The organism is Bartonella sp. AP20NXHL (genome assembly GCF_042196165.1).
GTDB lineage: Bacteria > Pseudomonadota > Alphaproteobacteria > Rhizobiales > Rhizobiaceae > Bartonella.
In genome coordinates this window covers 57,672-107,834 of sequence record NZ_JBHIPV010000004.1, presented here as the reverse complement: position 1 = coordinate 107,834, position 50,163 = coordinate 57,672, and the positions used below count along the sequence as shown (strand labels likewise).

The window sequence follows — 50,163 nt, the reverse complement described above, 5'->3', positions numbered from 1 at the left end:
CCCCTTCGCACAAAGCAAGGGAGTACCTCTAAGAACGCCCAAAGGCTGTTTTGAGCAATTCGATTTGTTTTCCCACTGGATTATCATCTTCTAGAGCACAGGAGGCCGCAGTTTCCCACCCAGCACGCATATAGGTTATCCGCGCTTCTAAACGCAATGAATGAGAAACAAATTGGCGAAAAATTTCTGGCAATTCATGCCAATGCGGGGTTTCAAGTTCCAATGTCGGTGTATGAAGTGACACTTTTACAATTTCTTTTTTTATTTGTTCTGATGACATTTCCCCTTCACGCTCTGCGCGAAGAAGAAGGAGTTGAGAAGCAATTTGCATAAGTCGTGTACTTAAATACATAGCCTCTTTCGCATAAACTGCAGAAACCTCTGCCGAAAGAGAGCGTGCTACTAATTTCCCTTCTGAGTCAATATACGCTGCGGTTTCTTCAATCAGCGCCATTGTTTCTTCATAGAGACGATTAAAAGCATTTTCAAAAGCATTATGCTCAATCATGATAATAGGTTCATCATATGGACGTTTATGTACACTCACGCTTTTATACTCCAAGTATCAGCACAAAATTATACCACTCAACGAACAGAGTATTAAAAAGTTTCTTTTGTTGCTGTATAGAACGCTTTTTTTAAAACTGCTACCTCTTTTAATTTTTTTGCGCAACGCACTTTTTATACTAAGGTTAACGTGCCCAACAAACACTATAGGAATGTTTTTTATAAACGGATCATTTTCCTTGAAAATGACCACTGCCAAGATTGCCGTTTTTCACAATAATAAGCGACTCCAAATTGCAAAGCAATACCCGTTATTATTAAGAGGGTATCGGAAAAAAACGTTTCTGTCATCACTGTTTTTATAATTTGTCCAAACATCGCAAAAATGGTTCCCGTTACAAAGACCGGTAAACTATGTTTGCCTAAAATTGCTAAAGGATGTTTCTGAGAGACATAAAACCATTTATTGATGCGCGGCAAAGAAAGAATGAGAAAGGCTAATGCAAGAACATGGAGTAAACGTGGCAAGCTTAAAAAGGTTTTATTAAAGTTCAACAATGGGGAAGACCAGCCAAGCCACCCCAAAATGCCCCACCAGTTTAAGCGAACCCATAACAGCGCCAACAAGAGATACGCTGCCGCACAAACAATCCAAAAAGACTGAAAAGCGATTTTTTTTCCTTGTTTAAGCGCTAAAGTACTGGTCAATCCTATGACAAATAAGAATTGCCAAGACAAAGGATTTAAAAACCACTTTCCCTTTAAAGGATAAGAAGGAGGAGCAATTTTATAAAATCCGCAGATAAGATACAGTGTAAAGGAGCCCAAAAGCAGCCACTTTGTTTGTTTACAACTCAAATAAAGGATAAAAGGCGCAAAAAACATCAAAACGATATAAAGAGGAAGAATATTATTATATCCCAATTGATGCCCAAAGCTTAAGGTACTCAAAAATGCGATACCAGGCTCTTTAAAAAAGAGTCCCACATTGTTCATCGATAAAAGTTTTTCTGTTTTCCATAATAAAAAGGCAGCAAAAAAAAGACTTAACGTGACAAAAGTAGTAAAAAGATATGCACCATAGAGCTGCAGAGCTCTGTACCAAAGTTTTCGGATAATAAAAGCAAAGGATTTTTGCTGTAACCGTCCATGAAAGCTTAACCCAAGAGCAATCCCTGAAAGCAAAACAAACACTTCTGCACAATCAGAAAAACCGAAATTTCTATGAGTAAAAGACTCATAGATCGTTCTGGGAATATGGTTGATGAAAATCGTCAATAAGGCTAAAGAACGAAAAACATCAATACGTGTATCACGGCGAAAAGGTTGAGTATTATGCTCAAGAATACCTTGGTATTTCATCAGTGGACTCCCACACGTCACACCCCCCTTGAAGTCCCATAAAAATGGTGCTTACCCTTATTGCCAACAAGCATGAACAGGATGAAATTTTAATTTTTAAGTGTCAAGTTTCATTTTAAGCGTTTATTTTTTAAAAGGCAAAAGTTTTTTAAAGGCAAAAGAACGAAAAGCGTCCATACGTGTATCACAACAAAAAGGCAACATATTATGCTTTAAAACACTTTCATTTCTCATAAGCAGGCTCCCACACACCCACAAATCCTTTAAATTACGTGAAAATGGTGGTCACTTTTATCACAAATAAGCATAATAGAATGAAACTTTAATTTTTAAGCGTTATTTTTTCTAAGAAACAGGGATTTGACATGACAGAACAAAAAAATAAACCAATTGATCCACCTCTTTTCCCTCAGTTGATTTTAACACTTGATGTTCGGCGCAACACCCCACACACATTTTTGCAGCAAATTTTGCAAACAAAGTCTTTTGCATGCGTCATCCTCTATGATTCTGAAAAGTTGAAAGATGATGGCTCTTTTTTACAACAACAAGCGCAAACTTACGCAGAAGATATTCAACATCATGACGCAGCCCTTCTCATCGCTGATGACAGCCGCATTGCTGGGCGCATAAAGGCTGATGGATTGCACATAGAAGATGATCTTAACGCTCTTGAAAGCTTCAAAAATCAGCAAAAGGAACAAAAAATCATAGGCTTTGGCAATTTACGCAATCGCCATAGTGCTATGCTTGCAGCGGAAACAGGTGTTGATTACCTGTTCTTTGGAAAACTCGGGGCTGATAAAAAACCCCAAGCGCACCCCCGCAATCTCCAGTTAGCAACATGGTGGGCAGAAATTATGCAAACCCCCGCCATTATCCAAGCAGGAAGCGATTTTTCAACCTTTGATGAAGTCTTAAAGACTGGATGTGAATTCATTGCTGTAGAAGAAGTCATTTTGGGGAACGACAACCCCTTAATACTGCTTAAAACAATGCAAGAAAAATGTGAGAACACCCCCTTGTAATATAGGAGGAGAATTTATAAATAAAGCGTTAACTTTCGTGTTTCTTATATAGAGCACATAACGGCATATACAAATAGGAGAAAAATTCGTTTCGTTCATTCACAATTCAATCAGATCGCTTCATCACGCAGTAAAATTTCCCATCATTTAGTCAAGTTTTCCCACGTTTCAATCAATTGAATGGAAGGTGACCGTCTCTTTTTGTGCATTGTATAAGAAAATGAAATCATAAAGCTATTTAAATTCAAATAGTTATAAAAATAAATCAACATTTTATATTAATAACCAGCGATATTGAAAGAATATAAACAGTGAAATATAGCGGCACCTTCGAAGACCTTAAAGATATAGTTAAAACAGCTGGATATAAAATCATAGAAACTAAGTCTCTATCACTTAATTCTTCTAAAGGATATCAGATCAAAACCTCCGAAGGAGGTGTTATTAATTGGTATGAAAGTACAGGAACAATCAACGTTCAAGGCAAAGAATCCGCTGTGACAAATCTAGAAAAAGCTTTGGTTAAACACATACAAGAAACATCAACGAATCCTTCTCCAAAGACTGCTTCCAATACCTTAGAATCTTCTCCTAAAAAAATTTTTATCGTTCATGGTCATGACCGTACTGCCCTAAAGCAACTTACATCTATTCTTAATGATTTTAATCTTGAACCATACATTTTACAAAATACTGGCGGGAATGGCTTAACCATCATTGAAGCTTTAGAAAAAGGAATCTGTAGCGATTTCATAAAATTTGGTATTGTGCTGCTTACTCCCGATGATATAGGCTATGCCAAATCTGCCGGCAAAAAAACAGCACAACCCCGTGCACGACAAAACGTTATTTTCGAAATGGGCATGTTAATGTCTGCGCTTTCTCGCAAAAATGTCGCTATTCTAAAAAAACAAGACCTTGAACTCCCTTCAGATATTAATGGAATTATATACCTTCCTTTTAAAGAACACGTAAAAGAAACACTTAAAGATCTTTCTCATCGACTATGTGAAGCCGGCTTCAATTTAGATGCAAAGAAATTAGATGAAAAGAAAGTTACTCATGCATTAAATTCAATTTGAATAATGCTTATGTTTATTTTTTAAAGCGCACGCCCAAAACCACAAGGCACTCCACCACATTCCACAGACACACATCCTATAGCACAGAGAAACGATCACCCCCCACTCTTATTCAAACAGCAAGCGATTGTGCAAATTTTAATGAAGAGACCGCGCGTGAATTCACTACCGTAGAAGATCATTTTAGTCTCTTTGATAAACGCGGAGGCTGTTGTCATGATTTTGGTAATTGTTCCAGAAAGGTTTAAGAGGCAGCCTCTGATTAGATTAAAGAAAAATAGGAAATTCACGTCGGGCATGTACTACAGCTACAATTTCGATTTGATTTGCAGCTACTCGATACAATATAAGGTAATTTGGATGTGCTACAATTTCTCGTAATCCTAATACCTTCTCACTCTGTCTGTATAAATATGGATGTTCAGCCAATGGCAGTACGGATGCTTCCAAAAACCTTTTCATTCGGCGGCGCGCAGCAGATGGATTTTCGCGAGCAATATAGGTAACATCTGACGCAAATCGTCACGCGCCGAAGACAACCAAACAACCGGAAGCATCACTTGTCCTGTTCAGCTTCAAGCTGACTGATTATAACTTCCATTTCAGCCATAACCTCATCATGCGGAATAGGAGGATATGGATTTGCAAGACTGCTCGCTACCTTATCGCGCAGCCATGCAGTGTAGCTGCTTTCCTGTTCAACGGTTTCGAACTCTGAAATTAGCGGAGAAAGGGTGGGCTTCATAATATATGTCCTTTCTATTCCTGAATATTGGAGATAATTACTCTTGTCTATGTTGTCAATATTAGCGAATTGAAAATGTTTAACTTTTAAGCGTCCAAAGTTCTTTTGATCTTAAAACTTAAGGCTTTTTAACCCTCTCAAAAAACACGGGGGCTAATGTCATGATTTTGACAATCATTCCAGAGAGATTTAAGAAGCGGATAGCCTCTCATAAAAAAACAAATTTTGTAAGTAAAAAACTATTTTTATTGTAAATTTTCTAAAATTACTTTATGAATTAAAAGATGTTTTGGTCGCATACGCAACGACCAAGAGGGTCTTGAAAGCCCGAAAATCTAAACATGAATTTACCCCACTTTGTGGGTATCCCGGAATTCCGGGAGTTTTTGCTATGTCCAGGTGCTTTAAGCACTAAAAGCAAAAAAAGCTGATTAGATTTCAGTACTTTCAAGCTCCCGGAATACTCATGCGAGGGCGCTCGCAACCGGCGGGGAAAAATGCAATCTCAAAATCTTAATATTGATCTTTTTATTGGCAAAAAAATTCGTTTGAGACGAAAAATGCTAAAAATGTCTCAAACAACTTTAGGACACGCTTTAGGTGTCACTTTCCAACAAATTCAAAAATATGAAAAAGGCTTAAATCGTGTCAGCGCAGGGCGTTTAATGGAAATTTCTGATATTTTGAATGTTCCCATTGCCTTTTTTTATGCCGATATCATTACAAAACAACAGCCCCCATATCATCATGATGAAATCGCATCAAACACAGAGGAATACCTGCTGCTCAAAAGATTTAGAGTTCTAACAACGGTAAAAAAGAAAGCCTTTTTACAGCTGATCTCTGATGAGAATGCAAGCTAACATCACACGGATAGCGTGCGCTATTCATAAGCATTCATACGTATTTTAAAAAGCAACCTCCATTGTAAGCATTTTTTCATTTTAGGGGGATAAGCCATTGATATAATAGAAGATAAGCATCTTTACATACGATAACCCCTCATCATTATTATTTTTAACAGGACTGTATTATTTTTAACAGAACTGTTTTAAACAGTCTGTCTCTCGTCGACATTTATGCTACTTTTTTAACTTACCCAACCCTACCTTGAACCAAGACGAAAAACTGAGAGATAAAAAGTAATATAGAAATGAGATTCTTATACGGCTTGTAATGATGAAAAAAAAATGTGAAAATTCTGATCGGTAATGAGGAGAAAACACCATGATCAAGAGAAGCGTGAAGCTGCTTATCTTAGGCGTGATTGGGCTTGCAAGTTCTGCTGTAATTTCAGCGGGAAACACTGAAGAAATCTCAAATTCTGAAAGCTCTTTCAATACGATTCAAGAAGCTTCAAACACTCAAGAACCCTTTCAGCCCTTAAAAGCTGGAGACTATGACCAAGCCTATGACTATTACATCCAAGGTTATTATTTAAAAGCTTTTCGTGAAGCACTCCGACGTGCTGAAAAAAATGATCCTTTTGCACAAACTCTTCTTGCCCGAATTTATATGGAAGGATGTGCTGTTCCTATTGACGGTGCGCGTGCTGCTTTATGGTTTGAACGCGCTGCAAAACAGGGGGAACCCCAAGCACAACTACGCTATGGACTTATGTTGTTTGATGGTAACTTTATAAAACAAAATCAAGGACTTGGTGCGAAATTCATTCAAAAAGCTGTCAAAGCAGGCGTCAAGGAAGCCTATTTTTATTATGGACAACTGCTTCTTTATAAAGCCTCACAGGAAAAACAAGCTCTCCCTGGTGTTTCTTCCCAAAGTCGTGAAAATGAAGCAATAGAGCAAGCCTTAAAATGGTACTTAAAAGGTGCTGCTCTTGGGGATGCTGATGCTGCTTTTTCTGCTGCAAAAATTCTTTCCTTAGGCACGTTAAAGCGACCAAAAGATGATCGCAATGCCCGCAAGCTCATGGAGGTAGCGGCTCAAAACAACCACTTAAAAGCTCAACTTCATTTAGCACAATGGCTTGTACAGGGGCGTGGAGGAGAAACAGATTTTCAGCGTGCTTTTCATTTACTTCAAAGAAATGCGATCAACATGGTAGCACCAGCACAGATTTCCCTTGCAAGGCTTTATCGAGATGGCACAGGAACAAAAGGCGATATAATAATGGCAGCGGCATGGTATATGCTCGCAAAGGAGGCAAAAATGCAAGCTCCTGATCTTGAAATAATGCTCCAAGGCATGGATAAGGCACAACTAGAAAAAGCGCACAAAGAAGCAATAAAGCTCCTTCCTGTTTTTTAAATACTCCTCTCTGCATCAAAAAGATAAAATTTATAGAAATTCCGGGAGATTTTGCTCTGTCCAGGTGCTTTAAGCACTAAAAGCAAAAAGGCTGATTTGAGTTCAGTATTTTCAAGCTCCCGGAATACCAACGCGAGGACGCTCGCACTCGGAGGGGGCTTTAAAATGCGAGCCAAAAATCTTGATAACGACATTTTCATTGGTAAAGAAAACGCACTGGTATCATTTGCTTAAGCAAACAATATCCAATAAGCAAAAGAGCTAGGCTATCCCGAAAATTCCGAAAGCTCTATTTTTTCATTCTTTTTTCTTGGACGAAAAACATGCCGACTCTCAGTAAAAAACTATTTTTTATTGTAAATTTACTGAAATTACTTTATGAATTGAAAAGTGTTTTGGTCGCATACGCAACGACCAATAGGGCCTTGAAAACCCTATAATCCGAACGCGAAAATAAACCCGCTTTTTGGGTATCCCGGGATTCCGGGAGTTTTTGCTATGTCCAGGTGCTTTAAGCACTAAAAGCAAAAAGGCTGATTCGGATTCAGTATTTTCAAGCTCCCGGAATACCAACGCGAGGGCGCTCGCACTCGGAGGGGGCTTTAAAATGCGAGCCAAAAATCTTGATAATGACATTTTCATTGGCAAAAAAATTCGTTTGAGACGAAAAATGCTAAAAATGTCTCAAAAAACATTAGGTCAACATTTAGGTGTTACTTTCCAACAAATCCAGAAATATGAAAACGGCTTAAATCGTGTCAGCGCAGGGCGTTTAAAAGAAATTGCCGATATCTTAAATGTTCCACTTGTCTTTTTCTATGCGGACACCTCAGCAAAACAACAGCCCCCATACCCTCATGATGAAATCGCATCAAGTACAGAAGAATACCTGCTGCTCAAAAGATTTAGAGTTCTAACCTCGATAAAACAAAGAGCCATTTTACAATTACTCTCTGATCAAAATGAAAGCTTTTAACATCATGACATAGAGCACTACACTCTCTGTTCTTAACTTGCCTCCCACCCCTCAAAGGACAGAAGCCCCTTCCCTATCCGGTTGGGAAACAATCCGTCTTCTCAGAACAGAACTCTTTTAGCTTCCCATTTTATGTGGTTCATTTCACAAAATTATCCGGACAAGCTCCCCCTCAAATATTCACCACACACTCTCATAAAAACATCACATGTGCAAAATTTGATACCTTATAGCACCACACCTCAAACGATAGTATTTTACAGCAAACAGGATAAGCATTCATACGTATTTAAAAAAAGACATCCCTCAAAAAGCAATGCTTGAAAATTTTTTTGATCAATCTGGAATAACACTTAACACATCATTTTATAATAGAGATGGAGGACATGATCTTAACATGCAAACGCAAAAAATTGCTTTTTTATCATAATCACTAAAAGCAGCTGTTTATTAAAATATACGCCACCAGAAGCACTTCAAACAGCCTTTACAGCTGAAACCATTATTCATTGATTAATTAACTGATTGATTAGATACCGATATGTTGTTAATGTGCTATGCGTAAAGTTGCTCTTATTTCTGGAAGAGGAGCTTTGCAAATAAAGAGCAACAATAAGTAAGGGGAATTAAAGATGTTAAAATATTTATTGCTGTCACCGGTTGTGTTGGTGGCTGGTTGCGCATCTGTAGGCAATTATTCATCAAATTATGTTGATCAAAGTCTTACAAAGCGTCAGGCACAATTAGTTGCTAACAAATTTATTAGCGATATCAAGAGATCTCTACCACCAGCTACAACCACACTTCTTATAAAGAAAAATAATACAGCAGACAGCTTTACTCCTTTATTTATCAATCTGTTGCGACGGAATGGATATAATGTGATCTATACAGATCAACCTCAAAAGCAGCAAAACATGGGTGTGAATTTGAGTTATAGAATAAGATTAAATAGTAGCACTATAGTGTCTCTTCTTCAGTATAGTGTGAACGGAGAACCACGTGCTCATATAAGTACTCAGCCCAAATGAACCCGCTATTTAATGTAAACATTCTCTATATTTTACACGTAAAGACTTAAAAGCTCTTGCGAAAGGCAAAGAGATTTGCACCTCAATAAAAAACCTCATTTTTAGCCAGAGTGGATAAATTTTATTATAGATTGTGACAATACAAAATAGTGTAAATTATAGCTTTAAGATTTAAGAAAAGAAGAATACTAAAAATAATGAAAATGCCCCACACCCTAGTGAATTGTTACGCGAAGATGTAAATGCAAAACTTGGACTATCTGTGATTGAAGCAGCTGAAGAGTTTTCTATATCCCGTGTAGCATTTTCTAGGGTCTTGGTAAAATCCTTATAACGACATTTTCAGTGGCAAATTCATTGGCAAAAAATTCGTTTGAGACGAAAAATGCTAAAAATGTCTCAAACAACTTTAGGACACGCTTTAGGTGTCACTTTCCAACAAATCCAGAAATATGAAAACGGATTAAATCGTGTCAGCGCAGGGCGTTTAAAAGAAATGGCCGATATCTCAAATGTTCTACTTTCCTTTTTCTATGCTGATATCTTAACAAAACAACAGCCCCCGTACTCTCATGATGAAATCGCATCAAGTACAGAAAAATACCTGCTTTTAAAAAAATTTAGAGTCCTAACCTCGATAAAACAAAGAGCCATTTTACAATTACTCTCTGATCAAAATGAAAGCTAACATCATACGATAACACACACCACGCTCTATCCCATGAGACACTCATAATAAACTCCGTATTCACATATTCTTAATTAAAAACACCTCATGGGTTTAGGGAACTTATATCATTACCATCAATTATATCATTGCCATCAATGATGATATTTTACGACACAACGGGATAAATTTCCCCAAAAATTCTAAAAAATTTTTGTGCAAATTTTTAAAAAGCTTGCGTCTGAGCGCTTTTTATGGTCTTGCAAAGAACTGAAAAGCAAAAATACATAAAGGTCCTTTTTTACTTAAGCTTTTCTCTTTGCAAAAAGCAGGAGAAAGCCCATAAAGAGCACACAGGACCATGAGAGAGCCGCAAGGTTAATCAAAGGGATTTTAGCCCGAAAATAACAAAAGAGCTTGACTGTTAAAGGCAGCAAAGAAAAGCGCCATAAAGACAACAAGAGAGTTCTTTTTGCAAGAATAGAATTGGATAGAAACGATGAAAATTAATGGCAATGAAATTCGCCCTGGTAATGTGATCGAACATCAAGGAAGTTTATGGGTTGCTGTTAAATGCAACGCTGTAAAACCAGGAAAAGGTGGTGCATTTAACCAAGTTGAAATGAAAAATTTGATTGATGGTACAAAACTTAATGAACGATTTCGCGCTGCTGAGACCGTTGAACGCGTGCGCCTTGAACAAAAGGATTTCACATTTCTTTATCAACAAGGGGATGCTTTGGTCTTTATGGATTCAGAATCTTATGAACAACTTGAACTTCAAAAGGATTTTGTTGGCGAACGTGCTGCGTTTCTCCAAGATGGGATGACTGTCACAGTTGAACTTTATCAAGAAAAGCCTATTGGCATCTCACTTCCTGATCAAGTTGCTGTCACGATTGCGGAAGCCGATCCTGCCATCAAAGGACAAACGGTTACCTCCTCTTATAAACCCGCCATTCTTGAAAACGGGATTCGTATTCTTGTTCCCCCCTTTATGAATGCTGGTGAACGTATCATTGTAGACACCAATGAGTTGATTTATTTGCGTCGTGCAAATGAAAAAGATAAATAAAGGAATAAAAAATGGCCCATTCTGCAGTCATGAATGTCATGGTGCAAGCTGCAATGAAAGCAGGACGCTCGTTGGTACGTGATTACGGTGAAGTGCAAAATTTGCAAGTGTCTTTGAAAGGACCAGCAGATTATGTCAGCCAAGCAGATCGCAAAGCGGAAAAAATTATTTTCAATGAATTAAGCAAAGCGCGCCCCAAATTTGGTTTTCTGATGGAAGAGTCAGAAGAAATCATTGGAGAAGATTCACAACACCGTTTTATTGTTGACCCTTTAGATGGCACCACAAATTTTCTCCATGGCATTCCTTTTTTTGCTGTTTCCATTGCCTTAGAAAGCCAAGGGAAAATCGTTGGTGGTGTCATTTACAATCCCGTGAATGATGAACTCTTCACCGCAGAACGCGGGTGTGGTGCTTTTTTCAATGACCGACGCTGTCGCGTTTCTGCACGGCGCAGACTAGAAGATTGTGTCATTGCCACAGGCATGCCTCATTTTGGTCGCCCAAATCATGGAGCCTATCTTATTGAATTACGTAATGTGATGGCAGAGGTTGCCGGACTTCGCCGTTTTGGTGCTGCTGCGCTTGATTTAGCTTATGTTGCTGCTGGAAGAACCGATGGCTTTTGGGAAGATAACCTGCAAATTTGGGATATGGCTGCTGGAATACTGATGGTTCGTGAAGCAGGTGGTTTTGTCACCGATAAAGAAGGCGGTAGCGATATATTCCGCAAAAAAAATATCATTGCCGGCAATGAACACATTCGCCTAAAATTAGAAAAAACCCTCAAAAAAGGCATTTAAACCTAAAAAGATCTAGCAGATTACGTCAGCCAAGCAGATCGCAAAGCGGAAAAAATTATTTTTAATGAATTAAGCAAAGCGCGCCTCAAATTTGGTTTTCTGATGGAAGAGTCAGAAGAAATCATTGGCGAAGATTCACAACACCGTTTTATTGTTGACCCTTTGAGATGGCACCACAAATTTTCTCCATGGCATTCCCTTTTTTGCTGTTTCCATTGCCTTAGAAAGCCAAGGAAAAATCGTTGCTGGTGTCATTTACAATCCCGTGAATGATGAACTCTTCACCGCAGAACGCGGATGTGGTGCTTTTTTCAATGACCGACACTGTCGCGTTTCTGCACGGCGTAGACTAGAAGATTGTGTCATTGCCACGGGAAATGCCTCATTTTGGTCGTCCAAATCATGGAACCTATCTTATTGAATTACGCAATATAATGATGGAAGTTGCCAAACTTCGCCGTTTTGGTGCTGCTGCTCTCGAATTTAGCTTATGTCGCCGCAGAAAAAACCGATGGTTTTTGGGGAGATAACCTGCAAATTTTTGATAAAACTACCAGCATACTGATGCTTCGCAAAACCGGTGGTTTTGTCACTGATAAAGAAGGCGGCAGCGATATATTTCGCAAAAACACATCATTGCTTGCAATAAACACATTCGCCTAAAATTAGAAAAAACCCTCAAAAAAGGTATTTAACTCTTACAGTTTTTTACAAAACCCTTAGAACCTTAAACAAACCATGTGAAGAAAGAGTTTTTTATTTTCTTTACAGAAAACGATAGGAAATAACTGATTAGATAGTGACAAAAAACATCACCACGAACAAAAAATGTACTTGCTATACCCCCCACAAAAGCAATCCCCAATAGCTTACCTTATTGACGTTTCTGTTATTCAAATTCCCCTGCAAACAAGCTGCAAAAGGCAATAAAAACAAATCCCATCATAACAAAACGCCCCAAAAAGCAATTATCGAACCTGAGGCAAAAGCCTCTCCTACTTCTCTTGAGAGATCATTCTTACACTGCACGCAAAAATATTGACTCTAGAAGAGCCCACTCTCTCCTTTTTGGTAAGAGCTGCTCTACATTACTCTCACTGCTTATCAATATGTTTCACCACCGCGTGTGATAACAGAGGTTTCAGTAAATTCACCGATTCATACAATTGTTATCAGCTTCTCCTTCTTTTCAGCATTATTCTAAAGTATGTATCAAATAGGCATAAGATTTATTGCACTTCAAATAGTTATTTGCGAGAACCGCTGCCTGTATTTCATTCTCAAACTGTTCTTTATTTTTATCAATAGCCTCTTCCAGCACCTTTACCTTCTCATCCCCAAAGATAACTTGTAATTTTGTTTGTGTGGTAAGCTTCTCCCAAAAAATCAACCGGTTATCGCATTTCTCATTTGATGATTTCATCCACTCTTTAACGCCTAATTTGTAAGCTTCTTCAAATGTTGGTATCTTTTCATCAAGGACTAGGTCTTTTTTCTCTTCTTTATCTCTCTCTTTACAAACCTCCATTGCCCTTTCAACCGTAGAGTAACAACAACTTTTATCAAAGGCAATATATCCTTCTTTCACCGTATCAATAAGCATCTTATAGTAAATGAAAGTTTCTCTTGCCGCCTTATAATCACTGGAAACATCATACAATAAGGATAGAAGCTCTCTTTTACAAATGCATAGTACACTACTGTCACCAGGCATACTCCCAAATCCTCCCAGTTTTTTTAGCGTTTCATATTCAGTATATTTAGGTATGTCTTCAAAGTAAATTTCCAGAGATGCTAAGTCACGATAGAGCCCTGAAGCTTTATCTTTTTGTTGCTGTTCGTATTCAGCTGTAATCATATCATCAATCATATATAACCACCAATGAAACAACAGCATTGTAGGCTTATAGCGCTTTTTTTTCGTCAAAGGGTCCACAAACTTTCGTAATGTGACACCATTCTGTCTCATGAATCGCACAACTTTAGGATAAGTTTCTTTAAAAATTGGACGCATCATTAATTCATTTATTCTTTCGATGTGCTCAGCAGTAAATTCTACTTCCAGCGCCTTTTCATAGAGAAAAAATATATCTACATATCCTTGAGCACAAATATCTTGTACCATTGGATGCTGCTGTTTTTTAGATTCATAAGATTCAGAAATGTATCCAATTTTTTTTATCTCTAATATACTCCTTTCCCATTCCTTTACTTCTTCATCCCATTGTTTAATCCATTTTGGCGATATTTTTTGAGTTTTTTTAACAAGCCTTTGTTCCCATTGTGCAATAATATCTTGGTATATCGCGCACTCTCGATCTTTTAGCTGCCATAATTTCTCATATTTCTCAAGTTGTTCACTTAATTGCTTTTTCTGATAATTTGCTAACCAAAGACTATAGATTATGCTCCCTATTATAACTATTCCTACTATAACTATGAAAGTATCGTGATCACTCATTCTTGCTTTCTTTTATTCTCACCAGTATTTAACGCAGCTCTTTTATCGATCCCTCGATATTGTATCAATATGTATATAATTGATTCAGGATTTGCTATATATTCTATTTTTATGAAAAAAATAAACAAAATATAGATATTTTTATTGGTAAAATAAAACAATTTGTATTTAATTGTACTGCTCTAATGATTTATGCACTTTTAAGAAGAGCTTTATAATTCTTAAAATGCACTCCCACAATATTGGTTCAAAGTACTCAAAAGCCTAACACAGCAAAACATGGCTGCGTGCTCACCTTGTTTTATAAAATTGATAAAAAGCGTCTTTCTACTCATTTATCGGCTCTTTTTTAGTAAAGCGACATCATCATACACTTTCCTAATCCCCTCAATATTACTACAGCCCCTAAAACTTGAGACGCTTCATGAAGAAGACTTATTCTTTCTTTAAGTATTTTTACTTCACGCGAGCTCTCTCTGCTTGGTATATGCAAGAGACATGGTTTTGACTAATGCAACATAATCAAATTTGAAACGAGAAATTCCATGTAAGATCTCTCATGAAAAACAATGAGTTATCATTATAAATCAACGTGACAGTGCTGTTATAAAGAGAACTCCTCGCTCATCTTAATAGTCCATAGCGATTTAACTGGATATCGTTTTATATTCTGTACACAGAAGTGTCTTTATAAAAATACTTCATCTCAGGCAAAAAAAAAGAACAGCCTATTAAAAAAGAAAAACATCTCAATGCTTGCCTTTCTTTTTTCCATGAGAGTTTCAAATTGATAAGCCTGTCTGAAAAGAGTACTGTTTATGCCCTTAAAAATACTGCTCTTGTATCAAGATCACTTACTCAGATGAGAATTGCAGTTTAGCCAAATGCGCATAAACATTATTTTTTTATAATGAGTTGTGTGTTCCTTCTTCCACAAAAGCGCCTTTATCCATCACGAGAATACGATCTGCTTTTAAAACTGTTGCCAAACGATGTGCAATGACCAAGGTTGTATGATTTGCATCAATCCTTCTAAGGCATCTTGCACTAACTTTTCACTGTTTGCATCTAAAGAAAATGTTGCTTCATCAAGCAGTAAAAGTTTGATTTATAATAATAATTCATTGTTTTGTATGTTGAATGAGAATCCCGAATACCGTAAGATTCTCTCATTTCAAACCTGTTCCATGGTGAACCAATCAAAACCATGTCTTTTGCACGTACCAAGCGGAGAGAGCCCGCGTGAATAAAAAAACTATTAAGAAAGGACTTAAAATGCCTATAATAAATTATCTCAAGTGCCAAGGGCTGTAGCAACATCCACGAGTTGGCAAATACAATGATGGTGCCGGCTTACAACAAGAGGGGTGCATTTCTTAAAATCGCCCGTGCAATACCGATGCGTTGTTTTTGCCCCCAGAAAGCATAGTACCACGTTCTTCTACTTGCGTATCAAAGACGTTTGGTAAAGCTTGAATAAATTCAAATACATTGGCAGCTTTAGAAGCGGCAAAAATTTCCTCTCCATGGGTATGTTCAGTTCCAAAAAAGAAGAAAAGTTTGCAATTATTTTATTTCAAGTCTTTATACTCTAGGGAAGAAAGGATTTTTGCGTGTATTTCAAAATGATTTTTGAATTTAAAAAACGCAACCACAATGATTTATAGACCCATCTGTTTATGTCGGATGCGTTTTTGAATTAATATTTAAAGTGCACTCTTTGATAGGATCAAAAACTCATCGTTTGCAATCGTTTTGTTTAAAACCCTTGTACCCCATAAAAAGGAGGCTTTTACATGCCAATATTACCAAAACGATTTTTGAATTTAGAAAGACGACCACCACGATCTACGAGCGTTTGGGAGCCACCTGTCCATGCCGGATGCGTTCTTGGATCAATATCTAGATTAAGAGTATCGCCTTCTTTTCCCCAAGTAGAGCGCGTCGTATATTGGGTTCCATCCGTCATAACAACGGTAATTTTGTGATAGTTGGGGTGAATATTCGCTTTCATGCGTCAAACCTTTTGCGTTTATAGAATGAAATAGCACTTGCTTGTTTTTTTAAGTGCACTTCCTTTGTCTTTTTGATACATTGATTAAAGTATTTATTCCTATAACTGAGCACGCATCAAAAAACAAGTGTTCAAGATACATCATTGTATCAAGTGTTACAAATCCAATACAGTGAGCAAAATTTTATGACATTACGTTCTCGTTCAGAAAAATCGACAAAGCCTTCCCCTAAGAAATCTTCATTCTCTTCGCTTGCAATTTTTGTTCCTTATCTTTTGCGCTATCGTTGGTTGTTTATCTTTGCTTTTCTAGCGTTATCTGTTGCTGCTCTTGTCACATTAGCTTTGCCTGTGGCTATCCGCCAAATGTTTGATCATGGGTTTTCTACTTCAAGCCATGGACATATCAATTTTTACTTTGGAATTTTGTTTATCTTAGCCTTGTTTCTCGCATTTGCTTCAGCAGCCCGTTATTACTGTGTTATCACCTTGGGAGAACGGATTGTTGCCGATTTACGGCGTGATGTGTTTGTCCATATTATGAAACTTTCTCCTGCTTTTTTTGATCGGTCACATTCAGGAGAGATTGTTTCAAGGCTTCTAACAGATACCACACAAATAAAATTAGCTGTGGGCTCTACCGCCTCTACCGCTTTGCGTCAGCTGATTATCGTGATCGGAGCCGTCGTGATGATGGTGATCACCAATGCTAAATTGTCTTTGTTGGTTTTAGCGGCTATTCCTGTTGTGGCCATTCCCTTGGTAGTCTTTGGACGTAAAGTTCGCTCTCGTACCCGCGCGGCGCAAGATCGTCTCGCAGATGCCAATGCTGTTGCTACAGAGCAGGTAAGCGCTATTCGCACTGTGCAAGCTTTTACCGCTGAAAAACTCGTTACAATACGTTTTTCACAATTGATAGAACGTGCTTTTCAAACAGCACGTGCTTCTGTAATCTTGCGCTCCTTTTTTACGGGGTTTGCAATTTTTTTGGTTTTTAGCAGTGTGGTTGCTGTTTTATGGATTGGATCGCGCGATGTTTTGAATGGAACGATGACAGGAGGAACATTAGGGCAATTTGTCCTTTATGCGGTTTTTGGAGCTTCTACTTTTGCGCAATTATCGGAACTGGGAGCAGAATTAATCCAAGCAGCAGGCGCTGCTGAACGGCTTGCCGAATTGTTACAAGAGCAACCTACTATTGTAGCACCTAAAAATCCTTTATCATTGGAGCAACCTATTCGAGGTGAACTTGTTTTTGATCAGGTTGATTTTACCTATCCTTCTAGACCACAAGAGAAGGTTTTACGCTCGCTTTTATTTTCTGTAAAAGCAGGCGAAACGGTTGCTTTTGTTGGGGCTTCCGGAGCAGGAAAAAGCAGCATTTTTTCTTTGATCCTTCGTTTTTATGATCCGACAAATGGAACAATTCGGTTGGATGGCATGGAAATTAATCGCCTTTCTTTACAAGATTTACGCAGTGCAATTTCCTATGTTCCACAAGATGTCGCCATTTTTGATGGAACATTGCGTGATAATATTATTTTTGGAACTGAAACTACCCATGAAGAGGAAATCCTTGCTGCCGCTAAAGCGGCTAATGCACTTGAATTTATTCAAGCTTTACCAGATGGCTTGGATACGCAAGTAGGAGAACGTGGTACCATGCTTTCTGGGGGGCAAAAACAACGCATTGGTATTGCACGGGCAATTTTAAGAAATGCACCCCTGTTGCTGCTTGATGAAGCAACATCTGCTTTAGATGCAAACAGTGAAAAGTTGGTGCAAGACGCTTTAGAAGGATTGATGCAAAATCGAACAACATTGGTCATTGCGCATCGTTTGGCAACAATTTTAAAAGCAGATCGTATTCTTGTGATGGATAAAGGCGCCCTTGTGGAAGAAGGAACCCATGCCGAACTTGTGGCAAAAAATGGCGTTTATGCTTACCTCGCAAAACTCCAATTTTCGCCTGAGTAAGTGATCTTGATACAAGAGCAGTATCTTTAAGGGCATAAACAGCACTCTTTTCAGACAGGCTTATCAATTTAAATCTCTCATGGAAAAAAGAAAAGCAAGCATTGAGATGTTTTTCTTTTTTAACGGGCTGTTCTTTTTTCTGCGCAAGATGGAGCATTTTATAAAGACACTTCTGTGTACAGAATGTAAAATGATACCAAGTTAATCTCTATGGGCTATTAAGATGTGCAAGGAGTTCTCTTCATAATAGCACTGTCACGTTGATTTATAAGGATAATTCATTTTTTTTCATGAAAGATCATGAATACCATAGGATTTTCTCATGTCAAACCCTCATAGTGAGTCAAACAAAATCTCTTGGCTTGCACATCACAAGCAGAGTTGGCGTGTGGAGTAAAACAGTACAAGAAAGAGGTAAAATACCTCCCTTGCCCCTTTACGTTCTAAGGGCTGTCAAAATATTGGGGCGCTGGCAAAAAGTATAATAGGTGCTCGCTTTCTTGAAGCCTTTATGCGGGCTCACTTGATAGGCTCTAGGGACACAAGCTCTATCCTAAAGACTGACCACACTCTTTAAAAAACTGAATATTAAAATTTTTTCATGCCCTCTCTCACCGCTCTAAACAATAGTGTTTACCGAAAATCATGACAAATTGTAACTCACAAATACGCTTCTCTCTATTGCAAGAGTATCCTTTTATGCTCTTTCAAAAACACGAACACTTTTTGAATATTGTTTGCAGATCCGTCTTATTGAAAAAGAGCAAAGACTTTTTTAGCACTTTTGGGCTTCTTATAACTTTTGTATGAGCGCGTATAAGCAACAGCTTTTATAATAAACTGGCTTTTGGCAAAATTGTAAAATTTTATCAAATTTATTGTTTTTAAATATCACCACGACTACTGTTCTGCTCTTGCAGACACGCAACCTCAAAACACTTTCTCTTTGCTCACAAATCGTCTCTCCAGCTCTCTCTTTCAGGCATAGCCCATAAAAATAAGGATAGAGTACTTCGATTGAACACCATCTTCTCACACCACCACCAACGCCATCATTTATATTTACAGCTCTCAACTTTATAGCCACCCCCTGTCGTGCTTTAAGAAGGCATTTTAACGATGATAAGAACATGTACAAAGAGGATATATCTTTAGGGTATTTATGTTTTAAAGCTTGCACGAAATCGTAATTTTTTTGTATAGCGAGTCAAGCATATGCAGAACTGACACCCTAACCATTTCAAACCATTCAGCTGTTTCAGGAACAGATAAGCCAAGTTCTACGATTATATCTTCAACCACGAATTCACCGAAGTACGGAGGATTTTCATCATTTTTTAGCGCTCCCTCTTCAGTGATCCTCTAGATAATTAACTTCATTCAGCATCTATACCAGCAAAGCGAAATATTACGTGCTAATTTTCCTTTACATTCATTAGCCAAGCCCCCTCAAAATGACCTTTTAATAAATAGAGCTAAAAGGATAAGTCTTCAAAACCATTTGGTGAGATAGCTATATCAAGAGCACCTAAAATACGCCTTAGTTTCTAAGAATAGGCGATTTTCCCCCTTTTATTGTATCAGTCTTGTAGAACTTTAAACCCTTTATCTTCAAATCAAAAAATCATAATTGGATTATATTGCATAAAGATGCTTTTTCTCATTTTTCCATTTAACACACGATAAGTTACCATTTAGGCACGATGAGAAGCTTGCCCCTTATATCATGATTTCAAAACCGCATGAGAAAAACAAAATAAGCCGTTTTTCTGTCTTAAGGTCAAGGATGCCGTTAGGCGCAACTTGTAAAGGGTTGCCTTGAGGCTTAAGGACCCAAAGCTTGTTAGCCCCTTCATTGAACGCGGGTCTGATGTCATTATTTTGGAGAGCGATTATTAAGAATTTGAGAGGCAGACAGCCTCTCATTTTGATTTGTATGCAAACGAATTGCACCCTATTTATTCAGGGAGAATAAGAACATACCCAGGAGGTGCTAAACGGAATAAGAGAGCGTCGTAACCCCACGCAGCAGACAGGCAGCAAATAGAAGAAACGCCTTCAGCAATTGCCATGAGTAATGCGAACGATATACCGGCTTCATCTGCTGTTGCGTCACGGCGTTCTAAGTAGTATCCGACAAAAAAGAAAAAGCACCCTATTCCACTCACCGACCCAAAAACTTTTAATGCGGTATGAACCGGTCCACGTATGCTGAGCAAGATAATAAAAATTATGAAAGTAAATACTGTAAAGATCCCTTCGAATACCCCACGCACCATATTGCACAATTTTCGCATCATAATTGCAGAAAAGCTCTGTTCTGCGTATCGATTTTTTCTTTTGATGCTTGTATTCTTAGAAGATATGCTGTTATTTTTAGAAGATATACCGTCCACAACTCCCCCCGTTTTAAGCCAAGATGCTATGAAGTTAGTTATCTTTAATTATATCATCAAAAAATACAAGAAAAATTTATCCATTTTAACGAAAAAATAGGTGTTTTATTGAGGTACAAATCTATTTTCTTTCGCAAGAGTTATTCAATTCGTTCGCCAATAGAAAAACTACCCCCATTGAAGAGGAAGCTATCCTGACGCAGAAAAGCTTCATAAGCTGTATTCCAATCCACTCATACATCAAAACTCTCTAATCTACCCGCTTAATCCACCTTTAAAACTGCAATCAAATAAATTCTGCTGATGACAAGTAATGATAACATGAAAAAGAAAAAATATCACAATATCAAACTCTTCAATACAGTATGAGCTTTCTGATTTTCACTCAAAAAGCAAGTGCCCACCCATGAACGACACCATACTAAAGTGCTGTGCATTCACAAATTTCCTAGCATTATCTCCCCTTCTCGAAATTGCACCTCTCCCGCAATCTTATCTCTCGATAGCACCCATTAAAGACTTTTAAAAGGTCCAAGGAAAAAACTCTCTGAGAAAGCTTTCAAGCCTAAAATGCCCCCGCCATTTTTATCATGATGAGGGCACAAAAAATCACGCAGAAACATGCAAAATCTCTCCGCATTTAAAAACAGGGCTTGTGCTTCAATCGCACGCTTTTTCTTGTTCTTTTGTCCATTGTCCCAAGGCCGCAAGATGGTTCATCCGAGCCCGATGACGAAATGCCTTCTGTGCAACAGCAATATTTTCATCTTTTCCCGCCCATGCTTTTAAGGCAGCTGCTTGCAGTGCTCGTCCATAGGAAAAGGTCAATTTCCAAGGCAATACGCCCAAAGAATTCATGGCAGATAAATGCGCCGTTGCTTCCTGATCAGACTGCCCTCCAGAAAGAAAAGCAATTCCTGGAACAGCAGCAGGAACCGTTTGTTTAAGCACTTGGACAGTCTTTTCAGCAACTTCTTCAACAGAAGCCTTGCGAGCATCCTTTCCATCAATCACCATATTGGGCTTTAAAATCATCCCCTCCAAAAGAACACGAGCTTCAAACAATTCTTTAAAGACAGCCTGCAAAACAGTGCGTGTCACCTCAAAGCAGCGTGTAATTGAATGCCCACACGATGATCCATCCATCAACACTTCCGGCTCAACAATGGGCACAATATTGAACTCCTGACATAAGGCAGCATAGCGTGCAAGAGCTTGTGCATTTTGTCTTATGGCGCCTCTTGTTGGCAAAGTGTGTTCATCAATAGCAATTACCGCACGCCATTTAGCAAAACGTGCTCCCAAAGCATAATAATTTTTTAGCCGCTCACGAAGACCATCCAACCCTTCGGTAATTGTTTCTTGGGGAAAAGCAGCCAAGGGTTTTGCACCGGTATCAACTTTAATCCCTGGCAAAGCGCCTGAATCCCGAATAAGATCCGTCAACATTTTCCCAGTTGATGCTTTTTGCCGAATGGTTTCATCAAATAAAATAACCCCAGAGATGGCGTTTTCCATCGCTTCTTTTGTACTAAAAAGCATTTCACGATAAGCACGGCGCTTATCTTCATTGGATTCAACACCAATGCTTTCAAAACGCTTTCCAATGGTCGCCGTACTTTCATCTGCCGCCAAAATACCTTTACCTGCATGCACCAAAGCAAGTGCAATATCTTCAAGCCGTTCATTCATAAAAAATTCCTCTTTATTTTGTCTTAATTTCTAAAAATGCGCAACACTATCAAAAAACACTCTACACGACTGTATAGTTTTTCTTTAACCTTCCCTTCAAAGAAGCCCTTTAAGCCTGCATGAGGGCAAGAATACCAGGAAGAGTCTTTCCTTCCATCCATTCCAAAAAAGCTCCTCCAGCAGTCGAAAGATAAGTAAAATCATTGGCAACACCGGCATGATTAAGGGCAAAAACCGTATCGCCCCCTCCCGCAATTGAAACCAACTTTCCCGTCAAACTACGTTCTGCTGCATGGCGTGCAACGGCAATGGTTCCCTTATCAAAGGGAGACATCTCAAAAACACCAAGGGGTCCATTCCACACAAGAGTAGCAGCTTCATCTATCGCAGCATTGATATGCGCAATAGAGCGCGTCCCAATATCCAATATCATGCCATCTTGTGGAATATCTTCAATGTCATAAAGACGATGCGGTGCATCTTTTTCAAAACGAAATCCAACGACAGCATCCTGAGGGAGCAGAAGCGTACAGTGACACTCTTGCGCTTTTTTAATGATTTTTTTTATCGTTTCCATCAATGCATGTTCACACAGTGATTTTCCTACATGGATACCTTGTGCAGCTAAAAAACTGTTAGCCATCCCCCCACCAATAATTAAGGAGTCAACTTTTTCCACCAAATGATTGAGCACAAAAAGCTTACTAGAAACCTTTGCTCCTCCCACAAGGGCAACCACAGGACGTGCTGGATTGCCAAGTCCTTTTTCTAATGCCTGCAATTCACCTTGCAAAGAGCGTCCTGCATAAGAAGGCAACAAATGCGTTATTCCCTCCACCGAAGCATGGGCACGATGAGAAACTGAAAAAGCATCATTAACATAGAGATCTCCATTATGAGCCAAAGCTTCTGCAAAAGAACAATCATTCTTTTCTTCACCAGCATAAAAACGAACATTTTCAAGCAGTAAAACACCACCATTTTGTAATGACTCAACTGCAACCTGCACCGCCGAACCGATACAGTCCGGAGCAAAAGCAACCGGCTGATTAATGATCTTTTCCAGCACTTGCACAACAGGACGAAGTGAAAACTCTTGCTCTACCTTTCCTTTGGGGCGACCACAATGAGAAAGCAGAATAAGTTTAGCACCACACTTTTGTAGCTCAATGAGTGTCTCTTTATGCCGTACAAGACGCGTCTCGTCACAAACTTTGCCCTGTGCCATAGGAACATTAAAATCTACGCGCACCAGAACACGTTTGCCCAAAACATCAACATCATCAAGTGTACGAAACCCCATCACTGCTTCCTCTTCACTTTCCATTGTTTCAAATAAAAACGCATCCAACAACCCTGTCCACTTTTCTTTCCACTTATCCCCCTCTTTGCTTTTACAAGAGATCCACGACAGCCTATCTCTCACCCTTTGCTTAATAAAAATCCAAAGCTTTTATCGTCAAATGTACAAAAGCCCACCATTGCTCTTAATCTTCATATTCCATTGTGGCAAACAAATGCATTGGCTCAACTTGATCTCCATTAAAGCTTCCTTTTACTTCTAGGAAAAAGAGTTTACATCTCCTGTTTTCTAACGTTTTCTCAAAAGGTATCTCGTTCAGATCTTACTTTTTAAAAGTTTACTCTTTCATGCATCTTTTAAAAGCACGTATTGACACAGTATTAAAACAAAACACATCATCAATTTTTCAATAGCCTCTTCTCTCTAGCGCATGAGAACAACAGCCTCTATCTGTTTTTCTCAAAATTGCACAAAAATGAGACTTTTCCCTATAAAAAGAGGACCCTGAGGTCCTCTTATATTGTCTTAGCAAAAGCCACTGCCGTATCACTCATACGGTTAGAAAAGCCCCATTCATTATCATACCAAACCAGAACGCGACAGAGCTTACCATCAATCACTTTGGTTTGATCATTGTGGAAAATAGCTGAATGAGGATTATGATTAAAATCACAACTCACGAGTTTCTCTTCTGTAGTGTCCAAAACGCCCTTCAAAGAACCCTGTGCAGCAGTAGCAATAGCTGTATTAATTTCTTCGATTGTTGTGGAACGCTTAGCGATAAATGTCAAATCAACCACAGAAACATTAGGGGTCGGAACACGAATCGATACACCATCAAGCAATCCCTTTAATTCTGGCAAGACCAATCCCACAGCTTTTGCCGCTCCTGTTGAAGTAGGAATCATAGAAAGAGCTGCCGCACGTGCACGATAAAGGTCCCGATGCATTGTATCCAATACAGGTTGATCACCCGTATAAGAATGGATTGTTGTCATAAAGCCCTTTTCAATGCCGACCGTATTGTGTAAAACTTGTGCAACAGGCGCCAAACAATTGGTTGTACAAGAAGCATTTGAAACAACGCGATGCTCGCTGCTTAAAGATTGATGATTAACCCCATAGACGACCGTAAGATCTGCTCCTTCAGAAGGCGCAGAAATAAGAACACGCTTTGCCCCCGCATCTAAATGAGCACTTGCTTTATCACGCGCAGTAAAAATACCCGTACATTCCAAAGCAATATCGATATCCAAATCTTTCCAAGGCAATTGAGCAGGATCACGCTCTGCGCATACCTTTATTAAACCACCTCCCACATCAATAGCATCCCCTACCACCTTAACGATCCCAGGAAAACGCCCATGAACTGAATCATAGCGTAATAAATGGGCATTTGTTTCCACCGATCCCAAATCATTAATTGCAACCACTTCAACATCTTGTCGTCCACTTTCCACAAGTGCACGTAAAATATTGCGACCAATACGACCAAACCCATTAATTGCAACACGAACTGTCATTTCACATGTTTCCTCATCAATTTTTAAAAGCACAACATTTAAAACACAATAAATGGGTATTTCACCAATCCAAAATCATTAATTCCCACAATGTCAATATCTTGATCACTCACTCACTTATCCACAATAATGCACAAGATCATCCACAATACTGCACAAAATATGATGCCCTACAATCACCCCATTCATGACAACATAAGCTGTCACTTTGTCTTTTCCTCTTTGATCTTTTCCAGCTCTTTTTCAACGGTGGCAACAACATTTTCCCAAGTAATACCAAAATGCGCATAAAGGGCATCAATTGTTCCACTTGCCCCAAAGCCCTCCATACCAATAAACACACCATCACAGCCAATAAAACGGTCCCATCCTTGGGCGACAGCAGCTTCAATGGCAATTTTAATCGGTGCATCTCCAATGAGAGCACGCTGATAGGAGAGAGATTGTTGAGAAAAAAGTTCAAAACAAGGCACAGAAACCACACGCGTTGGGATGCCTTTTTCTTCTAACACCGCATGTGCCTCCACTGCAATTTGCAATTCTGAACCAGAAGCAAACAGCGTCACTTGTGCATCATCGCTAGCTGTTAGGAATTCATAAGCACCAAGCATACAGAGATTTTCTTCTTCATACTCTTGACGCAAAAGCGGTAGATTTTGTCGACTTAAAGCCAAGGTAGAAGGCGTCCCGCGTGCTTTCAAAGCCAATTGCCAACACTCGACTGTCTCCATAGCATCGGCAGGACGGAACACAAAATGATTAGGCATTGCACGCAGGCAAGCCAAATGCTCCACGGGTTGATGGGTCGGACCATCCTCACCAAGACCAATAGAATCATGAGTCATGACATAAATCACCCGCAACCCCATGAGAGAAGACAAACGCATAGCAGGACGCATATAGTCAGAAAAGCATAAAAAGGTTCCCCCATAAGGAATAAAGCCGCCATAAAGGGCAAGACCATTCATCACAGCTCCCATTGCATGTTCGCGAATTCCATAATGCAGATAGCGCCCTGAAAAATCTTCAGCAGAGATACTTTTCATCTGGCTACTTTTTGTATTATTAGATCCGGTTAGATCAGCCGAACCACCAATAGTCTCAACAACGACCTCATTGATCACTTCAAGAGCCATTTCCGAAGCTTTACGCGTAGCAACAACGGGGCGCTCTTCAACCAATTTCTGTTTATAAGTATCAATAGCGCCATCAAATCCGCCCACGAGATCGCCCCGCATCAATCTTTCAAACTCCACACGCTCTGAGATAGGAAGATCAGCAAATTTTTCTTCCCATTTTTGGCGTTTTTTAGCAGCATTGAGACTAGCCAAGCGCCAATTATCGAGAATATCGGCTGGAATAACGAAAGGCTCAGCATCCCACCCTAAAGCGATACGGGTTTCAGCGATTTCTCGTGCGCCCAAAGGGGCTCCATGAACTTTATTGGTACCCGCTTTATTTGGTGCTCCAAAACCAATTGTTGTTTTACAAGCGATCAAAGTTGGTTTATCGGAATTTTGTGCCGCCTCAATAGCCCGCGCAATTGCTGCTTGATCATGCCCATTGACTTTATGTGTCTCCCAACCAGAAGCTTTAAAACGCGCAATCTGATCTGTACTGTCAGCAAGGGAAATCTCTCCATCGATAGAAATATTATTATCGTCCCACAACACAATAAGCTTATTGAGTTTCAAATGACCGGCAAGGGAAAGTGCTTCTTGAGATATCCCTTCCATAAGGCATCCATCGCCCACCAACGCATAGGTGTAATGGTTGATAAGATCACCAAAACGGGCATTTTGCAAACGCTCTCCAAGAGCCATCCCCACGGCATTCGCCAACCCTTGTCCGAGAGGACCAGTCGTTGTTTCGATTCCCGCCACATGCCCATATTCTGGATGCCCAGCAAGCTTTGCTCCTAATTGGCGAAAATTTTTGAGATCTTCAATGCCAATATCTTCATAACCAGAAAGATACAAGAGAGCATAAAGCAACATAGACCCATGTCCTGCTGATAACACAAAACGATCACGGTTAGGCCAGCGAGGTTTTTTGGGGTCATGAGCAAGGAATCTTGTATAAAGAACCGTAGCAATATCGGCGGCTCCCATTGGCAAGCCTGGATGACCAGAATTTGCTTTTTCAATCGCATCAATAGCAAGAAAACGGATAGCATTGGCCATCTGATTCTGTTGGTGGGTGTTTGTCATGAATAATCGACCATTTCGTTAAATACGTTATTCTGTTGCTTTTTCCGTATTCTCTTAAAATTCTCAAGAAATACTATTTTCTAACCATTAGCGTGAGACTTTTTGCCACCACTTCAATAACATTAATAACATTCCCCTCACGCGTCCTGTATATCCATGTCATTTATGCCAATACGCGCAAAAAATCCAGCTTTTAATTTATATCTATCCCCTGCTTTGCTTGCTAAAATATCTTACATACTTAAAAATAAAATGCACACAACACAAGAGTGAAAGTGATTCGTTTTTGCATAACACATTGATAAAGGATACAATTACCCAAAGGATAAAAGCAATGAACCAAGAGACTACAGTTCTACAAGATGCTTTAGAGCACCTAGAAAAGGCACTTAGAACTTTAGAGATCACCATAATAAACCGTAATGCCGTTATTGATAAAAATAACGAATGGGAAGAAGAAATCCAACGAATGAATGCTGACCGCAGCCATCTTGCCCAAGCGCTTGACAAAGCTGAAGCCCAAATTGAACGCTTAGAGTCCGTAAACAAAGAAGTTTCCAAACGTCTTATTAAAGCAATGGAAACAATTCGTGTTGTCATTGATAGATAAAGGTTTGAATGTATGGAAACTGTTTCCGTTACCATTGATGGTAAAATTTATCGCATGGCTTGTGACAAAGGACAAGAACGTCGTCTTATTGCGCTTGCTGCTCAATTAGATCAATATATCACACATTTAAAGAACAATTTTGGTGAAATTGGCGACCATCGTTTATCGGTTATGGCTGGCATAATGATTATCGATGAAATGGAAGAAATAAAACGAGAAAATAAAAAATTACAAGAAGACTACAATGCTCTTTTACGACTCCACAACGAAAGAGACCGCACCATGGGGAAAATTATGCGTGACACCACACAACGCATTGAAAATCTCACCAACCAATTGCTCAAAGATGATCAAAACCACACAAACATTCAAGAACAAGAACAGGAAGATTTCTAAAAAGTACATCAGCGCATAATAAACCAGAGACTTGACTTGTCCGCCACATCTCACAGGATAAAAATTCTTAAACCCACACCAGTCTGTAAACAGTCTGGTTTCTTATAGGAAGGATTCCAGCTACTCACAACTTATGGGATTAACTTAAACCTCAACAAGAAAGCCCTACCCTGAATATTTCACCTCCGCACAAACGCTTCCTATATCAAGGAGACTGCCTTATATCACCACACTTCAAATGAGATGTCTTTTCACAGCGCAATAAGATAACAAAACCAACATCATGTAAAAAAAATCATATAAATGACAACAGCAACAAACAAATAAAGCACCCTTCGAAAAAAAGAACTATATTCATGTTCCCTATGAATGCATGTCCAAAATCCTTGCCCCTAGATAATATCAAGCAGATTCAATATATTAAGAAAATAACCTTATCTATTATACCGTAAAACACCGCTATTTGATAATATAAGCACCATAGAGTCTTTGCACCTAGAATGTCCATCCGATGAAACCCACCGAAAAGAACCGTATCATTTATAAACCAGCGTGAATTAAGTATTTTCATCCTTTAGAGCAGGAAAAAAGTCAAAACCGAAGAGTATGTTAATCTCATACAACCTCAAACATCATAAACAACAATAATAGCTCTTGAAAACATCCTCTACCGCTATTTTTATCCTTATAACAAATAATCCATATTCCTCTCCCCACCCCCCAAAATCTCCAAGCTTAATAAAAGAGCAAGTCGGCACCATCATTATAACCAGCCCTCAATATTGCGACAGCCCCCTTGGCTCTTAAAACGGTTCATAAGAATTATGCCTTTCTTGTACAATTTTTACCCACATGTCCCACCCGCTTGTGACGTACAAGCAAAGAGTTATAATTAACAAAACATAAATAAATTGAAGAGAATTTTACGGAATTCGGGGTTCTAATTCAAGTTTAATAACGATAAATTATCATTATAAATCAATATGTTGCAAATGATCAGACAAAGCATATTTTAAAAACACATTCACCCATCACTTTTTCTCATAACATACCAGCACGATTTTTTAGGCACATAATTTTAATTTTATTCAATTCTGTCTGCAAAAGTTTAAAATGAGAACAATTTCAAGGCTCTCATTCAAAAAGAAAAAGAATAAATTCTCATTATCAATGAACATCTGGCTCGTATAAACATCAATAAAGCAATCCCCAATATGCCTTAATGAAATAAAAGGGGGGCTCCCATTAAATGCCCTACCGTAAAAGCAGCTTCCTCAGAACTAAAACAAAATCAACAGACAACATCACCGCATCTGCTCCCATCCCCAAACTGGACAACCTAACGCAATACCTTTCTATCTTACGATAAGAGATAAAAGAATAATGGGTTCTATGGAGGCATTCACAAGAGGCGCGCACCCGTTGTTTTTAAAGCCTGTTCAAAGGCGCATGAAAAAACACCATGCGTAAACGGCTCAAATCCCTTTCGTTCCATCTTGAGAGACAGAAGCAATACGCAAGAGATTTGTCGCACCGGGCGTTCCAAGGGGAACCCCAGCTGTCACAAGGAAGCGATCTCCTCCTTTGCAAAAGCCTTCCTGAAATGCAATAGCTGCTGCACGATCAACCATATCCTCTAAACTCCGTGCATCTTGCGTAACCACACAATGAAGCCCCCAAACTAAAGCCAAACGCCGTGCTGTTTCCACAATGGGCGATAAAGCAATAATCGGTCTATTAGGGCGTTCACGAGAGGCGCGCACCCCCGTTGTTCCTGAAGCCGTATAGGCAACGATAGCGGATAGAGCAAGTGTTTCAGCAATCTGACGCGCAGCAAGAGAAATCGCATCCGTTCCTGTTGATTCTGGTGCTGGATGTTGTGCCCCAACCTGAGCAGCATAAGTGTGATCCTGTTCGATTTGCCGCGCGATTCGGTCCATCATAAGCACAGCTTCTTCAGGATAGCGACCAGAAGCAGATTCAGCAGACAACATCACCGCATCTGTTCCTGCATAAACTGCTGTAGCAACATCCGACACTTCTGCGCGTGTGGGAACAGGAGATGTAATCATTGATTCGAGCATTTGTGTTGCCACCACAACAGGCTTTCCTGCTAAACGACAAGCTTTTATGAGCTCCATCTGAAGTGCAGGGACCTTTTCCAAGGGCATTTCCACTCCAAGATCACCCCGTGCAATCATAATACCATCGGATACCTCAATAATTTTCTCTATATGCTCCAAGGCTTGAGGTTTTTCGATTTTAGCCATCAAAGACACCTTGCTTTTCGTCAACTGACGCACCGCTATAATATCTTCTGGACGTTGAATAAAAGAAAGAGCAACCCAATCAACAGGCTGCTGTAAAAGAGCCTGAAGATCCTCCTTATCTTTTGACGTCATCGAATCAAAAGGCAAAATTGTATCGGGAAAACTGACACCCTTTCGATCAGAAATACGGGTTCCAGAAACCACGCGACACTGTACAGAATGACCATCACAAACTTGCGCACGCAGTTCCACCCTTCCATCATCAATCAACAACCGATCCCCTGGTTTAACAGCCGAAAATACATCCTCATGAGGGAAAAAAACACGCTGTGCATCACCAAGAACATCGCGATTATCTAATGTAAAGCTTTGCCCAACACGCAAATCTTCTTGCCCCTTAGCAAAACGCCCCACACGCAGTTTTGGCCCCTGAAGATCCACTAAAATACCAATGGGGCGTCGAACTGTTTTTTCAACTTCTCGTATAGACTTGACCAAATCACCCAGCATATCACGATCAGTATGGCTCATATTAAGACGAAAAACGTCTGCCCCTGCCCTAAAAAGCTTCTCAATCATCAAACGAGAAAAAGAAGAAGGACCAAGAGTCGCAATAATTTTTACTTTACGTGCACGTTTCACGGTGGAGAATTTCCTGAAAGAGAAGGTATAACTGAATTGTTTAACAAAGACTCATCCGTCAACTGTACCATCCAACTGGTTTGATTTCCGGTATCGATCTCTTTAAATTCAGCCTTTTGATATCCTCGAGGGAAACAATCATGAACCCCTTGAATGGTAAATTGGCTATCTTGTACACACATGGTCACAGAGCCTGCCCAGTTCCCTTTTTTTTGTGCTCCTTCCGCATAAAAATAATAAAACCGTGAAGCAAGAGGCCCCTCAATTAAAGTTTTACATTCCGTCACTGGTACCGTCCACCAGCCTTCGCTCACCCACCCTGAAAATGTACGATATCCAAGAGCAACCCCTACAGACTGTTGGGTTGTATTACAAACTCTAAAGTCAGCTTTTGCAAAAACAACGAGGGGAAACAAGAGCAAAATACTCAAGAGAAAAACTTTTAATCCTTTCTGAAACACCCAATATCGTTTTTTTAAAATCACAAAACTTCCTCTATAATGTCAAATTCTCAAAACAAATTACACATTTCTTTTTTAAAAGCTTTTCAAGTCTAAAACGTATATTTTCATATTTTTCTTTTTATAGCCCTTTTATCAATGCATATATCTTAAAAATTTTACAAAATATTTAAAGTCAATTTGTAAAAAAGCTGTGTAGCTTGATTTACTTTTTATTTTCAAGCTTTTTTAACATAAATTCGTCGTCGAAAAACAACTTAAAATATATAACTTGGAGAAAAATACAATGAACGATACAGTAACCGATCAAACACACGCTATATCCGTAAACCAATTACGCTCTTTTATCGAACGTATTGAACGACTAGAAGAAGAGAAAAAAACCATTTCTGATGATATTAAAGACGTTTACACTGAACTTAAAGGCTCTGGCTTTGATAGTAAAGCTGTTCGAAGCATTATACGGCTGCGTAAAAAAGAAGAGCATGAAAGAATGGAAGAAGAAGCAATCATTGAACTTTATAAAAATGCGCTTGGTATGAATTAAAACCATTGATAACATTGGAAATTTTCTTAAGAAAAGAAAATACAAAAAACAAATGGCAAAAAATAAATGAATGTATAAAAATTTCACCCAAACAATAAGCCGTTTGTGTAACTTGTAACGAGACTATCGGTCACAGAATACACAATATTGCAACAGCCCTCACATTTAAAAGGATTTATACAGAGAATTTTTATTCTTATTCTTCAATCATTGTTTATCCACATAAACCCTCACTTGTATGCCAACCCAGTTTGTGATGTGCAAGAGAGGTGTTTTTTATGATTAAACATCAATAAATTTGAAGTGAGAAAGTCTTCCGATATTGAGGACTCTCTTCAAATTGAAAAAAATGAATTATGATGATAAATCAATTTATTATCTACGAAAAGAAACATATGAAAATGGTCAGCAGTTGAAATCCGCTAAACGAGATTCTAAACTATTTATAAAAGAAGAGGTGGTTAAAGATCTTAATCTTTGAGGATAGGGAGAAATTCAGCATATTTACACATTTGATAAAAAGACCCTTAACAAAACTTTATTGGAATCTATTAACGGACTCATAAAGATCATTGATTCGAGAGGTTAGAATGTGATCTCTCCATTTTCCAGAAATCATCAAATAGTCTTTGGCATAGCCCTCTTTTTCAAAATGAAGGCGTTTTAATAAACGTTCGCTTTTTATGTTCTCAGGTCTATAATTTGCCATCACTCTATGTAGATGATAAACATGAAAGATATGGCGTATTAGAGCCGATAAACTCTCAAACATGAGACCTTTGCCTTGTTGTTTTTCATCAAGAGAAAAACCAAGATGACAGGCTTGAAAAACACCCCGAACCACATTTGTAAAATTCACAACACCGATGACTGTGTTTTCATTTTTTAATCGTACAGCATATCGATATGCTTGTCCCTGTGCACTTTCACAAGCAAATGCATTGGCTCGTGTTTCCCAAGCTGTTAGGGTATGGTAATCATCAGATCTAACAGGTTCAAAAGGATGCAGATGATTCGCATTACGGAGGTAATAAGAAGACAGTTCAGCTGCATCTTCTAAACCGATCAATGTAGAAATTGTTCGCTTTGTTTTAATTGCCATCATTTTCTCCTCCTAGACAATGTAACAATAACACGTTGATTTATCTTAACAAATCATCATTTTTAAACTCAAATCATAATGTCGAATACAGTAAGCTTTCCTCATCACAACACTTCTTACGTTAGAATCAATGAGGATCATTTGCTTTTCCATCATAAGCGGAGGTGGTATGTTTAAAGCATAAGGTAAAGACAAGGGAATATTTCTTATGAATGCTCTCAAGTTCCAAGGGGCGCTGTAGCAACATTGGGGACTGGCAAAGTATGCAAGGGAACTGGCATATTTCCATATACGAAATTTTGAAAAAACTCACGGCAAAGATAGTTTTGTTTCTTTGCCTTGTAAGCTCAGAGCATGCTTGTTTTGCGCTATCATATCACTGTCCCCCCGTATACAAATCCCAATGACCATCACCTTGAGGTGCTATATGTTACAGTGCGATCTAAAAAGTCTCTGCCATAACTCGTCAACAACACTGTTCGCGCAAAATCAGCCATAAGATCTTGTAACAAATCAAAGAAAAGCGATGATGCAATACGAATTAAAATGCTTAGATATTAATATCTAAAACATTACCGTGAACACGCTTCCATTTCTTCGCGTAAAATTTCAAGTTCTAACCATTCTTCTTCTTTTTGTGTGCAAGTATTTTTCTTTTTTTCCAACGCTGTTGATAAACGCTCAAAACGCTCTTTATCACTGCGATAAAGGGCTGGATCAGAGAGTTCTTGCTCAATTTTTTTGATTTCGTCCTGCAAAACAGCAATTTCTTCAGGCAATTTTTCCAATGCATAAACCTGCTTATAAGACAATTTACTTCGTGTTTTTTTCTCCCGCCCTATCAAGCCATGATCTGTTGATGTGTCCTGCTTTGAAAGCTCTCCCGCATGAGATTTTGAAGGTGCTTTACGCTGCGATAATTCTGTTTTTTTGCGTTGTAAACGAAGAGCATGCTGGTTTTGCGCCATCATATCACTGTAGCCGCCCGCATACAAAACCCAATGACCATCACCTTGAGGTGCCAACATATGCGTTACAGTACGATCTAAAAAGTCTCTGTCATGGCTGACCAACAATACAGTTCCCGCAAAATCAGCAATAAATTCTTGCAACAAATCCAAAGTTTCCATATCCAAATCATTGGTCGGTTCATCAAGAATCAAAAAGTTTGCAGGACGAGAAAGAAGTCGTGCAAGCATGAGGCGTGCTCTTTCTCCCCCGGAAAATTCTTTAAGGGGAGTGCGTGCTTGTTCCGGTGAAAATAAAAAGTCTTTCATATAAGAAACCACATGCCGCTCCAGCCCATTGATCACAAGAGTATCACCTCTTCCTCCCGTTAAATAATGCGCTAAAGTTTCTTCTTCATTTAAAATACGTTGCTGATCAAGCAATGCCATAGAGAGGTTATAGCCATGCCTCACCGTTCCACTATCCACGGCTTCTTGCCCAATTAATGCAGAAAGGAGCGTTGTCTTTCCGATTCCATTGGGTCCCACCAACCCGATTCGATCACCCCGCTGAATGCGCAAAGAGAAATCTTTCACAATAATGCGATCACCATAGGATTTTGAAATTTTCTTTGCTTCAAGCACCAATTGCCCAGAATCATGACTTTTTGCTGCTGTCAAAAGTGCATTTCCCGGCTGCCCTTTATAGGTTTGATGACGCTGTCTTAAGTCTTTTAATTCGCCTAAGCGCCGTACATTACGCTTACGCCGTGCGCTCACGCCATAACGCAACCATTGCTCTTCACGAGCAATTTGGCGCCCCAATTTATGCTGTTCGATGGCTTCTTCTTCCAGTGCTTTATCACGCCAATTTTCAAACTCAGAAAAACGCTTTTCCAGTCTTTTGGTTGTGCCACGATCAAGCCATACCGTTGACCGCGTAACATTTTCTAAAAATCGCCGATCATGGGAAATCACCACAATCGCTGAACGCAAAGAAGCCAAAACAGCTTCCAGCCATTCAATGGTTGGTAAATCAAGATGATTGGTTGGTTCATCTAAGAACAAAATATCGGGTTTTGCAGCAATGGCCCGTAACAATGAAACACGCCGCTTTTCGCCTCCCGAAAGCGTTTCCAATTTTTCCGCCCCAGAAAACCCTAAATTTGTGCGAAGCGTATTGATCCACTGGACATCAGATGTATCGTCCAGCCCCGCTTCCATATAAGCATTAATATCTTCAAATCCTGAACAATCCGGATTTTGTGAGACATAACGGAGCGTTACTCGCGGGTGGCGAAAAATTTCGCCACCATGAGGTTCTAATATTCCTGCGGCAATTTTTAATAGGGTCGATTTTCCACAACCATTACGGCCGACCAGCGCAATACGCGCCCCCTGCTCAACCGATAAACAAGCTTGATTGAGCAAAGGCGTTTTTCCAAAATTTAAGAAAATGCGGTCAAGCCGCAGAAGCGGCACCGCCATTAACGAACGCGGCGCGGACAAGGTGCTTTATACATCACCCCTCTTGCATCACGGTAAGCACATAATTGTCGTACAGGAACTCTCTGTCCACAAGGTGCTTGGTAAACATGCCCTCTACGACCACGATACGTGCACAATTGTGATACCTGTCTTTGTTGTTTTCTTTGATTTGCAGCTGCACCTGTTACTGTTCCAGCCAAAGCACCAAATGCTGCACCGGTCAGTGCTGCTCCAGGCGTACTTCCAGCAATAGCAGTTCCAGCCAAAGCACCGATTGCTGCTCCTCCTACGCCGTAACGTGCAACGCGTTCATCGTTTGTAGTACAAGCGACTGAACTGAAACCAATGGCTGAAACAACGGCCACTTTAAAAATTGATTTTAACATATCAAAACCTTTCCTTCTCAAGATCAATACATATATCGTTTATGTCGGCACTTCATCACTAGGCCCCCCCCTGCCTTATTCAAAATATATTGGAAGAGCTTTATGGAATAGGTACAGACACTAACAATATAGCTTTTCCAGAACCTAAATGGCAAGAAAAGGTTCCACAAATACGGTTAGAAAGTGTTAAAGAAGAGCCAAATGACACATTTTTGTCACAAATTGGCCATTTTACCCCTTTAAGAGTTAAACCTTTTAAATCAGAAAAACCGATAATACTAAACAAACATCCCTTAGGCAAATCATACGAACAAGGTTTTGACAAAACTGGCCAACCTTCTTCCAAACCGCTTGTCAACAACACTGAAATACCCCTTTCAGCCATCATCAACGCTTGCGTTATATGAGAAAGGCTGTGATCACTTCGCTCCCCTCCCAAAGCACCGCACAAAATAAGCTTTTTAGCGCCATTTTGCAGCGCTCTTTCACATGCCAGAGCACTATCTGTCATATCTTTATCAGAGGGAAAAACTTCACGCGGAACATGACTATATTGACGTATTAAATTCTCATCTGATGAATCAAAATCCCCTAACCACAACTCAGGCGTCGCATTAAGCGCTGCCGCATGACGCATACCACCATCAGCAGCAATTACCCGACTGTTTTGAATTTGATTAAGCAAACGATCAGTGATATGAACATCCCCATTTAATAATATCGTAAATGTTGTCATGCCATACTTTGCCTTTCACAAAATTTTCTTTACAGTGCATCTTTTTATAAGTGAGAGTCATTTTTTATAAACAAAAAGCATGATATAGCCAAACGAATCCTTATCTCTAATGCCTTTCTTAAAGAAACATACGATACAAAGATACAAATGCAATTTGCCAAATTACTCCGCAGAAATAATGTGCACCATGGTCCAACGCACCCCATTTTTCACCGCAATTTTCTTTTTCGCTCGTGCCTGTATAAAGCCACTCTCATAAGTTTAACGTTTCTCCTTTCGGCTTGTCATACACCACTTTCTCAAAATGATAGGCTTTCTTCCACTTCTTCTAAAACGATCAAACGTACCAACAACCACAATATCTATGTCACATTAAGCGCTCTGCAACACCCACGTATTCTGCAAATGTATGGTGGCGCTTATCATGATGCAAAACTTGAACACCTTTTAGCAAAGATTGTCCGTAAACTGGCAGTTGCATCACATAGTTCTCATCAAAGCTATTCTGTAACAATTTTAAACTCAGAAACTGTCAATGCCTTTGCGCTCCCCAATGGCTCGATCTACATCACTCGTGGTATGCTGGCATTAGCCAATGATTCTTCAGAAGTTGCAGCCATTTTAGCCCATGAGATAGCACATATCAGAGCCAATCATGGCATTTTACGCCTGCAAAAAGAAGCCCAATTAAAGATGACCAATCACATGTCTTCACGTCTTCTTTCTTCTATTGGCAAAAAACTTCATAACCCTATGCAAAACAAGCAACAACTCGCGCAATTTTCCCGCAATCAAGAGCTGGAAGCTGATTCCCTTGCACTCGAAATGCTCCAACAATCAGGATATGATCCATTTGCTTCACCGCGCTTTCTTCAAACAATGGAAGCCTATAGTGCTTTTCGTAATATCTCCGGCACCCAAAATGCCTCTCTAGATTTTCTAGCTTCTCACCCAACCACCCCTCAACGCATTCGGCTTGCGATAGAAAAAGCGCGTAAAATCAGTAAAGGGAATAGTACAATATCCGATCATGATTCTTTTCTCAAAAGCATTGATGGCATGATTTTTGGAGGAGGCTTTTATACAGGTTTTGTACGAGGCAACCAATTTATTCACCCACAATTGCGCATAGCTTTTTCTGTTCCAAATAATTTTACAATAGAACATTCAGCACACACTGTTTGGGCCAGTGGACCAGATAAAATTGCGATTCGTTTTGACGCTATTCCACATCCTGCTGAAATATCTGCGAGTGATTATTTGAAAAGCGGCTGGATTCTCGGGCTAGACCAATCATCTATCCGCCCCATCACAATTCAAGGGCTCCCCAATCAAGAATTTACGCGTCAAGGATTCCAAAGCCAAAGTTTACTTGGAGCACAGGCCTATGCTACCAATGATCAATGGCAATTTGATGTGGTTGCCATTCCATTCAACAACCACATCTTTCGTTTTTTGACGGCCGCTCCACATAATTCTCGAAATTTTGCAGAGGTTGCCAAAAAAACGCTACAAAGCTTTCATTCTCTTTCATCTTCACAGTTAAAAAAATTGCAGCCCTTAAAAATCCGTGTTGTTCGTGTTAAACAAGGAGAAACCGTTGCAAATCTTGCAGATAAAATGCAATACACACCATATAAAGAAAAACTCTTTCGCATCCTCAACGCCCTCTCACCAACGCAAACTTTACCCGCAGGTACCAAAGTGAAAATTATTACAGAATAAGCCTTTTTTCTCATCTGCTACAGTTTTAATTCTTTTCTATCTGTATCACGCCCTCCCCCTTAAAGCATATTCGAAAATAAGGAGGAACACTTTAAAATCCAATTTCATCATGCCTCTATAGGCCTCCGTGTGATACATATTTTCTCCAACTAACTCTGCCCCCTGTCTTCCTCTGTTTATCAGTAGCGCCCCCAAGGAGGCATATTCCTAAACAAATATGCCCCCCCCTAAAACTGACTTCATCATATTCTCATATGCCCCCACTTAATATATTCTCTTTCCTCCTCCCCCCCCAAAGCATTTCACTGCTTATATATCGTAAGCGTCTTCTGAATGAACCGTAAGGAGAGCAGAACGCAATTTTTGCAAAGCCCTAGCTTCAATTTGACGCACGCGCTCTTTCGAGATTCCTAACTTTTCACCCAAAACTTCGAGAGTCGCCCCCTCTTCATTTAAGCGACGAAAGCGAATAATTTCCAACTCCCGTTCGTTGAGAATTTGCAACGCATCGTAAAGCCACTGTGTACGCCGTTGACCATCAATGACTTGCTCAATTAAAGCATCAGGAAGAGGACTATCATCCACCAAAACATCCATCTTAGCAATGGGATTATCACTGTTCTCAGAAACAGAAACACTCAAGGAATTATCAGAACTGGAAAAACGAAAATCCATCGTTTCAACATCGCGCACGGAAACGCCAAGCTTTTCAGCGATTGTGCGAAAAATATCCTGTTTTGACAAAGCACTATCATCTTGTATCAGTTTTGCACGCAAACGCCGAAGATTAAAGAAAAGTGCTTTTTGCGAAGAACTCGTTCCCCCTCGAACGATTGACCAATTTCGCAAAATATAATCTTGAATAGAAGCGCGTATCCACCACGTTGCATACGTTGAAAAACGCACTTCCCGATCAGGTTCAAAACGTGCAGCTGCTTCCAATAGTCCCACATACCCTTCTTGGACCAAATCTCCCAATGGCATTTTGAAACGTTTAAAGCGATTAGCAATAGCAATCACTAAACGCATATGAGCCGCTGCAATTTGATGCATGGCATCATCATCACGTTTGTCTTTCCACCGCAGAGCCAAATCATGCTCTTTTTGTCGTTCAAGATAAGGTGCTTGCATAGCAGAACGCATCATATTACGTCCTAAGCTTTTGTCTGCATCGCTATAATTTTTGCTGCTTTTATAAACAGCATTTGAAAGATTACCCATAATAACCCCTTGCGATTAAAATTATCAAAATTGATTTGGCAACGACATCATTGTTCTTTGCTTAAAAAGAACGCAAAAGTTGTTAACTTCTGTATCCACTACTTTAACGTGTAATTTTATAATCGCAATTGTTTTTTTTACTGTCATGGTAAAACTTCTTGTCATAAGACACAATTTCACCTGCAAAATGCCTTTACAACATGCCTTTTAGCCTATGAAATATTTGAAAAAACTTTCTCTCCACTTTTCATGACAAAACAGCAAAAAAAATAAAGTGATCACGCAAAACAAATGCTGTTTTTTGATAACCAATTCCGTTTCCTTTTAAATTGAAGAATTTATTCATGCTTTCAGCTTTACAATACAACTAATAAGTGTAATTTGCAAATATAAAGCATCTAAACTGAATGAAAACTGAATAAAAAAAGAATCATTCAAGTTTTAAAGGCGCAAAGAAACAGCAAAAAATGACAAGAGTGATTGAAGCAAACGCAACAAACGTGTTAAAGAAAGAGCACCATTATGAAATTGTCGCAAAAAGCTTTTGACCAGTGTCACACTGAGAAAGAAAATGATCATGGATAGCAAGATTGTTCAACAGAATGAGATTCTTCAAGATGATATTCTCATTGAAAAACACGGAAGGGGTAAATTTGAAGGTTTTCGTTTTTATGCCAACAAAAACAGTACCGATCAAATAGCTGAGAAGCAAATTTCAACAGAGAATGAGAATTTGATTCTTGCTTTTTCCAAACGCGCGACACGTTTTTGTGCTTGTGCAAATGGAGATTTTACCCTCAGTTCTGATGGAATTGTGCGCTGGATTGGTCAACCCGTAGGACAACTTGTAGCAACAGAAGATTTTTTCAAACCAAAACTGATTGTTTTAGCAGATGAACAACTCACGGGAGAATCCCGCAATAACGTTGTGAAGCGATTAGAACGCTTTGTCACCTTTCATTTTGAAACGACTTTAAAACCCCTGTTTGATTTGCGCAATGCTGATAATTTAACGGATTCAACAAACAGTCTTGCTTTACAACTTTTTAACTCTTTAGGGATTTTACCACGCCGCGAAGTTTTAGACATTGTCAAAAAACTTGCGCAAGAATCACGTGCCGTGCTTCGGCGTCTAGGCGTGCGTTTTGGCGCTTTTCACATCTATGTTGCCGGAATGCTTAAACCTGCTCCGGTTCAAGCCATTACTCTCCTGTGGAATCTTCAAAATGCGGGACAAGATCAAACTGGTTTGGGTGAAATTTTTTCAGCATTATCTGCTGGTCGAACCTCTTTGATTGTTGACCCTACCTATAACCGCCAATTTTATCAATTAGCCGGCTACCGAATCTTAGGACAACGTGCTGTACGGATTGATATTTTAGAACGTCTTGCCAATCTCATCCGCCCCGCACTTCATTGGAAACAAGGAAGTGATCCCAGACCCGATGGAGCCTATGATGGCAAAAGTTTTTTTGTTACACCAGCCATGATGTCCATTCTTGGGGCCAATGGAAATGATATGGAAGAAATCCTCAAAGGACTTGGTTATCAATCGTACAGCATAAGCAATACTGTTTTTGAACAAAATCTCTTTGCACACCAAGCCTCTTCCCCTGTCAATAGGACAATGCAAGATGTTCCTGCAGCAGAATGCGTTGGAAGTCAATGGCAAACAATAAGCGATTTAGAAACAACACGAGAAGAAAAAAATACCTCATACCCAAACACTTTATCCTCTGGTATTGAAAAACATCTCCATAAAACCAATCGTTTACCAGCAGCTGAACCTGTTGGGAATTTTGCCAAATCCCCTCGCTCTACAGAAGAAGGTAAAGTTATTTTATTATGGCATTATAAGCATCAATTTCACCACCACGCACAAAAAAAACATGATAAATTAGGAAATAAGTGGCAAAATAAATCGAAGAACGCTGTAAAAAAAGCGGAACACACAAATGAAAATTCCCCTCAAGAAGCACTATCACAAGCAAAACGCTCTCATAAGTTCCACAAATCCCAAGGAAAACATGCAAATCATAAGCCTTTTCACAAAGAAAAGCGCCTTAATCCTGATTCACCTTTTGCGAAACTAGCTGTACTACGCGATCAACTCACCAATCATAAAAACACGCACCCACTTTCCTCTAAAGAGAATTAAAGTAACAAATGGAGTTTGATCTTGACCCACGTAGTAACCGACAACTGCATTCACTGCAAATATACGGATTGCGTTGAAGTCTGCCCTGTTGATTGTTTTTATGAAGGGGAAAATATGCTTGTTATTCACCCCGATGAATGCATCGATTGTGGTGTTTGTGTGCCAGAATGCCCAGCAGAAGCGATTTTACCTGATACAGAACCAGGATTAGAAAAGTGGTTAGAACTTAATCTTCATTATGCAAACAAATGGCCTAATCTAACCACCCGAAAAGATCCCCTTTCTCAAGCAAAAGAAATGGATGGCGTTCCAAATAAATTAGAAAAGTATTTTTCAGAAAATCCAGGAAGTGGCGAAGAGTAATGATACAGTGTACACCCTCCTCCTTCAACGACTGAAAGACTTCTCTTGTAAAAATAAAAAAATCCTTAAGCGAAATGATTGATTCTTTTAAAGTTTGATGTTAGTGTTATTTTAACATGATCATCTTTCTAAGTATTTTTCTTTGCTTTTTACAGTAAAGCAATGTATTTTTTTTGGATTTAAAAGTACTCGGCTTTTATGCTCACTTAATTGGTACAATATACTTGGTTAAAGAAAACTCAACCCTCAGGTTTATAACCTGTTTTCCGATACATTTGTTGATCATAAGGGAGTAAACTAAAATATGGCATCCCAACATGGAACGTCTTCCAAGACCAAAGAATTTGCAACCTCTGAATATATCGTCTACCCTACACATGGAGTAGGACAAATTATAGCGATTGAAGATCAAGAAGTTGCAGGACATAAATTGAAACTTTTTGTCATTCATTTCGCGAAAGATAAGATGGATGTCAAAGTCCCCATTGCAAAAGCCCTTTCCGTTGGAATGCGTAAATTATCTGCGAGTGACTCTGTCGAACGTGCCTTAAAAGTTTTACGTGGAAAAGCACGTGTTAAACGGACCATGTGGTCACGTCGTGCACAAGAATATGATGCCAAAATCAACTCAGGAGATCTTATTTGTATCGCCGAAGTGGTCCGTGATCTTTTCCGCTCTAATCTACAACCTGAACAATCTTACTCTGAGCGCCAACTTTATACAGCTGCTCTTGAAAGAATGGCCCGCGAAATTGCGGTTATTAATAGTCTTTCTGAAACAGAAGCTATCAATCTCATAGAGATGCATCTCTCCAACAAGCCGGAACGCGAGTTTAAAACTGAGAGAGAAGAAACAGATGAAAACAGTAAAGCTGTCTACGCTGCATAATACACTCTCTCATCATAATGATGATATTTCGATAAAACCAGCGAAAAGCTGGTTTTATTTTTTAACATCCTCTCTGCCCTTAAGGACAAAGTTTCTTAACCAGCGCCAATCTATAAACAATCTAACTTTTCGACAAATTCCTCCTCATTTTCTTTCTTCATAGATAACAAACTGATTAATCATCATAATCTAGCATTATTCATATTAAATTAGAATCTTGAATATGGTAAGATTACTCATTTCAAATTGCTCTCATGTTGAATTAATCAAATCACTTGCTTGTCAATCATAAGCGAGGCTGATCTGTGGGTAAAAACTGTACAAAAAGAGCAAGACACTGTCTCAAGCACCAAAGGATATACCAACATTGGAATCTGGCAAAATGTGTAAGGCAGCAGGCTTGCTTTTTCATGAAGCGTAAAGATCATAGTGCCGTTTATACACTACACCGAGACTTTACCATTTACCCTTCTACAAAACCATTATAACATTCAAAAACGCCGTCATAAAATGGATGCCACAAATATTGAAAAATATTCCTTTTAAAAAACGCGTGACGGTACAACATAAGCATATTTTGTCGTGGGCGCTCTATTTTGCATGAGAAGCATTCCCCCATTAAAGAACGCGATAAAAAAAACATGAACTAAAACCATCATCTCCATTCTGTAAAAAGCATTCCAAATACTTTTGAAAGCAGTAAAGCTCACTTAAAAAATAGCAATAAAAATGAACGTTAGCATTGCCCTTTCAATTTTATATTTTTCCCAAATGAGGTTATATTCTCATTTCAGAGATTACGAGATATACGCAATATTCTTACTCCAATCGGACACATAAAATCTAGAATGATTCATAGAACTCTTAAAAGTCTCAATCTCTGTTTCAAACAAACCGCTAAAGATTGGATATTCTCAGCAGGAATTGTCCAGATATCATCTTCAATCTGATCTTCACGAATATGACGCAAAGGATTAGTATGAACGCCTGTCAGGATAAGCAAACGCAAAGCCAGTTGTGTTATGTTTTGTGTTTTACAGAGTAACTGATAAAAGGCAGGGACATCTTTCCAATCCATAGCTGGTTTATTTTGCGTTTTATGACGTTGTTTCCCTAAGAGCGCGCGTGCTTTTATCGTTGCTTGTAAATCAACATCCAAACCCTAATGCAACCGCATGTTTAAGACAAAGATTAAGACGCTTCAGTGCTGTCTGAGCTGTTCCAGCTTTTGCATGCCAAATGGGAGAAAGCGTATTGCGTATCTCAGTTTGCGTAATCTCTGAAACGGGCAGACAGCCTAATTTAGGGAGAATATAAAGGCGTAAGTGTAAAGACCAATCACAAGCCTCACCATCATTTTTTAATTCAGCTTTACGGCTTTCAAAAGCATCTAAAGCAATATTTTTTAAATAATGGAGATTGCGCATTGCCTCACGCTTTTGTTTCTCACGTTCTTTAATGGGATCACGCCCCTCACGTAAAACAGCCCGCCACCCAGTTGCCAATTCACGGGGTTTGTTTTAAAGAAACATCTCTCAAGGCACCCAAGCCCATTTCGCAGCCCCCGGAAAGGTATAACGGTAAATCCATTGACCACCCCCATCTCTTACGTTTGTGAAGAAGCAAGCCGGCACCATCGTTATATTTGTCAGCTCGTGGGTGTTGTGCTACAGCCCTTGGCTCTTAAGACAATTCATAAGAGTCCTTTCTTATACAAATTTTATCCACACACTCATCCCGCTTGTGACGTGCAAGCAAGTGGTTTTGATTGATTCTAGATAGAGAGATTTGAAATGAGTGAATCTTACGTTATTCGGGGTTCTAATTCAATATGAAAACAGTGAATTATATATATAAATCAATGTGTTGTCTAGTAATGAACAGATAACAAAAAAAATCATAAACTTAGGTAAGCACCACCATAAAATCACTCATAAACCAGCTATGAACTGGAGAGTCGTACCGGCTTTGATAAAATACTTTGCTCATCCCCATACACAACACATTTGGTTTTAAGTTTACTTATTTTTACAAGCTGTTCGCAACAAATCCCTTATATTCACAAAAATAAGAAAAATATATGGACAATTCTTAGTTCAAAAATATGAAAAGACAGCGTGATATTCATAGAAAAGTCTCATGTACCTTTATCAATTAAAAGCACTAAAGATCATTGAATGTGTACACCTTCTGTCTTGTAACGGTTGTCTCTTTTCTGCTCATAAGAAAGCACGCTGGCATCAGCATACACTTAATCCCAATGTTACAACAATTCTTACATTTGAAAGTATTCATTATAGACATTTTTTCCTTTTTTATAGAGTTTTTACTCACATACCATCCCCACTTGTGACCGAAAAGCAAGTGATTGTCATTGATTCAACATGAGAGAAATTTGAAATGAGAAAATCCTACGATAGACCTTCCATTCAAGGCGCAAAACAACAAATGATCTTTATAAATCAATGTGATGTCGATCTCTATTTTTTTAAGGAGAATCACATGTCACAATATAAGCCTATAGACAACCATTGCCTTAAATATTCTCATAAAAAACACCGATATGCTTAAAGCCTTACATAGATCAACTGCCTTAAACGATGATATTTTACGGTCTAATAGGATTCTCTCTATAATCAATAAAGATTAAGTGCGATACAAAATGATTCTATTACTGAGCTAACTTATATCAATACCCAAGCTCTTAACGAAGTCATCATAAAAGACACTGATACAAGTAGCCCTTTATAGCCTCTCAAGAAAACAAGAAAATCATCTCCCACAATAGAATCATTTCTCTACGGCAAAACTTTATCCCACATATGTTCCCAAGAAAAAGCGAAAAACGCATCTTACCCAATGCATTCACTAATGAATCAAGAGAAACTTACCACTGAAAGAGATAAAACGCTAAAGTTTTAACCACTAAAACGGAACGCCCACGATACATTCCCTGTTCCACATCGATAGAAGACGATGCAAGAGAACCTCAACATTCATCTTAAAGCGAAAATGCACGCCCCAAGCGTGCATTGATCGATGAAATAAAAGAAGTTCACCACTGGAAAAGAAAGAAAACGCTAAAGTTTTAACCTCTAAAACAGAACGTCCACGATACATTCCCTGTTCCACATCGATAGAAGACGATGCAAGGGAACCTCAACACTCATCTTAAAGCGAAAATGCACGCCCCAAGCATGCATTGATCGATGCAATAAAAGAAGTTCACCACTGGAAAAGAAAGAAAACGCTCAGTCTTTAACCACTAAAACGGAACGCCCACGATACATTCCCGTTTTCAAATCAATGTGATGAGGACGACGTAATTCACCAGAATTTTTATCTTCGATATAAGTCGGCGCCTTCAGAGCATCAGCCGAACGGCGCATGCCCCTCTTCGCTGGAGAGGTTTTTCGTTTAGGTACAGCCATAAAAAGACACTCCAAATCCATTAAAACAGAAAAAGCAATGTCAAAAATGACAATGCTTCATTTAAAAACACTATAAAATTTTAAGATATTATACACTGATAAAAAAGAAGAGGCAATGTCAAAATGATCCTCCTCTTACTAAAAATGACCTTCTTGTTATCAAAAATGGTGTCACAATAATCAAAGGAATATCAAAAACACTGCAAAATTTGAGAATTTTATACACCAATGAAAGCTTTTTTATAAGACCTTCATTCAATTTTTATTTGGTTTAAAAAGGAATTTGCGCATACAGTAGAGATACGGATAAAAAGAGAAGTTGATTTTTAATAAAAAACGACGCCAATTTATGAAAACAAGAAAAAGCGACAACCTTTCTCTTTAAACTTCATAATTTCATTTTTGTAAAAACAAAGGAAGCAAGAATGCACGAATTTACCACCCTTCTTGCAAAACATAGAGACACCGTTGAAAAGCGGCTTGATACCCTGTTAAGTGATCAAATCCAAAATGGTGAAATTTCACGCCCTAAAAACTTAATCAAAGCCATGCGTTATGGTGTGCTGAACGGTGGAAAACGCTTGCGTCCTTTTCTTGTAATTCAAAGTGCTGCACTTTTTGATGTCCCTGTAGAACATTCTCTTGATGTTGCATGTGCCTTAGAATGTATCCATTGTTATTCGCTCATTCATGATGATCTTCCCGCTATGGATAACGATATACTCCGGCGTGGAAAACCCACTGTCCATGTAGCATTTGATGAAGCAACAGCAATTCTAGCAGGCAATGCCCTCTTAACATTTGCCTTTGAAATTATTGCTCATAAAGCTAGTATTTTATCTACAGATATTAGAATCAAGCTGATCACGTCTCTTGCACAATCGGCAGGGCTTGGCGGTATGTTAGGTGGACAAATGCTGGACCTTGAAGCTGAAAAAAGACCGCAAGAAAGTACTGACATTATCACTCTACAACACATGAAAACAGCAGCCCTGATAAGCTTTGCTTGCCAAGCAGGTGCCATCATTGGCAATGCATCTAAAGAATTAACTGAAAAGCTTACTGATTTTGGTACCTATCTTGGTTTAGCCTTTCAATTAACCGATGACCTTCTTGATGTCACCGCCAACACGCAAACCCTAGGAAAAACGGCTGGGAAAGATGAAACGGCACAAAAAGCCACTTTTGTTCATCTTTACGGCATTAAAGAAACCCAAAAAAAGCGAGATACACTCATCAGTAAAGCAGAAGCATTCTTACATCCTTTTGGCGCTAAAGCACTCCCCCTCCAACAAGCAGCACACTTTAGTGCAATACGCCAAAATTAAACTTCATCCGCCATATTGTACACCATCATATTTATTGAATGCATAATAGACTTTTCAAAGAAACGTTACCATTAATCTCCATTATAGTCCTTATCATGAAATGGGTGCGACAAATCTTGAGAAGAATTTCATTAAAACAAGCCGCGTGAATTTATAACACAAATGCATTCTGGGTATCCTATTTTGCATGAAAAATGCCTTCCATTAAAGAATGAAAGAAAATGTGAAACAATGCGCAATCACTATGCTTTAAAAGATATTACCGTAGATGCTTTAAAGCCAAATAAAAAACGACCGAAAGAGGAAAACTCGTTTTCTCCTTTATGTCTTTAATCTTCTAACGATAAGGCAAAAAATAAACAGAATAAGTATAAAACAAGGCATTTTATAAACCCGTAAAAAACAATAAAAGAAGTACAATGCTCTAAGTAAATGCCCTCAGTAGAGAATCGTAATTTTTATGCCTTTCCACGCTATCTTGTTGTAGAAGATCAAATATGCTTACATTCTGTAAATTCACTCGTGTATTGCTTGCTCTCTAAAAACACTTTTACAAAAGTGCTCGTTGTTTAGTTTAAGCATCATTTTTTTGAAGCTCGTATTTAAAATATCAGAAAAAAATGAACATAATGGCTATTTTGATTTTTATGCCACCCTCAAAGAACAAAGTCTTTTAACCTAATCTGCTCTGTAAACAGTCTAGTTTCCTACCGAGTAGGTTTCTCTCGCTTTCCACGCATGCGATTCACTTAAACTAAAGACGCAATAAACAAGACTTAAGAATATTCACCATGCACTTCTTAAAATACTTAATGTATCAAACAGGCTACCTTCACCACCCCTCAAATGACAGTATGTTACGGCATAACAGGATAAATAAAACCACTAATTTCAATAGAACGAAAAACCAAAGCAGTATTATTACCGATCTCTCTTTTCTTAGCAAGAAAGATATAACACATTGATTTATAATGATAATTCGTGGTTGTTCAACTTGAATAAGAACCCTGAATATCATAAGATTCTCTCATTTCAAATCTGTGTATGTTAAATCAATCAAAATCACTTGCTTGCACGTCACAAGCGGGAAAAGCCGTGTGGGGCAAAACATCAAAGAAAAGACTAAAAAATGCCTCTTATGAACCGTCTTAAAAGCCAAGGGCTGTCCGCAACATTAGGGGCTAGCAAAGTGAATGATTGTGTCGGCATGCTCCTTCAAAAGCAGAAACATTTTTATTTACAAAAGTGTGTAATAACTTCAATTGAATAATAATCATGATCACTGTACAACTTTAATTCGTCACACTCTTTATCTCGTTTATTCAATTCATCGCATAAAAAGAGAATTGATAAGATTAAACAGAGAATGATCATTGCAACAGAAAGATAAAGAAAATCCTTATTATTATATATAATAGCGCAATCTAATTTGTGATAAGTAGTTTTTTCAATCCAAGTGCAAATTTCCTCCTTCAAGTGAAATTTTCTTATTAAAATGAAGAGCATCATTGTAAGTGAGCCTATACCTGTTGTAAAAGCTGGAAAATATGTCCACCTTTTGAAGCCATAATAAAAAAACATGCAACATGGCCAAGAAAATGCCGCGATTATCAAGAGTATTATAGCCATTTAATATCCTTCGAGAGAATTTTACCCATTACCCATTAAATGTCATTTGTAAATTCTTCTTGGTTTCATCATGTCATATATCGTGTTTAGCTCTATGCAAAAACGCGCTATTTGTTTAGTATTGTCATCATGACCAGCTCTCATACTAGACACAAGGTCAATAATTTGTATTGTTGGGCTAATACCATTTCCACTTGAAGAATTAAGAAATTTTTTCGCATAATCAATCATGGGGTCGGTAGAATTCATAGACATATTATAAGCCCAAATAAAATCGCTTTCTCTCCAATTATAGTCATTCCGCAAACTGCTTATGACATTAGGTAACATTGCCCATGACATCTCCTCATTATAATCACCGCGCAATAAATTAACAAAACGTCCACATAAAACAATAAGTATGTGACGATGCCATATAATATCAAATTTGGGCGCTATATTCTGATAGCCACGGCTATAGACGAAATTTCTTGCTTGTTCCTGCTTTTGAAAATGTTCAAAAGCCTCGTATTTTTCACTTATATATTCTTCGTAAAGGTTATTGTACTGCTCTAGACTATCTACGCGCGTACATCCCAACAACACGGATACAAAAAAAAGAGTTATAAATGTTACAATATGCGTTATGGATAACGATTTCACCGCTTTATCTTTTAATAACTACAATTTGTACAGCCTAACAGATTCCTATCAAATATATCAATATGTGCT

Annotated in this window: 39 protein-coding genes and 3 pseudogenes; 19 read left to right on the top strand and 23 right to left on the bottom strand. The window is 38.8% G+C overall.

Annotation, left to right across the window (positions count from 1 at the left end; genetic code table 11):
* Positions 1-28: 28 nt before the first annotated feature.
* Together ACFILL_RS03640 and ACFILL_RS03635 are read right to left on the bottom strand one after the other, a co-directional pair.
* Positions 29-547, bottom strand: coding sequence for a DUF1465 family protein (locus ACFILL_RS03640; protein ID WP_273790470.1), 519 nt, complete (start codon positions 545-547; stop codon positions 29-31).
* 179 nt (positions 548-726) lie between these two features.
* Positions 727-1,869 (bottom strand): OpgC family protein, encoded by a 1,143-nt coding sequence (locus ACFILL_RS03635; RefSeq protein ID WP_375643261.1) that lies wholly within the window; start codon positions 1,867-1,869, stop codon positions 727-729.
* Between the two features lie 365 nt (positions 1,870-2,234).
* Here ACFILL_RS03635 and ACFILL_RS03630 point away from each other — a divergent pair, with 365 nt between their 5' ends.
* Positions 2,235-2,897, top strand: a complete 663-nt coding sequence (locus tag ACFILL_RS03630; RefSeq protein WP_273790472.1) for a thiamine phosphate synthase — start codon at positions 2,235-2,237, stop codon at positions 2,895-2,897.
* A gap of 311 nt (positions 2,898-3,208) precedes the next feature.
* Entirely contained in the window at positions 3,209-3,979 is a 771-nt protein-coding gene (locus ACFILL_RS03625; protein WP_375643260.1) for a TIR domain-containing protein, read from the top strand.
* 267 nt (positions 3,980-4,246) lie between these two features.
* Here ACFILL_RS03625 and ACFILL_RS03620 read toward each other — a convergent pair whose 3' ends face one another.
* Positions 4,247-4,477 carry a type II toxin-antitoxin system RelE/ParE family toxin gene (locus ACFILL_RS03620; protein WP_375643318.1) on the bottom strand — a complete coding sequence of 77 codons (231 nt, stop codon included), beginning with the start codon at positions 4,475-4,477 and terminating at the stop codon, positions 4,247-4,249.
* A 58-nt stretch (positions 4,478-4,535) separates the two neighbouring features.
* Positions 4,536-4,724, bottom strand: coding sequence for an antitoxin (locus ACFILL_RS03615; protein WP_375613201.1), 189 nt, complete (start codon positions 4,722-4,724; stop codon positions 4,536-4,538).
* Positions 4,725-5,221: 497 nt separating this feature from the next.
* Between ACFILL_RS03615 and ACFILL_RS03610 the strand changes: the two genes are divergently transcribed.
* The 8 genes and pseudogenes from ACFILL_RS03610 to ACFILL_RS03575 form a co-directional block, all read left to right on the top strand.
* A complete protein-coding gene (locus ACFILL_RS03610; protein ID WP_375643258.1) occupies positions 5,222-5,587 on the top strand; it encodes a helix-turn-helix domain-containing protein in 366 nt (121 codons plus the stop codon).
* A 364-nt stretch (positions 5,588-5,951) separates the two neighbouring features.
* Positions 5,952-6,995 (top strand): tetratricopeptide repeat protein, encoded by a 1,044-nt coding sequence (locus ACFILL_RS03605; protein ID WP_375643257.1) that lies wholly within the window; start codon positions 5,952-5,954, stop codon positions 6,993-6,995.
* Between the two features lie 607 nt (positions 6,996-7,602).
* Positions 7,603-7,971, top strand: coding sequence for a helix-turn-helix domain-containing protein (locus ACFILL_RS03600; protein ID WP_273790479.1), 369 nt, complete (start codon positions 7,603-7,605; stop codon positions 7,969-7,971).
* A gap of 632 nt (positions 7,972-8,603) precedes the next feature.
* Positions 8,604-9,002, top strand: a complete 399-nt coding sequence (locus ACFILL_RS03595) for a hypothetical protein (protein WP_375643256.1) — start codon at positions 8,604-8,606, stop codon at positions 9,000-9,002.
* Between the two features lie 352 nt (positions 9,003-9,354).
* On the top strand, positions 9,355-9,690 hold the full coding sequence (locus ACFILL_RS03590) for a helix-turn-helix domain-containing protein (RefSeq protein WP_375643317.1): 336 nt from the start codon (positions 9,355-9,357) through the stop codon (positions 9,688-9,690).
* Between the two features lie 478 nt (positions 9,691-10,168).
* Positions 10,169-10,744 carry an elongation factor P gene (gene efp / locus ACFILL_RS03585; RefSeq protein ID WP_015856958.1) on the top strand — a complete coding sequence of 192 codons (576 nt, stop codon included), beginning with the start codon at positions 10,169-10,171 and terminating at the stop codon, positions 10,742-10,744.
* 11 nt (positions 10,745-10,755) lie between these two features.
* On the top strand, positions 10,756-11,547 hold the full coding sequence (locus ACFILL_RS03580) for an inositol monophosphatase family protein (protein ID WP_273790481.1): 792 nt from the start codon (positions 10,756-10,758) through the stop codon (positions 11,545-11,547).
* Between the two features lie 6 nt (positions 11,548-11,553).
* A pseudogene (locus tag ACFILL_RS03575) lies at positions 11,554-12,242 on the top strand (inositol monophosphatase family protein); the annotation flags it as partial.
* Between the two features lie 500 nt (positions 12,243-12,742).
* On the opposite strand, the gene ACFILL_RS03570 reads toward ACFILL_RS03575, so the two are convergent.
* The 3 genes and pseudogenes from ACFILL_RS03570 to rpmE all read right to left on the bottom strand — a co-directional run bounded on the left by ACFILL_RS03570 (position 12,743) and on the right by rpmE (position 16,022).
* The gene (locus ACFILL_RS03570) at positions 12,743-14,008 is read right to left on the bottom strand and encodes a hypothetical protein (RefSeq protein WP_375643254.1); all 1,266 of its coding nucleotides are present in this window, start codon (positions 14,006-14,008) and stop codon (positions 12,743-12,745) included.
* Between the two features lie 905 nt (positions 14,009-14,913).
* Positions 14,914-15,110, bottom strand: a pseudogene (locus ACFILL_RS03565) (ABC transporter); the annotation flags it as partial.
* Between the two features lie 690 nt (positions 15,111-15,800).
* On the bottom strand, positions 15,801-16,022 hold the full coding sequence (gene rpmE, locus ACFILL_RS03555; protein WP_005774581.1) for a 50S ribosomal protein L31: 222 nt from the start codon (positions 16,020-16,022) through the stop codon (positions 15,801-15,803).
* A 186-nt stretch (positions 16,023-16,208) separates the two neighbouring features.
* On the opposite strand from rpmE, the gene ACFILL_RS03550 reads away from it, so the two are divergent.
* A complete protein-coding gene (locus ACFILL_RS03550; protein ID WP_375643253.1) occupies positions 16,209-17,999 on the top strand; it encodes an ABC transporter transmembrane domain-containing protein in 1,791 nt (596 codons plus the stop codon).
* 1,958 nt (positions 18,000-19,957) lie between these two features.
* Here ACFILL_RS03550 and ACFILL_RS03545 read toward each other — a convergent pair.
* From ACFILL_RS03545 to tkt, 5 genes are all read right to left on the bottom strand, one after another.
* Positions 19,958-20,299 (bottom strand): hypothetical protein, encoded by a 342-nt coding sequence (locus ACFILL_RS03545; RefSeq protein ID WP_375630921.1) that lies wholly within the window; start codon positions 20,297-20,299, stop codon positions 19,958-19,960.
* A 756-nt stretch (positions 20,300-21,055) separates the two neighbouring features.
* Positions 21,056-22,087 (bottom strand): class I fructose-bisphosphate aldolase, encoded by a 1,032-nt coding sequence (locus ACFILL_RS03540; protein WP_273790486.1) that lies wholly within the window; start codon positions 22,085-22,087, stop codon positions 21,056-21,058.
* A gap of 109 nt (positions 22,088-22,196) precedes the next feature.
* Positions 22,197-23,390, bottom strand: a complete 1,194-nt coding sequence (locus ACFILL_RS03535; RefSeq protein ID WP_375630978.1) for a phosphoglycerate kinase — start codon at positions 23,388-23,390, stop codon at positions 22,197-22,199.
* A gap of 515 nt (positions 23,391-23,905) precedes the next feature.
* Positions 23,906-24,913: a type I glyceraldehyde-3-phosphate dehydrogenase gene (gene gap / locus ACFILL_RS03530; RefSeq protein WP_375611739.1), complete on the bottom strand. Its 1,008-nt coding sequence runs from the start codon at positions 24,911-24,913 to the stop codon at positions 23,906-23,908.
* A gap of 203 nt (positions 24,914-25,116) precedes the next feature.
* Entirely contained in the window at positions 25,117-27,123 is a 2,007-nt protein-coding gene (gene tkt / locus ACFILL_RS03525; protein WP_375637567.1) for a transketolase, read from the bottom strand.
* 334 nt (positions 27,124-27,457) lie between these two features.
* On the opposite strand from tkt, the gene ACFILL_RS03520 reads away from it, so the two are divergent.
* Complete coding sequence (locus ACFILL_RS03520) at positions 27,458-27,733, top strand: DUF4164 domain-containing protein (RefSeq protein ID WP_005774573.1); 276 nt, start codon at positions 27,458-27,460, stop codon at positions 27,731-27,733.
* A gap of 12 nt (positions 27,734-27,745) precedes the next feature.
* A complete protein-coding gene (locus ACFILL_RS03515) occupies positions 27,746-28,129 on the top strand; it encodes a cell division protein ZapA (protein ID WP_273790489.1) in 384 nt (127 codons plus the stop codon).
* A gap of 1,475 nt (positions 28,130-29,604) precedes the next feature.
* Here ACFILL_RS03515 and pyk read toward each other — a convergent pair.
* Together pyk and ACFILL_RS03505 are read right to left on the bottom strand one after the other, a co-directional pair.
* The gene (gene pyk, locus ACFILL_RS03510; protein WP_273790490.1) at positions 29,605-31,041 is read right to left on the bottom strand and encodes a pyruvate kinase; all 1,437 of its coding nucleotides are present in this window, start codon (positions 31,039-31,041) and stop codon (positions 29,605-29,607) included.
* Positions 31,038-31,526 carry a DUF1036 domain-containing protein gene (locus tag ACFILL_RS03505; RefSeq protein WP_273790491.1) on the bottom strand — a complete coding sequence of 163 codons (489 nt, stop codon included), beginning with the start codon at positions 31,524-31,526 and terminating at the stop codon, positions 31,038-31,040. The genes pyk and ACFILL_RS03505 overlap by 4 nt, the downstream gene beginning before the upstream one ends.
* A 262-nt stretch (positions 31,527-31,788) precedes the next feature.
* Here ACFILL_RS03505 and ACFILL_RS03500 point away from each other — a divergent pair, with 262 nt between their 5' ends.
* Positions 31,789-32,049 (top strand): DUF2312 domain-containing protein, encoded by a 261-nt coding sequence (locus ACFILL_RS03500; protein ID WP_005774567.1) that lies wholly within the window; start codon positions 31,789-31,791, stop codon positions 32,047-32,049.
* A 538-nt stretch (positions 32,050-32,587) separates the two neighbouring features.
* Here ACFILL_RS03500 and rimJ read toward each other — a convergent pair.
* The 4 genes from rimJ to ACFILL_RS03480 form a co-directional block, all read right to left on the bottom strand.
* Positions 32,588-33,151 carry a ribosomal protein S5-alanine N-acetyltransferase gene (rimJ, locus tag ACFILL_RS03495; RefSeq protein WP_375630918.1) on the bottom strand — a complete coding sequence of 188 codons (564 nt, stop codon included), beginning with the start codon at positions 33,149-33,151 and terminating at the stop codon, positions 32,588-32,590.
* Between the two features lie 572 nt (positions 33,152-33,723).
* Positions 33,724-35,586, bottom strand: a complete 1,863-nt coding sequence (locus ACFILL_RS03490) for an ABC-F family ATP-binding cassette domain-containing protein (RefSeq protein ID WP_375643316.1) — start codon at positions 35,584-35,586, stop codon at positions 33,724-33,726.
* Entirely contained in the window at positions 35,586-35,972 is a 387-nt protein-coding gene (locus ACFILL_RS03485; RefSeq protein WP_273790493.1) for a hypothetical protein, read from the bottom strand. The genes ACFILL_RS03490 and ACFILL_RS03485 overlap by 1 nt, the downstream gene beginning before the upstream one ends.
* A gap of 100 nt (positions 35,973-36,072) precedes the next feature.
* Positions 36,073-36,708 carry a thiamine diphosphokinase gene (locus tag ACFILL_RS03480; RefSeq protein ID WP_273790494.1) on the bottom strand — a complete coding sequence of 212 codons (636 nt, stop codon included), beginning with the start codon at positions 36,706-36,708 and terminating at the stop codon, positions 36,073-36,075.
* Positions 36,709-36,855: 147 nt separating this feature from the next.
* Here ACFILL_RS03480 and ACFILL_RS03475 point away from each other — a divergent pair, with 147 nt between their 5' ends.
* Positions 36,856-38,433: a M48 family metalloprotease gene (locus ACFILL_RS03475; protein WP_375630917.1), complete on the top strand. Its 1,578-nt coding sequence runs from the start codon at positions 36,856-36,858 to the stop codon at positions 38,431-38,433.
* 309 nt (positions 38,434-38,742) lie between these two features.
* Here ACFILL_RS03475 and ACFILL_RS03470 read toward each other — a convergent pair whose 3' ends face one another.
* Positions 38,743-39,654 (bottom strand): RNA polymerase factor sigma-32, encoded by a 912-nt coding sequence (locus ACFILL_RS03470; protein WP_015856975.1) that lies wholly within the window; start codon positions 39,652-39,654, stop codon positions 38,743-38,745.
* A 577-nt stretch (positions 39,655-40,231) separates the two neighbouring features.
* On the opposite strand from ACFILL_RS03470, the gene ACFILL_RS03465 reads away from it, so the two are divergent.
* From ACFILL_RS03465 to ACFILL_RS03455, 3 genes are all read left to right on the top strand, one after another.
* A complete protein-coding gene (locus ACFILL_RS03465; protein WP_375643252.1) occupies positions 40,232-41,812 on the top strand; it encodes a hypothetical protein in 1,581 nt (526 codons plus the stop codon).
* 21 nt (positions 41,813-41,833) lie between these two features.
* Positions 41,834-42,175 (top strand): ferredoxin FdxA, encoded by a 342-nt coding sequence (gene fdxA / locus ACFILL_RS03460; protein WP_273790498.1) that lies wholly within the window; start codon positions 41,834-41,836, stop codon positions 42,173-42,175.
* Between the two features lie 304 nt (positions 42,176-42,479).
* Positions 42,480-43,064 (top strand): CarD family transcriptional regulator, encoded by a 585-nt coding sequence (locus tag ACFILL_RS03455; RefSeq protein ID WP_273790499.1) that lies wholly within the window; start codon positions 42,480-42,482, stop codon positions 43,062-43,064.
* Positions 43,065-43,968: 904 nt separating this feature from the next.
* Here ACFILL_RS03455 and ACFILL_RS03450 read toward each other — a convergent pair.
* The 3 genes and pseudogenes from ACFILL_RS03450 to rpmF form a co-directional block, all read right to left on the bottom strand.
* Positions 43,969-44,690: pseudogene (locus tag ACFILL_RS03450) on the bottom strand (tyrosine-type recombinase/integrase); the annotation flags it as partial.
* A 1,299-nt stretch (positions 44,691-45,989) separates the two neighbouring features.
* Complete coding sequence (locus ACFILL_RS03445; RefSeq protein ID WP_375643250.1) at positions 45,990-46,184, bottom strand: hypothetical protein; 195 nt, start codon at positions 46,182-46,184, stop codon at positions 45,990-45,992.
* Between the two features lie 131 nt (positions 46,185-46,315).
* Complete coding sequence (gene rpmF, locus ACFILL_RS03440) at positions 46,316-46,495, bottom strand: 50S ribosomal protein L32 (protein ID WP_005774555.1); 180 nt, start codon at positions 46,493-46,495, stop codon at positions 46,316-46,318.
* 425 nt (positions 46,496-46,920) lie between these two features.
* Between rpmF and ACFILL_RS03435 the strand changes: the two genes are divergently transcribed.
* Entirely contained in the window at positions 46,921-47,823 is a 903-nt protein-coding gene (locus tag ACFILL_RS03435) for a polyprenyl synthetase family protein (RefSeq protein WP_273790503.1), read from the top strand.
* A gap of 1,671 nt (positions 47,824-49,494) precedes the next feature.
* On the opposite strand, the gene ACFILL_RS03430 is transcribed toward ACFILL_RS03435, so the two are convergent.
* On the bottom strand, positions 49,495-50,094 hold the full coding sequence (locus tag ACFILL_RS03430) for a hypothetical protein (RefSeq protein ID WP_375643249.1): 600 nt from the start codon (positions 50,092-50,094) through the stop codon (positions 49,495-49,497).
* Positions 50,095-50,163: the final 69 nt, after the last annotated feature.

Coding starts and splice junctions, on each gene's coding strand:
- ACFILL_RS03595 (WP_375643256.1), top strand. CDS start 8,604: ATGTTAAAATATTTATTGCTGTCACCGGTTGTGTTGGTGGCTGGTTGC.
- tkt (WP_375637567.1), bottom strand. CDS start 27,123: ATGACAAACACCCACCAACAGAATCAGATGGCCAATGCTATCCGTTTT.
- ACFILL_RS03465 (WP_375643252.1), top strand. CDS start 40,232: ATGGATAGCAAGATTGTTCAACAGAATGAGATTCTTCAAGATGATATT.
- rimJ (WP_375630918.1), bottom strand. CDS start 33,151: ATGGCAATTAAAACAAAGCGAACAATTTCTACATTGATCGGTTTAGAA.
- ACFILL_RS03470 (WP_015856975.1), bottom strand. CDS start 39,654: ATGGGTAATCTTTCAAATGCTGTTTATAAAAGCAGCAAAAATTATAGC.
- ACFILL_RS03455 (WP_273790499.1), top strand. CDS start 42,480: ATGGCATCCCAACATGGAACGTCTTCCAAGACCAAAGAATTTGCAACC.
- rpmE (WP_005774581.1), bottom strand. CDS start 16,022: ATGAAAGCGAATATTCACCCCAACTATCACAAAATTACCGTTGTTATG.
- ACFILL_RS03500 (WP_005774567.1), top strand. CDS start 31,789: ATGAACGATACAGTAACCGATCAAACACACGCTATATCCGTAAACCAA.
- ACFILL_RS03485 (WP_273790493.1), bottom strand. CDS start 35,972: ATGTTAAAATCAATTTTTAAAGTGGCCGTTGTTTCAGCCATTGGTTTC.
- ACFILL_RS03570 (WP_375643254.1), bottom strand. CDS start 14,008: ATGAGTGATCACGATACTTTCATAGTTATAGTAGGAATAGTTATAATA.
- ACFILL_RS03475 (WP_375630917.1), top strand. CDS start 36,856: ATGCAATTTGCCAAATTACTCCGCAGAAATAATGTGCACCATGGTCCA.
- ACFILL_RS03535 (WP_375630978.1), bottom strand. CDS start 23,390: ATGGGGTTTCGTACACTTGATGATGTTGATGTTTTGGGCAAACGTGTT.
- gap (WP_375611739.1), bottom strand. CDS start 24,913: ATGACAGTTCGTGTTGCAATTAATGGGTTTGGTCGTATTGGTCGCAAT.
- ACFILL_RS03520 (WP_005774573.1), top strand. CDS start 27,458: ATGAACCAAGAGACTACAGTTCTACAAGATGCTTTAGAGCACCTAGAA.
- ACFILL_RS03580 (WP_273790481.1), top strand. CDS start 10,756: ATGGCCCATTCTGCAGTCATGAATGTCATGGTGCAAGCTGCAATGAAA.
- ACFILL_RS03490 (WP_375643316.1), bottom strand. CDS start 35,586: ATGGCGGTGCCGCTTCTGCGGCTTGACCGCATTTTCTTAAATTTTGGA.
- efp (WP_015856958.1), top strand. CDS start 10,169: ATGAAAATTAATGGCAATGAAATTCGCCCTGGTAATGTGATCGAACAT.
- ACFILL_RS03545 (WP_375630921.1), bottom strand. CDS start 20,299: ATGATGCGAAAATTGTGCAATATGGTGCGTGGGGTATTCGAAGGGATC.
- ACFILL_RS03600 (WP_273790479.1), top strand. CDS start 7,603: ATGCGAGCCAAAAATCTTGATAATGACATTTTCATTGGCAAAAAAATT.
- ACFILL_RS03540 (WP_273790486.1), bottom strand. CDS start 22,087: ATGAATGAACGGCTTGAAGATATTGCACTTGCTTTGGTGCATGCAGGT.
- ACFILL_RS03605 (WP_375643257.1), top strand. CDS start 5,952: ATGATCAAGAGAAGCGTGAAGCTGCTTATCTTAGGCGTGATTGGGCTT.
- rpmF (WP_005774555.1), bottom strand. CDS start 46,495: ATGGCTGTACCTAAACGAAAAACCTCTCCAGCGAAGAGGGGCATGCGC.
- ACFILL_RS03480 (WP_273790494.1), bottom strand. CDS start 36,708: ATGACAACATTTACGATATTATTAAATGGGGATGTTCATATCACTGAT.
- ACFILL_RS03615 (WP_375613201.1), bottom strand. CDS start 4,724: ATGAAGCCCACCCTTTCTCCGCTAATTTCAGAGTTCGAAACCGTTGAA.
- ACFILL_RS03435 (WP_273790503.1), top strand. CDS start 46,921: ATGCACGAATTTACCACCCTTCTTGCAAAACATAGAGACACCGTTGAA.
- ACFILL_RS03635 (WP_375643261.1), bottom strand. CDS start 1,869: ATGAAATACCAAGGTATTCTTGAGCATAATACTCAACCTTTTCGCCGT.
- ACFILL_RS03630 (WP_273790472.1), top strand. CDS start 2,235: ATGACAGAACAAAAAAATAAACCAATTGATCCACCTCTTTTCCCTCAG.
- ACFILL_RS03515 (WP_273790489.1), top strand. CDS start 27,746: ATGGAAACTGTTTCCGTTACCATTGATGGTAAAATTTATCGCATGGCT.
- ACFILL_RS03550 (WP_375643253.1), top strand. CDS start 16,209: ATGACATTACGTTCTCGTTCAGAAAAATCGACAAAGCCTTCCCCTAAG.
- ACFILL_RS03610 (WP_375643258.1), top strand. CDS start 5,222: ATGCAATCTCAAAATCTTAATATTGATCTTTTTATTGGCAAAAAAATT.
- ACFILL_RS03445 (WP_375643250.1), bottom strand. CDS start 46,184: ATGTATCGTGGACGTTCTGTTTTAGAGGTTAAAACTTTAGCGTTTTCT.